35 protein-coding genes and 1 pseudogene (1 of these 36 running past the window's edge) are annotated in these 57671 nt (G+C 67.3%); 14 read left to right on the top strand and 22 right to left on the bottom strand.

Translation table 11 applies throughout. From position 1 onward, the window contains the following. Window positions 1-26: the final stretch of a hypothetical protein gene (locus ACFFGY_RS00180; protein ID WP_377042317.1), read on the top strand. 109 nt of this gene lie to the left of the window's left edge; the window shows 26 of its 135 coding nt (coding positions 110-135); its start codon lies off the left edge, out of view; the stop codon is at window positions 24-26. A gap of 87 nt (window positions 27-113) precedes the next feature. On the opposite strand, the gene ACFFGY_RS00175 is transcribed toward ACFFGY_RS00180, so the two are convergent. Continuing rightward, window positions 114-1307, bottom strand: coding sequence for a polysaccharide biosynthesis/export family protein (locus tag ACFFGY_RS00175; RefSeq protein WP_377042316.1), 1194 nt, complete (start codon window positions 1305-1307; stop codon window positions 114-116). Between the two features lie 480 nt (window positions 1308-1787). Between ACFFGY_RS00175 and ACFFGY_RS00170 the strand changes: the two genes are divergently transcribed. After that, window positions 1788-2018, top strand: a complete 231-nt coding sequence (locus tag ACFFGY_RS00170) for a hypothetical protein (protein WP_377042314.1) — start codon at window positions 1788-1790, stop codon at window positions 2016-2018. Window positions 2019-3124: 1106 nt separating this feature from the next. On the opposite strand, the pseudogene ACFFGY_RS00165 reads toward ACFFGY_RS00170, so the two are convergent. Both ACFFGY_RS00165 and ACFFGY_RS00160 read right to left on the bottom strand, forming a co-directional pair. Next, window positions 3125-3337: pseudogene (locus ACFFGY_RS00165) on the bottom strand (oxidoreductase); the annotation flags it as partial. 40 nt (window positions 3338-3377) lie between these two features. Further along, window positions 3378-4139, bottom strand: coding sequence for an SDR family oxidoreductase (locus ACFFGY_RS00160; protein ID WP_377042313.1), 762 nt, complete (start codon window positions 4137-4139; stop codon window positions 3378-3380). Window positions 4140-4244: 105 nt separating this feature from the next. Between ACFFGY_RS00160 and ACFFGY_RS00155 the strand changes: the two genes are divergently transcribed. After that, window positions 4245-5264 carry a LysR family transcriptional regulator gene (locus ACFFGY_RS00155; RefSeq protein WP_377042312.1) on the top strand — a complete coding sequence of 340 codons (1020 nt, stop codon included), beginning with the start codon at window positions 4245-4247 and terminating at the stop codon, window positions 5262-5264. A 335-nt stretch (window positions 5265-5599) separates the two neighbouring features. Continuing rightward, a complete protein-coding gene (locus ACFFGY_RS00150) occupies window positions 5600-7231 on the top strand; it encodes an alpha/beta fold hydrolase (RefSeq protein ID WP_377042311.1) in 1632 nt (543 codons plus the stop codon). 279 nt (window positions 7232-7510) lie between these two features. Here the strand turns inward: ACFFGY_RS00150 and ACFFGY_RS00145 are convergent, their stop codons facing one another. From ACFFGY_RS00145 to ACFFGY_RS00135, 3 genes are all read right to left on the bottom strand, one after another. After that, window positions 7511-8275 carry a WecB/TagA/CpsF family glycosyltransferase gene (locus tag ACFFGY_RS00145; protein WP_377042310.1) on the bottom strand — a complete coding sequence of 255 codons (765 nt, stop codon included), beginning with the start codon at window positions 8273-8275 and terminating at the stop codon, window positions 7511-7513. Window positions 8276-8342: 67 nt separating this feature from the next. Next, complete coding sequence (locus ACFFGY_RS00140; protein WP_377042309.1) at window positions 8343-9380, bottom strand: NAD-dependent epimerase/dehydratase family protein; 1038 nt, start codon at window positions 9378-9380, stop codon at window positions 8343-8345. Window positions 9381-9680: 300 nt separating this feature from the next. After that, window positions 9681-10937 (bottom strand): glycosyltransferase family 4 protein, encoded by a 1257-nt coding sequence (locus ACFFGY_RS00135; protein ID WP_377042308.1) that lies wholly within the window; start codon window positions 10935-10937, stop codon window positions 9681-9683. A 735-nt stretch (window positions 10938-11672) separates the two neighbouring features. On the opposite strand from ACFFGY_RS00135, the gene ACFFGY_RS00130 reads away from it, so the two are divergent. After that, window positions 11673-12494: a LuxR C-terminal-related transcriptional regulator gene (locus ACFFGY_RS00130; protein WP_377042307.1), complete on the top strand. Its 822-nt coding sequence runs from the start codon at window positions 11673-11675 to the stop codon at window positions 12492-12494. Window positions 12495-12577: 83 nt separating this feature from the next. Here the strand turns inward: ACFFGY_RS00130 and ACFFGY_RS00125 are convergent, their stop codons facing one another. Both ACFFGY_RS00125 and ACFFGY_RS00120 read right to left on the bottom strand, forming a co-directional pair. Next, entirely contained in the window at window positions 12578-14068 is a 1491-nt protein-coding gene (locus ACFFGY_RS00125) for a right-handed parallel beta-helix repeat-containing protein (RefSeq protein WP_377042305.1), read from the bottom strand. Further along, window positions 14052-14405 (bottom strand): hypothetical protein, encoded by a 354-nt coding sequence (locus tag ACFFGY_RS00120; protein WP_377042303.1) that lies wholly within the window; start codon window positions 14403-14405, stop codon window positions 14052-14054. The genes ACFFGY_RS00125 and ACFFGY_RS00120 overlap by 17 nt, the downstream gene beginning before the upstream one ends. A gap of 349 nt (window positions 14406-14754) precedes the next feature. On the opposite strand from ACFFGY_RS00120, the gene ACFFGY_RS00115 reads away from it, so the two are divergent. Both ACFFGY_RS00115 and ACFFGY_RS00110 read left to right on the top strand, forming a co-directional pair. After that, a complete protein-coding gene (locus ACFFGY_RS00115) occupies window positions 14755-15732 on the top strand; it encodes a hypothetical protein (RefSeq protein WP_377042302.1) in 978 nt (325 codons plus the stop codon). A 268-nt stretch (window positions 15733-16000) separates the two neighbouring features. Continuing rightward, on the top strand, window positions 16001-17737 hold the full coding sequence (locus ACFFGY_RS00110; RefSeq protein ID WP_377042301.1) for a right-handed parallel beta-helix repeat-containing protein: 1737 nt from the start codon (window positions 16001-16003) through the stop codon (window positions 17735-17737). Between the two features lie 81 nt (window positions 17738-17818). On the opposite strand, the gene ACFFGY_RS00105 is transcribed toward ACFFGY_RS00110, so the two are convergent. After that, a complete protein-coding gene (locus ACFFGY_RS00105; RefSeq protein ID WP_377042300.1) occupies window positions 17819-19300 on the bottom strand; it encodes an undecaprenyl-phosphate glucose phosphotransferase in 1482 nt (493 codons plus the stop codon). Beyond that, window positions 19300-20376 carry a glycosyltransferase gene (locus ACFFGY_RS00100; RefSeq protein WP_377042299.1) on the bottom strand — a complete coding sequence of 359 codons (1077 nt, stop codon included), beginning with the start codon at window positions 20374-20376 and terminating at the stop codon, window positions 19300-19302. Before ACFFGY_RS00100 ends, ACFFGY_RS00105 begins: the two co-directional genes overlap by 1 nt. Window positions 20377-20959: 583 nt before the next feature. Between ACFFGY_RS00100 and ACFFGY_RS00095 the strand changes: the two genes are divergently transcribed. The 3 genes from ACFFGY_RS00095 (at window position 20960) to ACFFGY_RS00085 (ending at window position 25736) form a co-directional block, all read left to right on the top strand. Beyond that, window positions 20960-23251 carry a GumC family protein gene (locus tag ACFFGY_RS00095; RefSeq protein WP_377042298.1) on the top strand — a complete coding sequence of 764 codons (2292 nt, stop codon included), beginning with the start codon at window positions 20960-20962 and terminating at the stop codon, window positions 23249-23251. 107 nt (window positions 23252-23358) lie between these two features. Next, the gene (locus tag ACFFGY_RS00090) at window positions 23359-24528 is read left to right on the top strand and encodes a glycosyltransferase family 4 protein (RefSeq protein ID WP_377042297.1); all 1170 of its coding nucleotides are present in this window, start codon (window positions 23359-23361) and stop codon (window positions 24526-24528) included. A 353-nt stretch (window positions 24529-24881) separates the two neighbouring features. Further along, window positions 24882-25736, top strand: coding sequence for a DM9 repeat-containing protein (locus ACFFGY_RS00085; RefSeq protein ID WP_377042296.1), 855 nt, complete (start codon window positions 24882-24884; stop codon window positions 25734-25736). A gap of 166 nt (window positions 25737-25902) precedes the next feature. Here the strand turns inward: ACFFGY_RS00085 and ACFFGY_RS00080 are convergent, their stop codons facing one another. The 6 genes from ACFFGY_RS00080 to ACFFGY_RS00055 form a co-directional block, all read right to left on the bottom strand. Beyond that, complete coding sequence (locus ACFFGY_RS00080) at window positions 25903-26670, bottom strand: polysaccharide deacetylase family protein (RefSeq protein WP_377042295.1); 768 nt, start codon at window positions 26668-26670, stop codon at window positions 25903-25905. Next, the gene (locus tag ACFFGY_RS00075) at window positions 26667-27911 is read right to left on the bottom strand and encodes a glycosyltransferase family 4 protein (RefSeq protein WP_377042294.1); all 1245 of its coding nucleotides are present in this window, start codon (window positions 27909-27911) and stop codon (window positions 26667-26669) included. Before ACFFGY_RS00075 ends, ACFFGY_RS00080 begins: the two co-directional genes overlap by 4 nt. 401 nt (window positions 27912-28312) lie before the next feature. Beyond that, window positions 28313-29779 carry an O-antigen ligase family protein gene (locus ACFFGY_RS00070; protein ID WP_377042293.1) on the bottom strand — a complete coding sequence of 489 codons (1467 nt, stop codon included), beginning with the start codon at window positions 29777-29779 and terminating at the stop codon, window positions 28313-28315. Then, window positions 29776-30894 carry an NAD-dependent epimerase/dehydratase family protein gene (locus ACFFGY_RS00065; RefSeq protein WP_377042291.1) on the bottom strand — a complete coding sequence of 373 codons (1119 nt, stop codon included), beginning with the start codon at window positions 30892-30894 and terminating at the stop codon, window positions 29776-29778. Before ACFFGY_RS00065 ends, ACFFGY_RS00070 begins: the two co-directional genes overlap by 4 nt. Then, window positions 30891-32249 (bottom strand): lipopolysaccharide biosynthesis protein, encoded by a 1359-nt coding sequence (locus ACFFGY_RS00060; RefSeq protein ID WP_377042290.1) that lies wholly within the window; start codon window positions 32247-32249, stop codon window positions 30891-30893. The genes ACFFGY_RS00065 and ACFFGY_RS00060 overlap by 4 nt, the downstream gene beginning before the upstream one ends. Window positions 32250-32289: 40 nt before the next feature. Further along, window positions 32290-33924 carry an FAD-dependent oxidoreductase gene (locus ACFFGY_RS00055; RefSeq protein ID WP_377042289.1) on the bottom strand — a complete coding sequence of 545 codons (1635 nt, stop codon included), beginning with the start codon at window positions 33922-33924 and terminating at the stop codon, window positions 32290-32292. 555 nt (window positions 33925-34479) lie between these two features. On the opposite strand from ACFFGY_RS00055, the gene ACFFGY_RS00050 reads away from it, so the two are divergent. From ACFFGY_RS00050 to ACFFGY_RS00040, 3 genes are all read left to right on the top strand, one after another. Next, entirely contained in the window at window positions 34480-35046 is a 567-nt protein-coding gene (locus tag ACFFGY_RS00050) for an acyltransferase (RefSeq protein ID WP_377042288.1), read from the top strand. Window positions 35047-35894: 848 nt separating this feature from the next. Beyond that, window positions 35895-37700, top strand: a complete 1806-nt coding sequence (locus ACFFGY_RS00045; protein ID WP_377042287.1) for a hypothetical protein — start codon at window positions 35895-35897, stop codon at window positions 37698-37700. Window positions 37701-38370: 670 nt separating this feature from the next. Continuing rightward, window positions 38371-39147 carry an LbetaH domain-containing protein gene (locus tag ACFFGY_RS00040; RefSeq protein WP_377042286.1) on the top strand — a complete coding sequence of 259 codons (777 nt, stop codon included), beginning with the start codon at window positions 38371-38373 and terminating at the stop codon, window positions 39145-39147. 224 nt (window positions 39148-39371) lie between these two features. Here ACFFGY_RS00040 and ACFFGY_RS00035 read toward each other — a convergent pair whose 3' ends face one another. The 4 genes from ACFFGY_RS00035 to ACFFGY_RS00020 all read right to left on the bottom strand — a co-directional run bounded on the left by ACFFGY_RS00035 (window position 39372) and on the right by ACFFGY_RS00020 (window position 43077). Beyond that, window positions 39372-39572 carry a hypothetical protein gene (locus ACFFGY_RS00035; protein ID WP_377042285.1) on the bottom strand — a complete coding sequence of 67 codons (201 nt, stop codon included), beginning with the start codon at window positions 39570-39572 and terminating at the stop codon, window positions 39372-39374. Window positions 39573-39765: 193 nt separating this feature from the next. Further along, complete coding sequence (locus ACFFGY_RS00030) at window positions 39766-40539, bottom strand: LbetaH domain-containing protein (RefSeq protein WP_377042284.1); 774 nt, start codon at window positions 40537-40539, stop codon at window positions 39766-39768. Between the two features lie 1537 nt (window positions 40540-42076). After that, complete coding sequence (locus tag ACFFGY_RS00025) at window positions 42077-42541, bottom strand: hypothetical protein (protein WP_377042283.1); 465 nt, start codon at window positions 42539-42541, stop codon at window positions 42077-42079. Continuing rightward, the gene (locus ACFFGY_RS00020) at window positions 42538-43077 is read right to left on the bottom strand and encodes a hypothetical protein (protein ID WP_377042281.1); all 540 of its coding nucleotides are present in this window, start codon (window positions 43075-43077) and stop codon (window positions 42538-42540) included. Before ACFFGY_RS00020 ends, ACFFGY_RS00025 begins: the two co-directional genes overlap by 4 nt. 322 nt (window positions 43078-43399) lie before the next feature. Here ACFFGY_RS00020 and ACFFGY_RS00015 point away from each other — a divergent pair, with 322 nt between their 5' ends. Next, complete coding sequence (locus tag ACFFGY_RS00015) at window positions 43400-45355, top strand: hybrid sensor histidine kinase/response regulator (RefSeq protein ID WP_377042280.1); 1956 nt, start codon at window positions 43400-43402, stop codon at window positions 45353-45355. Between the two features lie 103 nt (window positions 45356-45458). Here the strand turns inward: ACFFGY_RS00015 and ACFFGY_RS00010 are convergent, their stop codons facing one another. After that, window positions 45459-46730, bottom strand: a complete 1272-nt coding sequence (locus tag ACFFGY_RS00010) for a DUF2252 family protein (RefSeq protein WP_377042279.1) — start codon at window positions 46728-46730, stop codon at window positions 45459-45461. A gap of 282 nt (window positions 46731-47012) precedes the next feature. Further along, entirely contained in the window at window positions 47013-57182 is a 10170-nt protein-coding gene (locus ACFFGY_RS00005) for an SdrD B-like domain-containing protein (RefSeq protein ID WP_377042278.1), read from the bottom strand. Window positions 57183-57671 lie beyond the last annotated feature (489 nt).

Below are 57671 nucleotides of genomic sequence, written 5' to 3'. Positions count from 1 at the left end.
CCACGGACCTGCGGCCGGCCCTGTGAAGGTCTCCATTCTCCTCGCCCGTGCCATCACTCACACGATGGGTGATGGCAGGCAGTTGCGAGAACCGGAGCCGACGTCAAGGACCGTCAGAAGAGGCCGCTGCGGACCGACGCGATGGAACCCGTCCCGGGGCTCAGCAGGCTGAGAAACTTCGAAAGCTCCGTTGCCGGGGCATTGGACGTGTAGATCAAGTCGCCGTCACGGATCGGGAACTTCGATGCCATGAAGAACACGGAAGGATTGAGGAAGTCCACGAGGTAGACCGTGGGCACATCCTCCGGTGCATTCGGCGGCACCGCCAGCCCGGCGGCTTGCAGGGTTTCGCGCTTCTCGAAGCGATAAAGAAACACCGCTCGTGGGTTGGCGCGGTCATCGGTCAGCCCGCCGGCGCGGGCCACCGCATCCACCATGGACAGGTTCACGGAGTCGAAGGGAAAGCGGCGGTTGATCTGCTCCACCGAATTGGTCTGGCCCATGGCGCCGAGGGTGGTGAAGTAGCGTGGCTCCCGCGATATGTAGACCACGTCGCCGGGACGAAGCGCGATGTTCTGCGAGGGGTTCTGCGCGATCTCACCCAGCAGGGCGTGCACCACCCTGCCCCTCCGCTGCACCGTGACCATGCTCTCGTAGGACGGGTACTTCGGCCCGCCAGCCCGTGCGATGGCGCTCAGCAAGCGTTCGCCGCCTGCGTCGAGTGGCAGGCGCTCCGCCTTGTTGACCTCGCCAAGAACCGAGACGGTGCTCGATTGGCGGTCCGTCAGTGTGACCACGACCTGGGGTTCCAGGGCGCGATTTGCCAGGCGCGCTTCGATCGCACGCTGCACCTGAATCGTGGTGCGCCCCTGGGCACGGATGGTTCCGCCGTAGGGGATCGAGATATTGCCCTGACGGTCCACCTGCTGCCCGGGCAATGTCACGAAGTTGCCCGAGCGTGAACCGGCATCCGGCGGGATGAAGAGGCCTCCGGCGCCACTCTCGAAGATGGTGACCACCACGGTATCGCCGATCCCGATCAGGGTTTCGCTGACGGGCTGCTCAGCCGCGCTCTGATCAAAGGACGGCGGTTGGTCCTTCGTTTGAAGTAAGCTGACCAAGGGCTGCGTCAGCGGCACCAGAACATAGGGCAACGATGCCGTGGTCTCGGTGGGGCCGGTTGCAAGGGCGGCGTTGCCAAGAACGCTGGCTCGGTCCGGGCCACTTGTTGGCAGAAACGGTCCGCTCTGGGCGCAACCCGTCAGCGCCAACACCGACAAGATTGAGAGCGCGTGCAACGCTTTCATACCCAGGCTCCGGAATTGAGACGCGCCCTCATAGCCCATTCACCGTCAAATGGAGAGCAAAGCTTATCAGAAGCGCGACCGATTCTGATAATTCTATCTTGCAAACGCGCGCCGTAAACACCCTCACCCACGACAAGAGGTGAATAGCAACCTCAACGGGTGCGATACGGCTTTGGCAACCTCGAGCTAGGCCGCCCTGGCAGATAAACTCTCGGGGGTACCGTTTCGCGCTGCTCAACCCAGGCGAGAATCCAAAAACCCCGTGGCTGCGACCAATTCCGATATGGACTTTCCCCCTGAAATGCCATGGACTGCATTGTCATTGTGCGGCACAACATCATGGCAAGCACCACTCCGCCCGCTCAGCGAGGACGCTGCGGCGACGCTGGATCTGCGGATGTGGATGTTGCGCCGAGATGCTTCCGGCCATGGCAGCATCGAAGGCTTGCTCAACCGCGGTGGACACGCCAGGAAACGCCGATGGCCGGACGGGCAAGACGATCAGGCTGGGCAGCGATCGTGCTCGCGGTCACGGCCACGCTGTTCGACTTCACCACCATCCTGCCGGCACTGGCGGGCGGTTACACCCTTAAGCGCAGCGTCAACTTCGATCTCATTCCTCACTACGACACCCTCCCGGACGAGGTGATCGAATCAGCCCTGCGCTGGATCAGCGTCTGGACAGTGCAGGAATTCGACGCGGAACCGTGACATCCGTTGGAACGTCACTGGCTGACCGCTCTGGTAACAGCCCGGACTGTGGCGCGCCCTGAGACACTGCCAAGCCTGACCAGCGCGAACCCCAAGACCTGCGGCCACGCACCGCCGGAGCGTTCCTGTCTTCGTTGAAATCCTCCGATGGGGCGAGCGGCTGTTCCAGGCGCTGCGCGGTCGAGCAACGCTTCACGTCCACGTCCTGAAAACGGCAATGAATTTGCCTGCTCAATATTATACTTCGCTGCCGCGGCGGCATTACGCCAGCACCATGCGCCCGAACCGGACACCCGACTGCAACGCGGCGTTCAGTGGTGATCCGACTCCCGCCGTGAAAATCTTTCATTTAAAATCCACGCCACTCTCCCTGGAATTTAACTTTTTGCATCTTTGGTCAAACAACATTCAAACGAGGTCGCGGATTTACACACCGTTTCACCACCGCCATTCAACACAGCCGCACCAAAAGGATTACCCCCAGCACCTCTCAGGCAAATCGGGCAGGAATGACTTGCCGGCTTCAGCCACCGCTAAGTCGGACATATGCAGCCCCATATTCACGGCAGTTCTGCTCGAAAGCAGGCGATCAAAGATCCAGCAACATCCATGTGCCGTGGCCGTAAATTATGGCGCTCCTGAGCGCGGCATGGTGCTGCCGTGCCGCGCTGGCGGTCCGTTGCAGAGCCTCGGGCAGCAGGTTGCCCGTTTGGCTTCGGCCGCTTCCTCCTGTTGCCTTGGCGAGGGCGCGCAAGACACCCCACCAGGCTGTGTCCTCGAAGTAATGCCCCCTCCACCATGCAGTGGATGAGCAGCAGGCAGCCGCCGGCATCGCCGATGGAACGGTGGCTCGCGCGGGAAGCCAACGACCCATGCCGCCGCCGCGCGGGTGGCTTCACCCAAGCGGCGGAAATCATCGCTCAGGATGTGCAGCACTCCCGACCGACACCTTCGGAGGCACTCACCCGCGGACGAAGTCCAGCAGATCAGCGTTGCGTTGTTCCTGGTGGGTGGCGGCAAGGCCGTGCGGCGCGCCCGCGTAGACCTTCAGCGTGGCGTGGGCACGATCTTCGCAGGGCGTCCCCGTGACCTGCTCGCCATCCAGCGCCCGTGGCGCAGGGCCACCCTATGCCTTCCCGCGAGATGCCGATCGCCTCGGAGATGATCAGCCCCGCCGTGGCGCGCTGGGCGTAGTAGCGCGCCATCACAGGTGTCGGAACGTGCTCGCGCGTTTTGCGGGCGCGCGTCATTGGCACCATCAGGATGCGTTTCGACGCCTCGATCGCACCGATGCGTATAGGGTCGCACAAGGAGGGCATGCTCGGGCTGTCTCCAGGGGCGGGATCGAGCGCTGCGGCGTCAGACGAGGCGTGAGCCACCGTCGACGTGCAGCGTTTCGCCATTCAGGAAGCCGTTGCCCATCAGGAAGACCACCGCAGCCCCGACCTCCTCGGCCGTGCCGAGGCGGCGCAGCGGCAGCTTCTCCTTCAACGCCGCCACGTAGCCATCCCGGTTGGCCCCGAGCGTGCGGGCGAGCAGCGGCGTGTCGGTCGTGCCCGGCGACACCGTGTTCACGCGCCGCGGTGCGAGTTCGAGGGCGAGGCCACGGGCCAGGGCTTCCATGGCGGCGGAGGCAGCGGCCAGCACGGCGGTGCCCTGCCCGGTGGGACGGTCCGCCAAGGCGCCGGAGATGAAAGTGACCGACGCCTCCGGGGAAAGGCGGTCACCGAGCGCGCGCAGCGTATGGACCGCCGCCCAGATCCGCTCCTCGAAGGCGCGCCGCAGGTGATCGACCTCGGCCTCGAGCACCTTGCCGGCCACGAAGGTCCCGGCGAGCAGCACCAGGTGGTCCACCTGCGCGATGCCCGTGAGAGCCGCCGTGATCGTGTCCGGCTTCGTCACGTCCGCCGCGCGCCAGCCGGCAAAGCCGTGCTCGGCTGCGACGCGCTCCGCACCGGCGGCATCGAAGCCAACCACGATCACCGACGCACCGGCCGCCCTGGCTTGGCGCGCCGCGGCGAGGCCGATGCCGGAGGTGCCGCCGAAGATCAGCACCGTACGGTTCCGGAGGTTCCCGACGAGCGAAGAAGGCGAAGCGATGATGGGGGTGGGCTGGCTCACGGAAGATCCCTTTGCTCAGGCGCCATCGCGGCACCCGTGGGCAAAACTGTGGAAACTGTGGATGAACTTGAAAATCAGGCTCCATATCGCTTTAGTTGTGCCATCATGGAACAGATCGGCCTGGACCGGCTCACGGGTATCGTGGCCTTCGCGCGGTCGGCCTCGCTCGGCAGCTACACGGCCGCGGCCCGTGTCCTCGGGATCTCACCCTCGGCGGTCAGCAAGAGCGTCCAGCGCCTCGAGCAGCGCCTCGGCCTGCGTCTGTTCAGCCGCACCACGCGCTCCCTGACGCTGACGCCGGAGGGGCGCGACCTTCACGAACGGGCGCTGCGGCTGCTGCGCGAGGCCGAGGAGATCGAGCAGGCGGCGGTCGCGGCGCGGTCGGAGCCGGCGGGCGTGCTGAAGGTCGCGGCCTCGCTGCCGATGGGCGTGCACCTGCTCGGCCCCGCGCTGCCGCGCTTCCACCGCCGCTATCCCAGGCTCTCGATCGACCTGCGCCTGAACGACCGCGTGGTGGACATCATCGAGGAGGGCATCGACGTCGCGATCCGCGTCGGGGAGCTCGCGGATACCCGGCTGATCTCGCGCCGGCTCGCGCCGCACCGGGTTTGCGCCTTCGCCTCGCCGGACTACCTCCGGCGCCGGGGCACGCCGAAGCACCCGGACGAACTCGTGCAGCATGACTGCGTGAACTTCCGCTACCAGAGCTCGGGTCAGGCGCTGCGCTGGCCCTTCCGCATCGGCGAACGCGTGGTCGAAATCACCCCGGAGCCCGGCATCATCGTTGACGCGAGCGAGACCGTGGCCACCGTGCTCGTGGCCGGCGGCGGCATCGGCATCTCGCCGACCTACCTGGCCGCCACCTACGTGCGGCGCGGCGAACTGGTGCCGGTCCTGCAAGCCTTCGCCGTGCAGCGCTCGGTCATCACGGCGCTCTGGCCGGAAAGCCGGCGTGGCAGTCCCAATGTCCGGGCCTTCCTGGCCTTTCTCGACGAGGTCTTTCCGTCACCGCCGCCATGGGACAGGCTGATCGACGACAGGGGCCGGCAGCCGGTGCTCGCGGATCAGGAGAAGTCCGGGCCTGTGGCGCCGTCTTCCAAATCAGGCACCGGCACGAAAGGCTGATAAAGCTCGGACCGAGCGATCACCGCCCTGGCCAGCGCAGAAGCATGAACCCCGCATCGAACAATCAGCGGAGGGTGAGGCGAAGGCTGCGACGGGCCTGCGCCACGGCGCACCGATGACCGGCGAAGCTGCCCTGCAGCAGGTGCCGCCGGGGCCTCGCCGATCCGGCTGCGCCTGGCAGGAACGGCCGGCGGCCGGCAGGGTCCCGCCGGAAACTTGCATCATGCCATGGCCGGTGGTTCGCTCGGCGGACCGGAAACATCCGGCCGCTGCTGTCCAGGCAGAAGGTGGCAGGAACGGTTTTCCGGTCAAAAGAAAGCATTCCGAGGAACGCCGTGCGGTTCACCCTTCGATCAGCCCTGTTCGCCACGCTGCCCGCCCTGGCGCTGGCACTTGCCTCCACCGCCTGGGGCCAGGCCGCAGCCCCGTCAGCCGGCGCGAACCAGCAGCCCGCGGTGAACCCTGGGACGCCGGCACCGGACTGCCGCATCCACGTCAACTACGACCGCAACGCCGAACTGGTGGGCTACGCGGCCCTGCCGGACGGCAAGGCGCCCTGTATTCCTTTCACCGCGACCTACCAGCTGGTGCCCGGGAACTACGCCGGGGCCGACTTCTACGCCGAGGAGTTCACCGACGCGAAGATCCGCGAGCGCTGGGCCACCTGCCGCGAGAACCCCGCCTGCGCCGATCCTGCCCGCAAGGGAGCGCAAGGCTTCACCGCCTATGAGCCCCGCCGCACCGGCAGCGTCCAGCCCGAGGGCCGCATCGACCCGGACGGCGCGGTGGACCTGCGCGCGGTGCGCCGTCCCGGCTTCTTCGCCCGCGCGCCCTTCAGCGAGCCGATCGCGGCGGCGGAGCCGCGCACCACGACGGTGGAGTTCACCGTGCCGCGCGACAGCTACGAGCGCCTCCACCTCAAGCTGACGGACTCCATCCACCTGCGCGGCTGGTACATGGAAGGCAGCGGCATCGACGACGGCGCGGGGGGCAAGCGCCGGGCGCTGGTGATCCTGAACAACGGCGGCGGCAGCGAGCTGACGGCCACCGACGATCCGGCGCATGACGGCATCTCGCGCGACGCGCAGGGGCGCTACGTGGTCGACGCTTCCGACAACGGCGCGGGCGAACAGCCCGGAATGCGCCACTGGCGCGGCTTCCTCCAGGCCTTGAACGCCGCGGGCTTCGACGTGCTGGTCACCGACCGCCGCGGCAACGGCATCTCCGGCGGCCGCAACGGCTTCAACACGGCCGAGCAGGCACGCGACATGTTCCGGGAGTTGGAACAGCTGGAAACCGGCGAGGGCCTGCGCCTCCTCACCCCCGCGGGCGAGCTGCTCGAGGGGCGCGCCGCCGCCGGGCGCCTGCTCGCCGGGCAGAAGGCGCGGGAAATCCCGGTGGTGATCGGCGGCTACTCGCGCGGTTCCTACGCCACGGCCTGGGCGATGCAGCAGAACTTCGTGGCCGATTGCGACCGCGACCAGCCCGACGCCGCCTGCAAGCCGCCGCGCGGCTGGACAAACATCCGCGGTGCGATCCTCTACGGGCCGAATTCGGGTGGCCTCGGCTGGCGCCCGGCCGGGCACGACATGATCGAGGCGGCGCTGCGTGTGGAGCGCAACACCACCTACTACCCGGACAGCGAGGTTTATGCCGGCATCGCGAAGTGGCCGGGGCTGCTGATCATCAAGGGCACCTGGGACTACGTGGAAGGGTTGGAAGGCTCGCTCACCGCCTGGCGCCGCGCGCCGGAGCCCAAGGAGATCGCGGTGTTCCGCGGCCCGCACGTGCTGAACACGCAGAACGCCGACAACATGCGCTTCGCGGGGGAGCGCATGGTGGCCTTCGCCACTGCCGCCGTGCTCGGCCGCAAGCAGGTCGAGGGTGCACACGCCCCGGCCGACCTGCGCGCCCTCGTGCTGTCGAGCCCCGATCACTGGGAGCTGACCACCGCGCCGTCGAACTGAAGGAAAGCAAGGTCAGGTCCTGCGAGGTCCGCAGGGCCGGCCCTGCTGTCGCCGCCGGGATCGCGAATGCCCGGCGGCGCACGGGTGTGGTCAGGAAGTGCTTATCCTTCAGCGGCCGCTTGGCCGCCCGACGATGTGGGGCGGGCTGACGATGCCGTTCCCGCTCCAGGCGTCGCAGAGCGCCTGGACGGCCTCGGTGCCGGCGTCCCTGAGGATGCGCTGCACGTTTGCCGCCCTGACCCTGGGCCAGGAGGACAGAGTTCGTGCGCGTTGCTGCGCCTAAGGGGATGCCCGGCGCACGAAGCCCAGCTTCTGACACGCCACCAGCGCCACGAAGCGCGGGTTGCTGCTCAGGTAGCGTTTCCAGAGCCGGCGCGGCTCCTTCACCAGCCGGTAGGTCCACTCGAGGCCCGTGCGGCGCAGAAAGGGTGGCGCCCGGGTGACCAGGCCGGCATGCATGTCGAAGGCGGCGCCGACGCCGATCAGAACCGCGGCCGAAAGACGATCCCGGTGGGACGCCATCCAGTACTCCTGCTTCGGAGTGCTGAGGCCGACCCACACGATATCGGCGCCGCTGGCGTTGATGGCCTCCACCACCGCATCGTCCTCATCGGGCGTCAGCGGCCGGAAGGGCGGCGAGTAGGCGCCAACAATCCTGGCCTCCGGCGCCATCTGCAGGAGACGCTCCTGCAGGAGGGCCAGGGTGGCCGGCGAAGCCCCGTACAGGAAATGCCGGTCGCCGCGCGCCTGCGACGCCCTGAAGAGGGCGGGCATCAGTTCGGGGCCGCAGACCCGGTCGCTGCCAGCATGCCCGCCGAGCCAGAGCAGCCACGCCAGCGGCATGCCGTCGGGCGTCACCATGCCCGCCCGGTTGTGGATGTGCATCAGCTCTGGCGAGCGCTGCGCTTCCATCACCCCGTGCACGCCGGTCACGCAGACGTAGTGCCGTTCGCCCTGGTCAATCCACCTGCCGATGGTACGGACGGCGAGGTCCATGTTCACGGCGCTGACCGCGACGCCGAGCACGTTTTCCCGCGCTATCAATGCTTCGTCTCCGGGTTGTTTGCGCGTTGTCGGCCCGACCAGGCAGGTCGGGTCGGGCCGAACCGGCTCAGGCAGCCACGCGGGCGCGAGCGCCCTGACCGACCATGCTGTCGTGGATCCACTGGTAGGTCTTCTCCAATCCCGCGCGCAGCGAGATCGACGGTTCCCAACCCAGTTCGGCGAGGATCATCGTGTTGTCGCTGTTGCGGCCACGCACGCCCTTGGGCGCGTCCAGCTTGTAGTGCCGCTGCAGCCGGATCCCCGCGATGTCCTCGACGATGTCCACCAGCCCGTTGATGGAAACCAGCTCGGCACTGCCGATGTTGATCGGCTGCTCGACCTTGCTGTCCATCAGCATCCGCGTGCCCTGGACGCAATCGTCGATGTACATGAAGCTCCGGGTCTGGTGACCGTCACCCCAGATCTCGATGGAGTGGTCGCCGGAAAGCTTGGCCTCGATCACCTTGCGGCAGATCGCCGCGGGCGCCTTTTCCCGCCCGCCCTCGTAGGTGCCGTTCGGCCCGTACACGTTGTGGTAGCGCGCGACGCGGGTGATCATGCCGTAGTCTTCGGTGAAGTGGCGGCACATGCGCTCGCTGAACAGCTTCTCCCAGCCGTACCCGTCCTCGGGCATCGCGGGATAGGCGTCCTCCTCGCGAAGCGGCACCACGTCCTCCGACACCTGCCGGTCGGCGGCGTAGACGCAGGCAGACGAGCTGAAGAAGTAGCGTTCCACACCGGCCTCGCGCGCGGCCTGGAGCATGTGCGTGTTGATGAGCACCGACAGCATGCAGTCGGCCTTGTGGGTCTCGATGAAGCCCATGCCGCCCATGTCGGCCGCGAGGTTGTAGACCGCGGACATGCCGCGGACAGCCTTGTGGCACTCCGCTTCCTTTGACAGGTCCCCCTGCCAGCTCTCGACGCCGTCGGAGACCTGGTACCATTCTTCCAGCGGCTTGCGGTCGACCGCCCGCACCGTGAAGCCAGAGCGGCGGAGGTCGGCTGCGAGGTGGCCCCCGATGAAGCCGCCCGCGCCGGTGACCAGCACGGTTCCGGCCTGCGCACCGGTGGTAGCGATCGCCCGGGCGATCGTGTCGTTCGTCATCAGCTGCTTCCCCTGGTCGTGCACCGTAGCGTCCCCGACCGGGACTTCTCCCGGAGCAGGCGGTTCAGGATGTTCCGGTGGGGCGATGACGCGCGAAGGCGCATCGGGGGATACCGTCTTCAGGATTAGAAACCGGGTCGCGGGTGAGGTTATCGCGGGTCCTTACTCCCATGGTGGTACACCCACGGCGCGGAGTGGCTGATCGCGACGCCGTGCCGCCGAGATTGATCCTCCAGGCGGTTCAGGACGGCGGAGTGAAAACTTCTCGGGGCGCTTGGCGCCGCGGCAGCCGCCCAGAGGTCAGTGCGCGCAGACCTGCGCATAGGCCCGGGCGATGCGGTCCACCCGGTAGCGCTCCTGCAACCGGACCACCTGTTCGTCCGTGGGCCGGAACTGCTCCGGACTGCGGAGCATCACCTCCAGCCGGCTCGCCCATTCGGCGACGCTGAAGGGATCATCAAGGTACTGCGCCACGCCCATGGTCGTTTCCGGCAGCGCGGTTTCCCGTGTCGTCAGGGTCGGCAAACCCATCCCGAGCGCCTCGACCGCCGGCATGCCGAATCCCTCGAACACGGATGGAAAGGCGAAGGCGGTTGCATGACGGTAGTAGTGTCCCAGCGTCGCGTCATCCACGTAGCCGGTGAGACGGACGCGATCCTGGATGCCCAGGGATTCGATGAGCGGCCGCAGGCCGGTGCGTGCCCCCGCAACGCCGCGCAGGCCGCCATAATCCTGCCCGCAGAGCACGAGCAGCGGATCACGGTTCCGCTCCGCCACCCGGGCGAAGGCCCGCACCAGCACCTCAAGGTTCTTGTGCGGGTATTGCGCGGCCACCGACAGGACATAGGGACGGTCAACCGGTGTGCGGTCCCCATCGTGACCCGCGAAACGGCTCCAGTCGATGGGGTTGGGGATCACCGAAAGCTTCCGCTCCACGCGCTTGCCGAAGACGCGCAGGGCGTCATCGCGCACGAAATTGGAGATGACGACGACACGGTCGGCCTTCAGCACCGCCAGGTTCTGCGCTGCCCGGAGCCAGGCGCGCTTCTTCGCCGAGAAGTTGGCGGGGAAGTGGCGGTACTGCATGTCGTGCAACACTGTCACGATCCGGCCAAGGCGCCGGGGCGTGATCGGTGGCACGAAGTAGTTCGGGAACAGGATGGCATCACCGGCGACCGACGGATCCAGGCAGGCGCGCTGCTCGGCCAGGAAGCGCGGCCCACCGCCACCGCTTTCCCGAATCCGCAGCGAGGGGTGGCGGCGCAGCTGTTCCACGGCCGCCGGGTCCATGTTGCGTTCGGATGCGCAGAGCACGGTCACGTCGCTGCACTCGCGACTGAGGCCGCGCAGCAGATTGTAGAGCATGTGCTCCGCCCCGCCCACGCGGCCCGCGTAAACGAAGTGGGCTGCGATCAACAGGCGCAGGGTGGTTCGTGTTGCCGCGGCCGCGTGGGCAGGGCGTGCCTGTCCATGATCCGGGCTGAACCCGGCTTCCAACGCGGAAGTGTCCCTTGCGTGCTTCGTGACGTCCATCTGCTGTATCGAGGACGCCGTCATCGCTGCCTTCCGGGAAACCGCCTATCCAAGGCCACTCTAGCGGCGCGGTACGTGGAGGGCAGGGAACAGGAGGGTTAGTTCGGAAGGGTGAGGCCGTTCACCGCGCATGATCGCCACCCGCCGCTCATGCATCACCAGCGTGCGGGGAAACTGCCGCCTCGCCGCGCAAATGCCTCCGGCAGAAGTGTCACGACCGGGCCAGAGTCGCGTAGGCCCGCGATAGGCCGTGGCCCCGCAGGCTGTACGTGCCGCAGCGATCAGCCGCTCGCTCCCGAGACACCGGCCATCGCGACAGCTTAGCCTTTGGCAAACCCGATTTGATTGAGGAAGAGTGGGCGTTCCCGGCCTTGCAGCGTCACCAGACGCGCTGGCGCAGACGGGAAGCCAGGATCTGGCGGCCTCCAACCCAATCCATGGACGCCAGCAGCAGGCTGCGGAGCTGCTCAGAGGATCGGCTCCCGAATCAGATGATTACCCGGCCAGCGGATCATCCGCGGCGGAACCCTCGATCCATCTTACATCTGCCGGTTGAAGTAACGTCACCGGTACGGAACGACGTCTTTACACCAGAACGATCATTTTTTGCATTATCTGCAATTATAGTTTTGTGACCCGTGGTAAAATGTAGAAAAACGTTGAAGTGATCCCGTTGGTGAGGCAACTTACCTTTTGTAGGCCATCCCACCGCATTTGCATCCGTCATGCCCCATGCTCTGATTTTGATACAGCACTTCTGTGCCCAAGAAGAACATGGGGATGAACTTTACGGAGGTGAAATTGTATAAGATTATGATTGTCGGCCGGGATCGCCTCATGCGTGAGGGACTGCACCAGCTCGTTCGCAGGTCTCCAGCAATACTGGTTGCGGACGGAAGAAATGCTTCGGAAGCGATCGGGATGCTCGCTTCGGACGTGACACCTGATCTGGCACTTCTCAATCTGCAGCTACAACACGAGGCTGATGATGAGTTGTCTCAGCTTCGCGAGTTGCAGCTCCGGTTTCCGGAAACCAAGCTGGTCATCCTCGGCGACGTCGTGCGCTCAAGCATCGTGAAACAGGCGGTCCGGGCTGGCGCCCATGCCGTGTTGTCGCGTGAGATCTCCGGGGACATGCTCCAGAAATCGCTGCAGTTCGTCATGTTGGGCCAGTTGCTGCTGCCAGCTTCGATCGTGCTGTCCATGATGGAGGATGTGGCGAACGGCACCCATGCCGACCGTCCGGGATCGGGCGAGCATCCGGACGTCATCACCGCGACCCTCCCACCGTCCGGCCTGCTCCTGCCAAACAACCCGCCCGCTCCCCGGCAGCACCGCACGGGTCCCTTGTCCGACCGCGAACGGGAAATTCTGCAATGCCTGATCGATGGCCTGTCCAACAAGGCGGTGGCCCGCAAGCTCGACATCGCTGAGGCCACCGTCAAGGTCCACGTCAAGTCGCTGCTGAGGAAGATCCAGGTTACCAACCGGACCCAGGCAGCCGTTTGGGGATTGAGCCAGGGCGCCGCGATGGAACTGCCCTCCCCTGCGGCGCTGGTGCAGGATCACGGGAACGACTGACAACGGCGATCCTCAGGGCGACTTTCCACCAGCCCCGCCACCATGCTTCGTGCCACCACCCGCGGGAAACCGAACCCAAAGGCTCAGCCACACTGTCTCCCCGCGACATCGGCCGCCGGCTGCATGCTTTCCTGAACCCCGGACCACCAGGCAGCATCACGCCTCGGCCCTACCAGAGCCAGGTCAAGGCCACGGAAGCCGATCAGTGCGGCCGTCGACCGTTCTCTCATGGAGTAATCGCCAGCGCCCGGATCGGCAAAGCCTGGGTCCCCGGACAGGGGGTTGGTGTCACTGGTGGGACCGTACGACGTAAACGCACCGTAAGGGTTGACGTAAAGGTTGCCATGGATGTCCGGAACGCCGCCGTCAATCCAGTCGAACGATACGGGCGCTGCGCTGGCGGAATAGATGATGTTGCCGGACACGACGTTGTTTCGCATCGTGTTCGCCGGGGCGGTATCCGCGGGAGCAGCCTGGAACAGCACGGCGGAGGCATTACTGCTTCCCAGGTCAAGCAGATTACTCGTCACGAGGTTATCGTCCCCGCCGTGGATCTGGACGGCGTGACGACCGGTGTCGCGCACAACATTGCCCAAGACGTCCACGCCGCTGGTTGAGTCGTCGAGATAAATGCCGATGGTGTGTTGATCCGGCCTGCCCGCCCCATCCACCAGGTTGCCCTCGATCCTGGCTCGCGTGTCCACCTGGCTGCGCCCGAGCATGTAGATCGCCCCGCTGTCCACGGCGTCCTGGTTGGCTCTGCGGACGACGTTATAAGCGATCACGTTGCCGATGTTCGTGGTGGCTGCGTCCCAGCTGAGCACGCCGATGCCCATGCCGCGCGTGTTCTCGACTAGGTTGTGCGCCACCCGGTTGTTGTTGACGCCGTGCAGGAAAAATCCTCCTCCCGTCGTTTCAGGCGCTCCGGTGCCGTCCACCCTGTTGCTGTCGAACAGGTTCTGATCGCTGCCGTCCTTGGCCTCGATCGCGCTCTGCGCGGAACGCTCGATCCAGTTGCCGGACACGGTGTTCCGGCTCGAAGCATCAAGCACGATGGCGGTGCCGGTGCGGCTGAAACGGTTTGCCAAGACCCGGTTGCGATTGGCATGGCGCAGGCGCAGGCTGCCCTCGGCCGACGAGTCCACGAAGTGGAAGCCCGCGATGGTCACGCCATCGGCGCCATCCAGGAGGATCAGGCTGTTCTCGCCAAGGCACGCACCCTCGATCACGGGTCGCTGTTCCGGGGCCGCCAGGATGGCCACCCCGGAATGCTCCCGCCCGAGGCGAAGCGAAACCGTGGGGCGATAGGTTCCCGCCGCGACGTAGACGACCCGGACAGGACTGCCCCGGAGCGCTTCCGCAGCACGGTTGAGCGTCGCGAAGGGATGCGCCGCGCTGCCCTCGGCCGCGTCGTCGCCATCGGGGGAAACGTGGAAGGCCGTCAGACTTGTCACCGAAGCCGGTGGGGCTTCGGCGGGCGCCTCTGCCGCGCCCGCCGCGGTGACCATGATCGGAACGGCGGCGGTCCAGAACAGGACGAGGAGGCTACGAACAGCCTCAGCACGGCTTGGCACGGTGCCGCCCCCGCGTGCAGGCAGAGTGAAGAAACGAGATGCACGCCGCCCGTCTCGCCAGCACAGCGGCCTCCTCCCAGTCATTCTCCCACAACTGGCCGGCGATGGCGGCACGCAGCGCAGCGGGTTCCGTGCCATGGTCCATCATGTCCGGCTGGTGGAAAGCGGGCACGGGCACGCGCCACAGTTCCTGCAGGCTCCGCAACAGCACGTAGGGTTGCGTGGACAGCATAAGGAGGTCCGCCTCGGTCCCGACCTCCAGCCCAACCTCCGGACGATGCACCGAAGCCCAGGTCGCGCCCGATCGTCCCGTGCGTCTCGTCATGACCATCAGCATGACGCTTCTATGCCGCTCTGCATGGCGCAGTCCGCTCCCCTGCCAGGTTTCCGGCGATGGAAGCCTGGTGGTGCTGGCTTCCCGGTCCGTTGCGACGACGCGGTGGTGCCAACGGGCCGCTTCGCCAGTATCGGTATTGGTGGACTGCCCGAACGGCGTCGCGGCCAGACTTTTGGTCGGTGGCGGGAAACGCGGCAAGGACGCCGAGTAAGTAATACCATTTGCTCGGCGCAAATCGCTTGTTCAGCACCAGCGTGGGCGCGACATGGTGTTCAGCGGCGTGGAACCGTCGCAGCGAAACCGGACGCGGCGGCACCGATCGGGTGCTCGGCCGGGACGAAGGAGGAGCATGCGCTTCCTGCTCGGCATGCTGACCGGCGCAGCACTGGTTCTCGGCCTGCTGATGCTGGCGGGTCCCATCGAGCAGGCCTTTGTTCCACCTTTGCCACGCAACGCCATCACCGATCCCCCTCCCGCGACGCTGCCACGATCGCCGGCCCGTGCCGCGGTGCCGTCATCGGATGACGACGATCCCGAAGTTCTTGCCGCACGCGTTGAGCAACTCGGCAGCGACATGGACAAAACGATGGCCGAGGTCGTGGCCAGCACGGGAAGCGGCGACGCGGCCGGTCGGGCGCGCGGCGCGGCCATGATGGGGCGCTTCGAGACCTTAAGCCGGGAGCGCGATGCAGCCCTGGAGCAGCTCGCCTCCGCTGCCCGTCGCCGGTCCGAGAAGAACCTCGCCGAGGCGGCGCAGATCACGGCCCGGATGTCCCACGAGTGGTCCGACGGGACGGACGTGCAAGCCGCCGCTTTGCCCGGAAACACGGTGGAACCGGATGGGACGGAGGAAGGCCGGCAGGGTGGTGTGCCCGGGATCTCTGTTCCTGGCGACATGCCGCTGGCCGGAGCGGAACCGGCAATCCCGTCCTACCCCGCGGATGCTCAGGCGCGCACGCAGATCGCGGTGCCCGACCCATCCGGGCAGGAGGTCCTGCAGAGGCCCGCGGGCGATGAAGCGCAAGCCAAGACCTCCGGCGTTGTTGCGGTTCCAGCTGCTCCCGCGGCTGTTGAGCCGCCGGCTCCATCCTGGTCGGGCACGGCCCCGCCGCGTGGCCGGGCGGACATCGTGTCACCTCCAGCAGCCGCTCCCGTCTCACCCGCCCGCGTTGCTCCACGTGACAAGCCGGTGCCTGCTGTACCGCGTGCACTGCGGGCCACGGGCGGCGGGCGCTGCCTGCTTATCGCGCAGCGCGCACAACTGGGGGAGGAATTGACACCCCCGGAACTGCGCTATCTGCGGCAAGGCTGCCCGACGGGGCCCTGAGGCTGGCCATCAACGCGCCTGCGGATCACGGCCACAGGGAGCTCTCCTCTCCCAGATTTTAATTACCTAAGCGATATGTTAAGCTAAGTTGTACCCGCCAAGGTTGTTCGATTGAATACAGTCACTACCTGGCTGTTGGTGGCAGTGCCATAAACCCGCCGCTGCGCTTCCTCGCGCAGATCGTTCTCGCAACCTCCGTGTCGGCGCCGCTCCGGCTGCCCATCGTTCCTCGACACGGCGAGACGCAACAGCCTACTAAGGAGAGGTCATGGCCAACGCCCTGACGACGTACGAGATTTCTGTCAACGCATCAGCGACTTTGGCCCAGGGAGTGGGCGCGCATTTCCGATTGCTGGTAGATGATGTGCAGGTCGGCGACGCAACAGTCGGTACCAATCAGCAGTCCTATGACTTCGATGCGTCGCTCGACTCGAGCAAGGCGCACAGCATCAAGGTCGTCTACGACAACGATACCTACGTTGACGGGCAAGACCGCAACCTGCTGCTGCAATCCATCTCGGTGAACGGCAACACCGTGCAGGCCACGGACGCGCGGGAGGTCTACCACGCGACGGGCGGGCCGGGCGATCTGCAGAGCACGGGCGACATGGTCTGGGCCGGCACTGCGGAGTTCAACCTGCCGTCCAGCGTCTTCGGAAGTGGCTCGACCTCCAATCCAGTGTCCAGCCTTGCACCAGCCGCTTCCGCATCGGCCCCGAACGCCTTCTTCGTCTCGACCACCGGCAGCGACGCCGCCGATGGGAGCGCGGCACATCCCTTCGCATCCCTGGCTCGCGCCGTGGCAGCGATGGAAGGCAGCGCCATCCACACCACCTACGTACAGGGAGGCACCTACAACCTGTCCTCGACCCTGACGCTGGGTCAGGCGGATTCAGGGATGACCATCAAGGCCGTGGAAGGCCAGACGGCCGTGCTCAACGGCAACGGCCATGATTCGCTGATCTCGGTCAATGGGGCGAGCGGCGTCACGCTGAGCGGCCTCACCTTCTCCCATGGTGGCGACGGCGGCGCGGTGGCCTTGAACAACACCAGCGGGGTCTCGGTGTTGGGCAACCACTTCACCGACAATGGCCGTGGCCTCGAGATGGTCAATGCCGATGCCAGCGTCATCTCCGGAAACCAGATCGAGAACTCGGCCCGGGACGGTATCGAGGTAAAGGACGGCAGCGATCACAATCTTTTCGACAGCAATGTGATCAATGGGGTGTCCTCCACGGGCACTACGGGCGGCGGCATGTTCATGCACGGCGTCAACTACAACACGATTTCCCACAACCTGGTCGAGAACATCGGCGGCCTGGGCATCGGCATCGAGAACTGGGACAACCAGACCATCAATGTCGGCAACGTCATCACGGACAACGTCGTCCGCAACACCAACACCAACACGCCTTACGACAGCGGTGCTATCTACGTGCTGGGCCGCAGCGGCGTCGACACCCAGACGGTGATCAGCAACAACCTCGTGGAGAAGACTGGGGCCGGCGGCGACGCCCACACGGTTGCCATCTACCTGGACGACTATACCAGCGGCGTCACCGTCACCGACAACGTCCTCCGGGATGTCGGCACGCATGGGATCGAGATCCATGGCGGCCACAACGTGGCCGTGACGAACAACGTTTTCGACCTTGGCAACGATGCCAATTCGGCGATCTTCTTCCACGACATCCAGTCGGGAGACCTGCACGACATCGCCGTGTCGGGCAACGTGATCACGTCGTCGAAGGCTTCGCAGCAGGCCTACGACGTGTACGCCACGGGCAACATGGGCGTCAGCCACAACGAGTACTGGAACACCGCGGGCGGTCAGATCAACACCGGGCCGGACAGCAGCGCGGTCGTGGCCGACCCGCACTTCCAGGACGCCGCCAACGGCAACTACGCCCTGGCCTCCGGCTCCGCCGCCGGGGCGGTCGGGTTCACGCAGATCGACCAGTCGGCGACCGGCCTGCAGCCGACCACGGAGCACTGGTACCTGTAAGCAGGTAACCCTCCGGCCCAGCCGTGCCCGGTTCGCAGGAGCCGGGCACGGCACCGGGCGTCCTATCCAACGCCCTCCGCATCAGTAGGCGACGTCGCGGTGGGTGACGCTGGTGACCACGGTCAGCAGGAGGATCTTGAGGTCGAGCAGGACTGACCAGTTGTCGATATAGGCCAGGTCGTACTCGACACGGGCCTTCATCTTGTCGACCGTATCCGTTTCGCCCCGGAAGCCGTTGACCTGCGCCCAGCCGGTGATGCCAGGTTGCACGCGGTGCCGCCCGAGATAGCCATCGATCAGCTTCGCGTAGTGGTCGTTGTGCGACAGGGCATGAGGCCTGGGACCAACCAGCGACATCTCGCCGCGCAGCACGTTGAACAGCTGCGGCAGCTCGTCGAGGCTGGTGCGCCGCAGAACCTGCCCGACCCGGGTGACGCGGGCGTCGTTGCGCTCGGCCTGTTTCACGTCGCTCTCGGGCTCGGCCTGGTGCCGCATGGTGCGGAACTTCAGCACCGTGATGTCATTGTTGTTGAAGCCGTGGCGCCGCTGGCGGAACAAAGCCGGCCCCGGACTGTCGAGCTTGACCGCGGCCGCCACCGCCAGCATCACCGGCGCCACCAGCACCAGCAGCAGGCTTCCCAGTACCAGGTCCTCCAGCCGCTTCACCACCCGGTTCCAGCCGGACATGGGCCGGCGGCTGATCGTGACCACGGGGCTGCCGAGCACGACGTCCAGGCCCAGTGGCGGTGCGATCAGGTCGGGCAGCGCGGGACAAAGGCGGATGTTGGTGGGAATGGCGCCCAGCCGCCGCACGATCGCGTCGATCTTGACGGTGCTGGTGTCGGACACGAACAGCATCACCTCGTCGATGCGGAACAGACGGGCCAGCCCGATCAGGTCCTCGATGCTGTTCCGGCGCCGCGCCACCCGCTCCGGCGAGAAGACGCCGAGCAGCTGCACCTCGTCGGGCCCGCGCTGACGCAACCGGCGTGCGAACTCCTCCCCGTTGCCGGCCAGGTCCACCACCGCCACCGTTCGCGCCAGCCGTCCCCGCCAGCGCCAGCGCGCCACCTGCGACAGGGCCAGGGCACGGATGGCGCTGCAGCCCGCCAGTGCCAGCAGGAACCAGCCGATCATCCACAAGCGCGAGTATTCTTCCGAGGTCTTGGTGAGGTAGCCCAGGATGATCAGCGCGGCCATCACCAGCGACCAGGCCTTGGCGACCCGCAACAGCTGTGGGCCGAGCCCGTCCAGCAGGTGGCGACCATAGGCCCCGTTAAGCTGCATCAGGTTGAAGTTCAGGGCCACCGCCAGCAGCACCGTGCTGAGCAGGTCGGGCGGCAGCGGCGCGGCACCGTGGCGCAGCATGTAGGCGAACAGGGCCGTCAGCGACACCACCGCGGCGTCGGACACGATCAGCCCACCTGCCAGGAAGTTGAGCGGGTCGGTGCTCGGCGACACGGCGCGCGCATCGGCCTGGGCGTCGACCCAGGCCCCCAGCGGCTCCGCGCCTGTGGGAACCGACAGCAGCGTCCGGCCGGCCTGCTTCAACGATCCAGGCATCACGGCGACGCTCCGCTCGTTTGTTCGCGCGGCACCCAGGCCACCGTCTCACCGATACGCTCGGCCACACGATCGGCGTTGTGCGACAGGGCCCGTGCGCGGGCCGCCACCCGCATGCGGTCCAGCGCCGCTTCCGGCTCGGCCAGCGCCGCGTCCAGCGCCAGAACCGCGCTACCGGGCGCCCGCGGGTCGAAGGTCCAGCCGGTTTCGCCCGGCACGACAGCCTCTCGCACCATCTGACTGCGCAGATTGCCGATCACGGGCAGCCCGCCCGCCATGGCCCGCAACACCGTGTCAAACAGTTCTTCCGAGGAACCCGAAACCGCCAGCAGCCCGCACTCACTGAGGAGTTGCGGCAGCTCCTCCAGCGTGGGGGCCGGGAGAAAGGACTGCTCCAGGTTCGGGGGCAGGGGCTGGGCGTCGAGCACGGCGCGCAGGTCGCCATCCCCGGCCCACCACAGTTCCAGCCTGCGCTCACGGTTGCGCTCGGCCCAGGCCGCGGCGAAGGCCAGGAAGTCGGCCACGCCCGCGCGCGGGGTCAGCGCGCCCACGTAGAGCACGCGGTGCGCAGCGGCCCCGGAGCGGCGCTCCGGCAGCATCGCGAACGGCTCGAGGTCGAGCGGCTCGGCCACCGCCAGCACCCGCACCTCGTGCCTGGCCCGGTGCCGCACGCCCTCGGCATTCGCCTCGCCCGCGACGAGCACGAGATCCGCCCGGCGCAGCAGCAGGCGCCCCAACGCCCCGTGCGGAGGCAGCTGCCGTGCCCAAAGCACCACGCGCACCCGGCGCCGCATCGCCCGGTACAGCAACGCCTGCAACATTCCGGCCCCGAGGTCTTCGCACACCACGAGCTCCGGCCGCTGCAGCACGAGCCGCAGGAAGCCCGCGGGGGCGAGGCGCGTCACCTGCGCGACGTCGCGCCGCCGCGGACGGTCGCCGGTCCCTGCTGCCAAGTCCAAGTTGGGCAAGTCTAGGTTGGGCATGATCCGCTGTGCGGCCACGAGAAGCGCCGACTCAATCTCCTCGGTCACCGGCTGTCCGGCCAGCTTCAGCGGCGACACCGATTGCGTGACCATGGCCTAGATGCCCCGTCGACGGGTCGATCTGCCGGCGTGAACATCCCGGGACCAGCCCGGCGTTGCTCGTGCTGCCATTCGGGTTTCTCGTTCTCTGTCAGGGTCGTGTCCCGACAACGGCGTTAGCACGGTGCGCGCGCCGTGCTCGATCCGTCTGAAGGAGTATTCCGGACGGCGCGGGCCAGCGCGGAATCGCCCGTCGCCGCTCGGACAAAAGAACCGTGGCGAATACGCGGTGTTCGTGCGACGCATCCGGGTTGAAGCGGCGGACACGATGCACGCGCCGCGCCCCGGCGTCGCGCCGATTACTCCCGCAACGCGACAGGTTTCGGCTGCGGATCACGGCTCGGCAACGGCTTACGGGGCAGCGTGGTTGCCCAGTGGCAGGCGCGGCAGCGTCGGTACTCCGGAAGGAGTAGCCATTCTACGCAGAACGGCACGGCCCTCGTGATCAGGCATAGAGGAAGAGGATGATTGATCGCATCCCGCGCGGGTGGTCGTATTCGCTCACCACTCGGTGAGCGACGACGGGCCACGCGTCGCACCGCCGCATTCCGGCAATACAGTGCTGAGGGATACCCGCGTGACGAGCCAGTCCAGCATCATGACGGTTGCACGCAATGGCGGCGAGCTCAGGCTTGCCGAGGATCTGCCTCAGACGGATGGGGCCACCGCGACGCTGCGCACGGCCTTCCAGACGATCCTGCGGCGTCGCTGGCTGATCCTGGGCACGCTGCTGCTGCTGAACGTGACGGCCTTCGTGGCCGTGCGGAGCCTGACCCCCCGCTATACGGCCGAGGCTTCGCTGCTGATCGGGCCGCGCCAGGCGCGCGTCGTCGACCTGCAATCCGTGATCGCCGGCCTGTCGGGCGAGAGCGACGTGATCGAGAGCGAGGTGCAGGTCCTGCGCTCGCGCGACATCATCCGCCGCGCGGTGGAACGCCTCGGCCTGGACGGGAATCCCGAGTTCAACTCGGCCCTCCGGGAGCCCGGACGCTTCGCCAAGCTCAAGGAAACGCTCACCGACCGGCTGCTGCAGCTCGAAGAAGCGCTGCCCTCCTGGGTGCCGCAGTTCTGGCGCAAGGCGGAACCCGACGAGCCGATCGCTACCCTTTCAGGCTCGAGCCAGCGTCCCAGGGACCCGCTGGCGGAGCCGATCGACCAGTTCCTCCGCCGGCTCTGGGTGACGCCGCAGGGTCGCTCACGCGTGCTGCGGCTGGGTTTCGAGAGCACCGATCCCGCGCTCGCCGCCGCCGCCGCCAATACCCTGGTGGACACCTACATCGCGGAACAGCTGGGCGCCAAGGTCCGTGCCACCGAGCAGGCGCAGCGCTGGCTCGCTGACCGGGTGGCCGAACTGCGCGAGCGGATGGTGACCGCGGATCGCGCGGTGGAAGAATACCGCCGTGCCCTGGGCATCACCCAGGGTGTCAACGGCACCCTGCTCAACGAGCAGATGTCCGCCGCCAACGCGCAGCTCGCACGGGCCAGCGCCGAGCGCGCCGATGCCGAGGCACGTCTGCAGGCGGCCGGGGTCAGCCTTTCGGAAGTGCAGGACACGCCGCTGCTGCGCAGCCTGCGCGAACAGGAAAGCGCGCTGCAGACCCGGATCTCCTCGGCGACCCGCCCGGGCACCCTCGACAACGAGATGGCGCGCAACCAGCTGCGCGACGTGCAGGACCGCATCCGCGTGGAAACCGAGCGCACCATCAACGGTGGTCGTGCAACGGGGCTGCGCCGGGCGGTGCTGACCGCGCGGACCCAGGAAGCGCTGCTCATGGCAAACCTCGGCGACCTGCAGCGCGAGGCGGCGCGCAGCAACGAGGGCACGGTGGAACTGCGCGCCCTGCAGCACGAGGCCGACGCGAACCGGGCGCTGTACGACCGCCTGCTCGCCCGCTCCAAGGAAACCCATATCGAGGCCGGGCTGCAGCAGCCGGATGCGCAGGTGCTGTCGCATGCCGAGGTCCCCGAGCAGCCGTCTTTCCCGAACCCGGTCATCGTCCTGCCGGTCATCTTCGTAGCCAGCTGCGTCCTGGCGGCGCTGCTGGTGTTCGTTCTGGAAAGCCTCGACCGCGGCTTCACCACCCTGGATCAGGTGGAGCAGAGCCTGGGGGTTCCGGGGCTCGGCGTGGTGCCGCGCCTCAAGCGCAGCATCGGCAGTTCGCAGAACCCCGCGACCTACGTCCTGGAGCACCCGGCCTCGGTGTTCAGCGAGGCGATGCGCAGCCTCTACACCAGCCTGATGCTGTCGGGCCAGGAACGGCCGCCCAAGGTCGTGCTGATGGCCTCGGCCCTGCCGGGGGAAGGCAAATCCTCCACCGCGCAGGCGCTGGCCCGGCTGATGGCGAGCTGCGGCAAGAAGGTGGTGCTGGTGGACTGCGACCTGGTGCGGCCAACGGTTCACCAGGCCTTCGGGACGGAGCGCGGACCAGGCCTCGTGGACTACCTCGCCGGCAATGCCGAGGCCCAGGACGTGCTGCGCCGCGACGCCATCTCGCCGGCCTGGTGCATGCCGGTCGGATCGGGCGCGCGTACTTCGCCCGACCTGTTCGCCTCGAACAACATGCGTAACCTGATCCAGTTCCTGTCGGATCGCTTCGACCTGGTGATCCTGGACTCCGCACCGATGCTGGCGGTGTCGGACACCCGCAACCTGTGCCGGCTGGCCGACCGGACGGTGCTGCTGGTGCGCTGGATGGATACCAGGCGCATGGCCGTGCAGCCGGCGCTGCGGCAGATCGCGGAGGCGGGCGGCATCATCGCCGGCGTGCTGCTGTCGCAGATCGACCTGCAGCGCTACATGCAGTTCGCGGGCACCACGCGGCTGCAACGCCGCCTGTCGTTTTATCGCCGCGGACGGGCCGGCGCGTGAGCGGCCCTGATCCGGGCACGGCACCGTCCACGCCGCCCCATGCAGGACCGGTCCCCTACTGGCCGCCACGCGACGGCGCCTGCCGTTCCTTCCTCTAGGATCGCCCGATGCGCGTCACCATGCTGACCAACTTCATCGCGCCGTACAGGGTGCCGCTGCTGGAAGCGGTGCGCGACCGGGTCGGAGACCTGCGCATCTTCGTATCCACGCCGATGGAGGAAGACCGCGACTGGGCGGTGGAATGGGGCAGCCTGGACGTGGTGGTACAGCGCAACCTCACCCTGCGCGGTTCGTACCGGGACTCCTTCGGCTTCTCGGACCGTTTGAAGATCCACGTGCCCTACGACACGCTGGCCCAGCTGTACCGCTTCCGGCCGGACGTGGTTATCTCGGGTGAACTCGGCGCGCGCAGCCTGCAGGCGGCGGCCTACGCGGCGGTGCATCCGCGCGTGCCGCTGCTGATCTGGGCAACGCTGTCGGAACACAGCGAGCGCGACTGGGGCCGCGCCCGGCAGGCGCTGCGCCGCGTCATCCTCGCCCGGGCGGACGGCGTGCTCACCAACGGCGAGAGCGGGGCGCGCTACATCCGACGCTTCGGCATTCCCGACGATCGCATCTTCCGCATCAACCAGCCGGTCGCGGTGGACCTGTTCGCGGCAGGCGAAAGGGTCCGCCCCGAGGCGGAGGTCACCCGCCTCCTCTACGTCGGCTACCTGTCCGGGCGCAAAGGCATCGCGGAGTTCGGCCAGCACCTGCTCGATCACGCCCGGGCATACCCGTCGCGCGCCTTCGAGGTCTGGTGGGTGGGCGAGGGCGACAAGCGCCGGGGCCTGGAAGCGCTCCCCTTCGGCGCCAACGTGTCGCAGCGCTTCTTCGGGAGCCTCCCCTACGCCGCGCTGCCGGACATCTACCGCCAGTGCGACGCCCTGATCTTCCCCACTCTGCGCGACGAGTGGGGACTGGTGGTCAACGAGGCCATGGCGGCCGGGCTGCCGGTGCTCGGCAGCATCTACAGCCAGGCCGTGGAGGAGTTGGTGCGCGAAGGGGAAACGGGCTGGGTCTTCGACCCGCGCGACGCCGCCTCGGCCCATGCCGCGCTCGATCGCATGTTCGGCGCCGGACCGGACCAGCTGGCCTCCATGCGCCGGGCCTGCCGTGAACGCATCGGGAAGCTGACCCCCCTGACCGCCTGCGACCGCATCGGCCACGCTATCGATGAAGTCCTGCGCGGCCGCCAGAACGGCGCGCCGACCCGGGTGCAATCGGTTCCTGGCTAAGTCGGACCACCTCCGCGCCGGGGCACCCGGAAGCAAAACGCCGCTTCCCGGGACAGGAAGCAGGTTCTGCGGCGCAGCAGCAGTGAAAGGGCGCACGGGAGCGGGAACGCGCGCCGGACGGACTAAGCCTGAGGCGTCATGATCACGAAACGCCGCGGCAAGGAGGAAGCGTGAGGGACTGTTTTTCTTTCTTCATCCCGGTGCAGCGGCGGCGTGCCGGCGAACCGCGACAGGGTGGAACTCAGCGGGGGCTTCGCAGGGCTTGGCGGACGATACCGACACGCGCCCTGCGCCTGGCCCTGCTGCTCGTGATGGCTGGCCCGGCCCTGGCAAGGGCGCAACAGGATGGCTGGTTGCCGGCCGACCTGCAGCGCGACCGCACCGCCGCCATGCGCGACATGCTGCCGCTGGGGCAGGAAAACAACGTGCCGCTCTACGCCTGCCGCGGCCGGATCGGCAATGGCGTGCATATCGGCCGGATCAGGTCCGACTTTCCGTCCTGCCACATCGGCTATGATGGCCGCGAGCTGGAGGTGAAGCCCTACGAGGTGCTCAGCCTGGCCTGGGTGGAAGCGGCCAACGGCAGCATCCCCGCACAATCCCTCAGCGCCGGGCAGGCGATCGACGCGTCAACCGGGGGCCGCTTCGTCAGCCTCGGTCTTTATCCCTGCCGCGCCTCCTACCAGACCGGCGTCCACGTCGGTGAGGTACGCCCTGGCGGCAGCGGCTGCGTCTTCGGCTTCGGCGGAAAGGAGGTCAGCGTGGCAACCTACGAAGTGCTGCAACTGCCGTCCTGGGTCGCCTGGACGGAAGTCAGCGCGCGCAGCCTTCCCGTGGATGCCATCGTGGGCGGCAGCGAAGGAGGCGAACCGCTCTACGTGTGCCGCGCGGCCGACCGGAACGGCATCCGGCTGGGCAAGGTCAGGGCCAATTCCGGCGGTTGCAGCATCGCGAGCGAGGGACGGGAGCTGGTGGTGTCACGCTTCGAGGTTCCTGCGCCGCGCTGGGCCCGTGCGACGGCCAGTCCCGTTCTTCCGACCTCCGCCGTCCCGGCCGGGCGGGAAAACGAAGGCCTGCTGTACCTTTGTCGCGTGCAGCGCAGCGGCATGATCCAGATTGGCAAGGCGGGTCCGGAACTGTCGGGATGCCATGTCGGGATGCAGGGCCGCGAGGTCGTGTACCAGGAGTTCGAGGTCCTGGGACGCTGACCATGGTCCTTCCGGGAGACCCCGGGGTTTTGCCCAGCGGACGTTGAGCCTGGGCAGCGGTGATCGCCCTTGACCGGCAGGGCGCCTGCGTCTCCGCTCGCTGGCCCGTCCGCCCCGGCATTCCCCTTGCTCACCCGGGTGTCGGCAGGAGGACCCGCGCAGCGCCCTAGCGTTGAAAGGCGTAGCGCAACTCGGCCATGCCCCAACCTGGCTCCATGCGCACCCGCGGCAGGCTCCAGGGATCGGTCGCCGCCGCGGCACGGCGCGGGATCGTCGTGAAGAAGCTCTGGTATCCGGCAGCCCGCGCCAGGGCCGGCTCGCGCTCGGCCCGGAAGTCCCGCGTGGGCTGTCCCCAGGGGCAGGCGAAGTGGAGGCAGGGCCGCCGGATCTCCGCTTCTATGCGCGCCCGAGACAGCGCCAGGTCCGCCGCGGCGGCCTCGTCGGCAAGGGCCGAGAAGCGGTCGTGCTGCATGGAATGGGAACCCACCTCCATTCCGCCGGCGGTGAGAGCGCGGCAGTCCGCCCAGGTGACGGTGTCCGGGCGCCCGGCGTCGATCCACCCGGGCACGACGAAGAAGGCGGCCGGCACGCCGCGTTCCGCCAGGATCGGGACGGCGTGCTCGTAGGCGTCGCGATGGCCGTCGTCGAAGGTGAGGCAGACGAAACGGCCGCCCACGCGCCCGTCGGGACCGCCACCGGCCAGCAGCCGCAGGGCGTCGGTGACGCCGACGAACTCGGCGAGGTCACGCAGCCGCGTCAGCTGCCGGGCGAAACGCGCCCGGTCCCGGCGCGGCAGGTGATGATAGAAAAGGAAGAGCACACCGTCGTCCGCCCCGCCCGCCGGCCGGCCGATCGTCAGCAGCGGGAGCGCCAGGCTGCGCGCGAGCGGCATCTGTCGCAGGAGGCGGCCGAAAGGGAGGGCCGTGCCGTTCATCCCGCGCGACGCCGTTCCGACACGGGCTCGGTGACCGACCGCGGGCGACCCGAGCCCACGCCGCGTACCACCGACGCGATCTGCTTCGTCGCGCCGGCGACGCTGATGGCCGTGCCACGCTCCCGCGCCCGGCGCCGCATCTCCGCCAGGCGGTCCGGCGGGGTGTCGAGGAACCGCGTCAGTGCGCCGTTCAGGCTTCCGGGCCGGAGCGGATCGAAGATCCAGCCCGTCCGGCCCTCCTCCACCATCTCTTCCACCGCCTGGCTGTAGACCGATCCGAGCACGGGAAGGCCGCTGGCCATGGCCTCGTTCACGACCAGGCCCCACTCGTCCCACATCGTCGGCAGGATCAGCGCGCCGCAGGTGGCGTAGAGCTGCGCCAGCTCCGCGTAGTCGAGGTGTCCCGTGAAGCGCTGCCTGACGTTGCCGGGCATTGGCGCCGCTTCCAGGGCCGCGTGGTCCTCGCCCGTTCCAGCCCAGACGAGTTCGACCTCGCGCTCCGGATGCGCGCGCGCCCATTCGGCCACGCCCTCCTGAAGCTCGAAGACGCCCTTCTGCGCGATCAGGCGGCCGGAGAAGATCAGGCGCCGCTCCTCCGCCGACGATCGTTCGAGCGGCGCGCGCGAGAAGAGAGCCGTTTCCACGGGCTGGTTGACGATCTGGATCGGCAGGTCGGGCTCCAGGGAGCGTATGTAGCGCGCGCCGCTCTGCCCATTCACCAGCACCGCATCCGTGGAGCGAAGGATGAACCGCCGCAACGCACGCCGCGCCGGACCCCAGTCCCGTTCGGTATGCTCCGAGAGCGTCGCCCAGATGATCAACCGGCAGCGCGGGTTGGAGCGGCGGTAGAGCGCGGCCTGCAGCGACCGCGCGCCCATCTCGCCCGAGATCACAACGTCCGGGCGGTAGGCGGACAGACGGAGCAGCGTGTCGTAGGGCACGTGGATGAAAAGCTGCTGGATGACCTTGCTCGATCGGCGACGGCGCCAGCGCAGCATGACGCTTTTCTGCACCACCACGTCGAGGTCGCCCCAGTCCGGCTGCCACAACCGGTCGGGCTCCATGCGCGTGGACACGAAGATCCGCAGCTGTCCGATCTGATCGCGCAGGCTCTGCAGGAGCTTCACGCGGTACGGCGCGACGAAGTTGGTGAGGAGCGCCGTGCGCACCGTGCCGTTGCTGCCTTCGGGCGGCCTGGCCGCGTCCCGGGCAGGATCGGCGGGAAGAGGATGCACGGGCATTCAGGCCACCGGGAGGCCGGTGCCGGCAAGGATGGCACGAGGGCTGCGCAGCGGCACCCCGGCGACGGCTCGAAGGATCGGACCGAACGATGCTTCCGTTCCCGGGAACCCGCCGCCATCGAGCGTCCCACGCATCATGCCCGTGGAGGGCTGGCACGCGGCACGGGACATCCTACGGATCATTTCCCTTGCTCCCCGTCTCCGTCGGAGTGCCGATCCTGGCATGGCTGCAACCGGGACGGGTCAGTTTATGGCGGGATGCTCCACGGCTCATTGTGATTAACACTGGGCAATAGTGCGGAGACGTTTCCTGTCCAGGTTCTTCACGGGACCCGGATGATGTCGGCGACGCCGATGACGGCTCCGATCTCCGCCTCGCCCCGGCGCTCCGGAAGCGCCGGTCAGCCGGCGGCGCTGGTCCGCGCCAGGGCGGGCCTTTCCGGCCAGGCCGCGCCGGGAATGATCCTGGGACTGGGCGGAGGTGATGCGCCCGGGCGGGCGCGGGCCTTCACCGCCACGGGCCAGATGGAGATCATCAGGAGCTGCAGCGTCAGGAGGGTGGGCGTGGTGCCCACCGCCACCGTGTCGGACACCGCACCGACGCACACGATCACGGTGTAGAACGCGAGTATGGGTGCCGGCCGCAGGAACAGCCTCACGATCAGCAGCAGGAGAATGGCGATCAGCAGCACGGTTCCGACGGCGCCGACCGACAGGAGGCTCTGCAGGAACAGGTTGTGCGCGTTGTCGACGACTAGTCCGTTCTCGAAGCCGAGATGCTGTCCCAGCACCACCTTGCTGGAGTTGTAGCCCCAGCCGATGATCGGGCTCTCGTTGATCTGGCTCCACGCGAAGTCCCAGATCTCCATCCGGCCGGTGAGCGTGGTCATCTCCGCCGCGTCGCCGGACCGGCTGAAGCGCGATCCCAGCACACTGAGAATGCCGGGAAACAGCATGAACAGCACCGCCAGCAGCAGCGATCCGAGGATGGTGAGCGCCATCAGCCAGGCCGAGCGTGACGCGACCACGACCGCGATCCCCAGCACCACGGCCAGCATCATGGTACGGCAGTCGCTGGCCACCAGGGTGACCGCGCCGAACCCCATCAGCAACACCGCCATGAGGAGGCTGCAGCGCCCCGCCCACCACAGGAGGAACACGGCGCCGATGAACTGCGCGTCGAGGTAGCCAAGGTTGGTGGCCTGCCCCGCGAGGCCGCACATGCGCATGAGCGTGCCGCTCAGGGTCCAGGTCGGTGCCGAACCCAGTTCGGGAAGGGCGTAGAAGGCGACCCAGCTGCCGATGTGAAACGCCACCATCCCCACCGCGAAGGTCCAGAGCGCCCGGCTCTCCGACAGGCGGGTGAGCAGGGCGCAGGCGAAGCCGAAGAAGCAGAGAAGCGCCAGGGCACAACCGAAGCTGTAGCCAGGAAGCGGGGAGTACAGGCTGGAGACTAGCGCCATCAGGATGTAGCCGATCCAGAGCACGGCCTCCGGCCGTCCCAGCAGCTGCTTCGCCAGGCGCACATGGCCCGCACCGATCACCCCGGCCCCGATCCAGAGCGCGAACTTCAGGGCGCTCTGCCAATCCGCGTCGGTTTCCCCGGCCCCGCGGACGCGGAACTGCCCGTCGTTCACGAAGGTCAGCACGGCGAAGTAGGCCATGATGGCCAGCGGCGACCCCGCGAAGGCCATCGCCACCACCCACGCCCCCAGCACGGCGCCGATCAGGCCGAGCGGCACGAGAACCAGGAGCGGCTGGTCGGCCGAGTACAGGATGGAAGCCGCGCACAAGGCGGTAAAACCCAGCACCGCGGCCGCGGCCACGACCGTGTCATGACGCGGCAGGAAGCGACCGTTCGGCATCATGGCGAAGGCAGCACCAGCTCGGGCGACGAGGCCTGCTTCCGCACGCCGTAGGTGTTGCGCACGTAGGGCGCCGTCGCCGCCATGCCCGCCTGCAGATCGAAGCGCGGCTCGTAGCCGAGCCGGTCGCGCGCCTTGTCGATCCGCACCTCGCACCGGGCGGCATACAGGGCGAGCTTATGGCCCGTCGGCACGTGCACCGCCTCGCCGCGCACCAGCTGGCGGAGCCGCCGCAGCAGCAGATTGACCCGCGTCCGGGCTCCGGCGCCGATGCGCCGGGCCAGGAAGCGCTTCACGCCGGACAAGGCGGAGCTGCGTGGAGGGGCGGCGGGACGGTCAGGGGGCTGGCGCGGAACCGGCAGCTCGGCGCGAGACAGCAGGCGAAGCGAACGGGTGCCGAGCATCGCCTCGTAGGCCGCGAAGAAGTCGTGCCACGTCACCGGCCCCGCGCCGCTGATCAGGAAGCGCTGGCCAGTCGCGGCCTCGGTACGCAGCGCAGCCATGGCGGCGCGGCACACGTCGTCCACGAACACCGCGTTGCAGTAGCCCTGGCCCTTGTCCGGCAGGACGACCTGGCCCGTCAGCAGCTCCTGCACCGGGGCATCCGTCCAGGCGCCACCGCCGGGCCCGTACACCACGGTGGGCTGCAGGATCACGAGCGGGAGCCCGTTTTCCCGCGCGCGCCGGAGCAGCGCCTGCTCGATGGCGAGCTTCGTGTCCTTGTAGTCGGAGCCACCCTGCGTCTCGGGCTCGTGTTCGCGCAGCTCGCCGTCACGAAACGGCTCGTACACCGCGGCGGTGCTGAGGTGGACGAGCCGCATCCCGTTCTTCAGGCATGCCTCGGCCATCGCCTCGGCGATGCGGAGATTGGAAGGCATGTCGTAGAAGTCGAAAGCGCAGTGGAACACGGCGTGGCAGCCCTCCAGGGCCTGCCGCAGCGCCGCCGCGTCGTCCAGCCGTGCCACCACGGCGTTGCGCTGATCGGACGGACGCCGGACCAGGACACGGACCTCGTCGATGCCCGGCTCATGCCTGAGCAGCGCCGCGAGGCGCCCGCCGATGAAGCCCCCGCCGCCGGTGACGGCGACCCGCAGGCCGCTGTTCTGAGACGTGCTCATGCGCCCACCATCCAGGCAAGAGCCGCGAGGCCGGCGCAGCCCAGCAGCGCGACGCCGAACAGCGCCGCGGCGTCGGGCGCACGCAGGACCCGGGCACGGCTCAGCAGCAGCAGCTGCATTGCCACGAGCGGCAGGCTGCTCAGCGTGGAGGCCGCACCGGCCCCGAGGCCGCCGTAAAGAGGAACCAGCAGAAAGATCGCCGCGCAGAGCAGCACCGTGGCCGCGGGATACACGACCAGCCCGTCGATCCAAGGCTGCCGCCCCGCCGACAGCGAGATCGGCATCAGCCACGAGGCCAGCACCAGCGGCGGCACGGCCACCAGCAGGACGCGGACGTCGGCGGCGCTGTGGGTATAGGCCGGGTACACGTAGCCGACCATCGGACCGGCGAGCAGCAGCCCGACCGCCGTGATCGCCGCCGTGGCGCCCAGCAGCCGGGCGCAGTCCCGCAGCAGCAGGCGCGACAGCGCGAAGGGCGCGGCGCCCGCCAGCCGCTCCATAAACTTCGGATAGTAGAAGGCACTGAAGCCGGACGCCGTTCCGACCAGCAGGGCGAAGATATTGGCCGCGAAGGCGAACTGCCCGAAGTCACCGGCGGGAATGACCTGCGCCGCGAACCAGCGGTTGGCGGTGACGTGGAAGGCCCACATGAAGGAGGTGGCGAACAGCGCCAGGCCCTGCCCGACCAGCAGGACCGCTTCCGTCGGGCCCGGCCGCTCGGCGAGGCGCGGCGGCATCTGCCAGTGCAGCAACACCGCGAAGGCGCCGTACCACAGCCCGAGGGCCACGAAGCAGCCCACCGTGCCGCCGAGCAGCATGCCGCTCAGCCGGGCGACCACCAGCCCCGAGGACAGCACCGCGATGGATACGGCGTAGTTCCGCCGCAGCGATCGCGCGCGATAGATACAGGCCGGACCGAGCGACACCATGTAGAGCAGGCCCGCGAGCCCGGCGAGCAGCGCGGCCTCCAGCCTGAACGGCAGTCCCCGCGCAACCGCCAGCGTCGTCAGCACCAGCACCAGCACCACGGCCGTCGCCGCCGCGATGTAGAGCCGCAGCCAGAGCAGCCGCTGCCCCAGGCGCTCGGCTTCCTCGGGCCGGTTGCCGCCCAGCTGCGCCGGGATACGACGGTCGGCGAGCTGCGAGGCACCGAGGTCGAAGATCAGGCCGTACTGGAACAGGGTCACCACCAGGGAGTACTCACCGAACTGACCCGGGGTCATCAGCATCGGCAGCAGCAACCCGACCAGCGCGTTCAGCGCGGTCACGGTGGGAATGAGGCTGCCGAAGACGGCCGGCTTCAACAGCAATGCCGGCACGGGGAAGCGCCGCGCCAGCACGGTTGTGCCCGGCATGGATGTTGTCGTCATGTCGGTGGCCCGGCCGGGAACCGCCTCAGCCCGCACCCGTCGCCTCCGCCCGCGCCGGCCACTGCTGCACCGTGACGACGTTGCGCGTCGCGATCTCCGACTTCAGGCGCGCCGCCAGGCGCAGCGCCATCGCCGCGATGGTGAAGGTGGGGTTGGCGGCGCCCGAGGTGGGGAACACCGAGCTTCCGGTCACGTAGAGGCCCTGCACGCCGAAGACCTGGCTGTTGATGTCCACCACACCGCCGGCGGCGTGGCGCGCCATGCGCGTGGTGCCCGCCGGATGATAGGAATCGACCACGGCGGAGCGGGGCGGCACCTCGGCATCCAGCCAGTCCAGCAGCCGCACCTCGCCCAGGCCCAGGCGCGCGAACTCGTCGCGCACGGTGCGCGAGAACACGCCGAAGGTGCGCCAGGTGAGGTCGTCCAGCCGCCAGTCCACCAGCACCTTGCGCAGGCCGAGCGCGTCGGTGCCCCGGCCCAGCACGACGCGGCTGTCGGGCTGCGGCGTCTGCTCGCTGAACACTTCCAGGTGGATCCGGCGCGGCCGCGGCGCCGGTGAAAGGCCCTTGGCCAGCACCCGCCAGGCATCGCCCGCGAGGGCCGGGCTTCCCCGGCCCAGACGCGCCAGCGTGCCGCCGAGGCCCTTGGGCCAGCGGCGGCCACGAGCGGCCTCCATCAGGTCGCGCACCGCCTGCATGCCCGAATCCGCCTCGTACTCGTATTCCAGGCGCGCGACGCAGTTCAGCACCTTCTGCTCGCGCTGGACGGCCTCGCTCAGCGCCAGCTTGGGAAGGTAGTTGGCGCGCTTGCCGTAGAGCAGGTTGAAACGGTCCTGGAGGCGGCGCGGATCGGTCGTCTCGATCGTGGCGGTACGGCCGCAGGGGTGATCCTGCAGGAAGCGGCCCACCAGATCGCGGTCGTTGCCCAACCCGTTCGGATGCTTGCTGTCGGACAGCAGCAGCAGGCGGGCGTTTTCGATGGCGCCGGCGCAGAGCACGACACGCCTCGCCGCCACGGAGCCCCGCCGCCCGCCCAGGCTGCAGAAGGCGACGCGGCTTACCTGAACGCCGCTGGCATCGGTCTCGATCGAGCGCACGTTGGCGTGCAGCAGCACGCGCACGTTATCCGCCGCCCGGATTTCCTCGCGGAAGCGGCGGCCCAGATCGGGCTGGCGGATGAACACGCCGTGCACCGCCTGCAGCTTGGCACGATCCAGAACCAGGCTGCCCAGGCCGAATCGCTCCCAAACGGGCTGGTCATACTCGTCCTGCTCGATCCGCAGGTGCTGCTTCGCCCGCTCGTAGAAGGGCGCGAGCTCGTCCGGGCCGATCGGCCAGCCGCTGAAGGGCACCCAGGGTCGCTCCGCGAGGTCGATGGGATCAAGCGGGATGCACTGACCGCCCCACAGCGTCGTGGTGCCGCCCAGGACGCGCGACCGGCCCGCCTGCAGGCCGCGGAACGCCCCCTCGCTCACCTCGCCGGCACTCAGCGCCTGCGTGGCATCTTCCGCGCCCAGCCCCCCGCTCTCGAGCAGGATGACCTGCGTCGCCGTTCCCAGGAACTCACGCGCGATCAGGAGGCCGGCCGCACCGGCGCCCACGATGCAGATATCGGCCTGGAGCACTGCGTGATCAGGCAGCTGCTCGATGTCGGTGATCACGAATACCGTCCCCGCCAGTTTCCGGTGAAACCCGATGCTCCCGAGCCATAACCATGTCATTCGCGGTTGACGATTGATCCATTCGGCAGTGGCAGGCGGCGGGCGCGGCTCTTTGGAAGTACCACCATCGGAAGATGCATCTATTTGCCGGCAACGGGTCTGGCGGGTGGGCCAAGCCGCCTGTCCACCGGGTAACCTGGCGGTCTGAGTTGGCGGGAGCGCCCGGCGCGGCCGGGAGATCGTGGGGGGATCGTTCCGGGTTGTTGCAACCGAGGAGCCGGGTCCGCGATCGGTCCGATCGTGGCAGCAGCCGTCCATCCGCTCCGCTGCGGGCTCTCACATTGTCGCGGTGCCTGGATTGCACACCCCGCGCGTCGCTCCAGGTCGTTGCTGGCCGCGGCCACACCGGCTACGCCTCATAATACATCCGGGACGTCGGGAACCGCATCGCGTTCCTTTCGTTCCGCCACGAAGCACCCACCGCTTGTCCATCCTGGATCGATCACGGCAGCAAACGGCACAGAGTTCCGGGCGAAGACAAGAAAGGACAAAACCTTGGAAATTATCGGCAACGTCGAGCGGAACAAAGTCGTCGGTAGCCCCGAAGGCCTTCGCGTCCATTTCTACAGCGTGGACTGCTCGATCGAGGTGGGTGACGAATGCCAGCTCTCGGGACTGACTGTCCATTTCAGGTCCCCTGGCTGCAAGGTCGTGATCGGACCGCGCTGCATCATGCGGGGCGACGTGCATCTCAAATCTCCCAATGTTTCCGTCCTGATCGGGCGCAATCTCCGGGCCAGAACCGGCATTTTCATGAATGTTGCCGGGGGAAACGTGGTGATCGGGGATGATTGCCTGTTTGCCTCGGTCAAGTTCAGAACCTCGGACAGTCACCGGATCCTGGACGCAGCATCGGGCGAGGCCATCAACCCGCCCGGCAACATCGTCGTGGGGGACCGCGTCTGGATGGCCGAAGATGTTCTGCTGCTCAGAAACGCCGAGGTGGGTTCGGACTCGGTCGTGGGCGCACGGTCACTGGTGAACGGCTCGATTCCGGACGGCAGCCTGGCGGTTGGCACGCCGGCCCGCGTCGTCAGAACCGGCGTCCGCTGGGAGGAATAGCAGCCGAACTTGACGGCCTGTCCTCACTCCCATGAGATGCCGCCGCTACGGCACGTGGCCGGGACGCGGTCGGATCGTTCATGATGGAGGACAGGCATCGGTTCGAGCGCCTGCAGCGGACTGTCGCAACACCGAGGCAAGCCACGCACCGGATCCTTCCGGCTGCTGGCACGTCCCCGGTTGCCGTTGCTGGGTTGCGCGCTCCTTGAGCCTTCCGGCTTCGTCGCGCGACGCCGGAGAGCGCCGGCGCCGAAGCCATCTGACTGCGCCGCGGGACGGATCCCGCAGATGGTCTGGGCCCAGCCGCACGAGCCGACCGGCAAAGCGCCCGACCGGAACCACGCGGTGATCTGTGCTCCCCCCTCCCAACGGACCATCAGCGATGACCTCGCTTCCGCGGCGGTACCTGCCCGAGCTACGCCTGCCCTGTCAGGGAAGAAATCATGGTCACCGCAGTTCCGGCTCCTGAGCGAGCTCAAGAGGAACGAGGTTCCGGAACACCCTCACACAGAAAGCACTCAGGCAAACCGCCTGAAGGCCGGGCGCAACTCGCCCGGGCGGTGGTCCACGAAACGAGGGAATGTGCCTCGAGGTCGGGCTTGATGCCGGTAGCGCCTAGTAAGCCGCCCGTACCTCGCGCCGCTGGCAGCGATGCCTTTGATGCCAGCATCATCAGAATTCCCGCCATTCGCTTTATCCGGCCGCTTAACGAACAGGCTCTCTTTCTCGCGCCATGTTGATGCACATGGCTCATGATAATTTTGCTGAGCGCAGCCACTCGGACATCCCGGTGTGCTTACCGCCGGACGTGAACGTAAAGACCGAAATGCTTTGTTGGAGTCCCACCGATGTTACGAGATGATGGCAGCCCGTCAGCGCTCAATGTCATTCTGATCACAGGTGCCATCAGAGAACCGCTGGAGTTCCTGGCCACAGTTGAACGTGCCCTGTCGCTGGTGCGGCAAGGCCGGGCGAGCCACATTATCGTTTCCACCTGGGCCGGGCAGATTGCGTCAATTCCGGGACTTGCAGCGATCCTGGACGACAGCGGCATATTGGTGGTGCAAAGTACGACGCCGGAAGATCTTGGAAAGGGTGCCATTCACGCGCAGTTTAAGAGCGTGATGGCAGGACTCCTGGCCTGTCCGCCAGGCTCGCGGGTGCTTCGCTGTCGAACGGACAAGACCCTCAAGCTGATGGGTACATTGGAGGATGCGCTGGATCAGCCGCTCTCCAGGACGACCGACATCGGCCAGTTCAAATCCCCTTTCAGGAATAAAATCTCGATCCTGGGTTACTCGTCCACAGCCTTTATGTGGATGAGCGACTTCTGCTTCTTCGGCGATCGTGATGACCTTCTTGCCGCAATGGGCGTGGCAAGGCACTTCGAGGAAGTGTTCTTTAACCCGATCGCCTCCCCGGAACTCAGGGTTCTTTCCTGGCCGTTCTACCAGAACAATGTCTTCCTGCTCGAATTGTTCAGCCAGATCTCACATTACAGCATCAGCCATGCCCTGGTGGTCTGGTCCAATCGCGGGACGGAGGATTTGCCTTCTCCCCTCGCCAGGCTTCTGGCTCTGCATGCTGCGATTCACGCGAGTAGCTTCCTGTGCGGGCGAGACCTTTCGGGTCGCCTGCCGCAGCCTTCCGGGCCACTTCTGCCATTGTTGACCGGCCGACCGGAGCGTCACCTGGTCGACACCGTGTATATCGCGGGGTTCCGCGGAACCAGGGCCACGTCTTCCATCCTGTTCGACCGTTTGCTGAATGATGGCATAAACAGGAAAAGCGGCAGCACGTCGTTCGATGACGCCGCGAATGATATTGCCGACGGCGGATACTCCAGCTGGCGATTCAGCCCGGAAAATGGTCAGGAAACTCTCGACTTCATCGAGAAAGCTTTTTCGCAAGACAGTCCCATGGTTGCCATCATGGCCAACAAGGACCTCAAGCCCTTTATCGGAAGAAGTCGCAGTATCGCTGCGCCCGCATCATCGCAGAGGGAGCAGGATTTTAAGGCTGTTCTTGTCGCGCAGTTCTCGAAGGTCCTCAACGACCTGGGAATCTCCTACGTCGATCCGGCCTACGGTGCGATCGCACAGGACGTGATCAACAGGCCGAACCTGATCATGGCATCGCTTGAAGCCACCGTCTTGTTTTGGTGTGGCATGAAGCGGTTGATGAGCAACGATCCAACAGGCCTCAGGGACGCGTGGATTCTGATCGGCGCTGCGGCAAAAGGCAGAAGTTCCGATGCACAGATCATGCGCGGCTGGTTGTTCAGGAATGGAGTTCAGGGCTACCTGAATGCCGCGGAAGCGGAAACAGCTTACGGGGAAACCCTGCGTGACCTTACGGATGCCGCAAGAAAGAATATCTGGCCGGCCCTGGTCATGATAGGGCTGTTTCGCCTCGACGGGGCGGATCGCCATTTCGATGCGCGCGTTGCTGCCAGCACGCTGGAGCAGGCAGCCAAGTCCGCGGGAGAATACAGCGAACTCATCGGCAATGCTGCCAGGGATATGTACGCCAATCCGCCCACCGCCAGAGTCACCATGCTGCTCTGGAGGGAGAGCTTCGGCAAACTCCAGCAGATCATCAAAGCCGCGGGGCTGGACCGGCGTATGCCTCCGAGCCTGCTGGCGGCCTCATGAACGGTGCGGTCGTGGTCCATGGTGCCGCTCCGTGGGGTCCGGGATAGCTCGGGCGGATCGTGGTCCACGCCTGGCTTCTGTGGCCCATCGGGATAAGACCCAGTCCGAACCGCAGCGGCCGCTCGCACGTTTCGAGCGGTCGTTGCGAGGGCTGCCTAAGGCTGGGGTCGTCCGGCCCTCTCGCTCGGCGACGTGGGCATCGGCGCCGAAGCTGACCAAGCGCGTCCCAGGACGTATTCCGCAGGCCGCCTCGCCTGGACGCGAAAACTGACCTGGGGAAGCTCCAGTGTTGCCGGCATGGCGGTTTGCACATCGCGGCGAGCCATCGGCACATCACCACACCATCATCGTCGTTGGGACCACCCCTTCTGCGCATGCGGTGCGGAGCGCCGTGACGCTCGGCCTGTCGCTCGCAGGCCCGCGGCATGTTGGGTGCGGAAACGATGCTCGCTCCTTCACCGCTGAGCGCTGCAGCAGATCCCTCGCAACCAGTGTCTTCGCACCGGAAGAAGGTGCCAGCGGAATGTTCAGGCAGGTTCCAGGGCAGGCCGGATAACGGAGACCGACCAAGCAGCCGACACGTCCGTCGGCCGGCGGACCACCAAGCCTATCGGGCGAGTAGCTTGGCGCTGCCTGGACACGCGATGATTGAAGTTCCATTCTTCAGAATATGCTTTTACGCGAAACACCCACGATCGCCGTCGTTCAGGTGGATGCCAGGTTTCGGCAGCTCCTTGCAGACCACCACGTCTTCATCGCCGACAATGGGTCCTACGAGCGGTGGGGGGACAACACTGTTGTTTCCTTCACCAAGGACACGCTGATAGAGCCATACACGGCCTTCTTCAGGGGTGAGACGCTCTGTACCATGGGCGCCTTCAGCTACTCCCACTCACCCATGCCGCTGGGCATGCGCGTCGGCCGGTACTGCTCCATTGCCGGGGGGTTGAAAGGCATCGGCAGTGAACATCCCATCGCCGCCGTGAGCACCAGTCCGGCCTTCTACGACCGGCGGGTGATCTTCTCTTCCGTCGCGGCCGCAGAGATGGAGCATGGCTGGCCCTGGAAGCGTATGCCGTTTCACGAGAAACCGGCACCCGTGATCGGCAACGACGTTTGGCTGACCGCGGAGGTCGGTCTGAACCGCGGCGCCGTGGTTGGCGACGGCGCGATCATCCTGCGCAACGCGATGGTCAGCACGAAGCTCGACGGCTTCTGGCTGTACGGCGGCATTCCGGCCCGAGCCGTCAGACCCCGCTTCCCGGGCGAACTAGGGGTGAAGATGGCAGCCACGGAGTGGTGGCAGCTCTCGCCAAAGGACCTCGCCGCTTATCCCATGCACGACCCAGCAGCTTTCGTGGAACAGTGGGAGAGCGGTTCTGCCTCTGCCCAGGCCTGGAAGCCTGCAGTGCTCAACCTGTGGGATGAAGTGCAGCGGCTTGGATGACCGCCATCCGCGACGCTGTCGCCGCGGCTTTCCTCACACTGGGTGGACGCGCGTGACGGCACGGCTTCATCCATCGCCTGCGGTGGGGAAGTGGTGCCTCCGCGGAGCATGTTCACGCGGACCGCTGATCCAAGTGGCCCAACAGCGAACGGCCAATGCGGGCGAGAGAGGATCGTGACTGCCGGAGCTCGATCCTGACCGGCTCGCATCAGCCCTGACTGAAGCTAGACACCGAAGTTCTGGGCTTCATTCTCGAGACCGGCCTCGATCGCGATGCGCAGGTCCTCGGAGGCCTCTCCTCCCAAGCTCCGCCGCGCCTCGACCAGCGCCTCAGCCGGCGCTTGGTGGAGGAGAGCGATAACGACCTGCTCAAGAACCCGGATCCGGGCTGCCATGCTGTGTTCTTCGTCCATGGGCAGGTACATGCTCTCATTTGCAACCAGAGGCGAGTGAACCCATCGTAGCATGACAAAGAGCAAAAACATTGCCGAAGCACGATAATGTTGAAAGCGGAAGCCAAAGCAAAACCAGAAGGCGAAATTTACAACCATAGAGAGAAAATTTCAACTTTTGCGCGATTAACGTCACTACTTATCAGAACGTTCTACTTCTAATTTTTCACAAAAAAGTACGAGTGACTTCCCAGACGTTCAGCGATACGGGCCGCCAATCGGGCTCATCTTTCAGCCGTTCCGCCTCCCTGACAAAGGACTCAGGGTCATCGACGGGCAAGCCTTTCAAAGCATCGAGTCCGAGGCGCCACCACTTCGTTGCTGCCAAGGCTGCAGAAAGATCATCATCGAACCTTCCTTTCAGCCGCCGCGCCGGATTTCCTCCGATCACCGAGTAGTCACCGAAGGACTTCGTCACCAGTGCCTGCGTTCCAACAACGCAGCCATTGCCGATGCTCACCCCGTTGGAGAAAGCGGAGTCCTGTCCGATCCAGACGTCGTGACCAATCACCGGTGCCGCTCGATCAGGATTGGGAATTTTCGGGAATGGCCTGGCCGCGCCGATGTCTCGCCACGCGGCTCCGACCTGGGCACTTCTGGGGAAGTAGAAAGCTGTGCTCGTGCTGACGGCTTGCATCGGGTGCCTGCTGCCAGGCCAGGCGATCCTGCCGCCGAGCGAGCAGTAACGGCCCAGCTTGATTTCAGCCGACAGGGGGGAATGGGAATAAGTGAAAGCCCCCATGCTGCAAAGGTTATCCCCTTGATACCATCCGACATAGGGCTCTACGACACAGTCTTTTCTGAAGCGCACAAGGTGACGATCGTGCAGCCGGTCTCGATTTATGTCCTCGATGGTATAGATATGATGATCGCGAAGCATTTCGCGAAACCTGGCGGTGGACCTGACGACGACATGGGTCTCCGTTTCCAGCTCAATCATCCCGGTATTCCAAATGCCTCGGTCGCCGTGATGTCTTACATCCCGTATTAAGATGATGATAGCTCTCGCAGGCACCTATTTCGCAACCTGCCCTTCCGAACCAGCGTTCCGTTGATCAACCGGCCCAATTCAGCATCAGCAGAAGCAATAGGGCTCTTTTTTTAGCGACTCAAATGCCTTGCGTGACGCAATGAGACAGCCTGAACGCTTGGGCCCGAGGCCTTCGGCTGCCTGCCCCGTGGATGTCCTGGCGCCTGGTACCGATCGCGCAGGACACCACCGCTTCGGTCCGGAGGACGCACCGGGTTACCATGGCTGCGAGCTGCGAAGCAGCTTTGTCCGCCCAACCCACAGATCATGGCGCTGCCGGAGTCATCGGCTTCGGGAAAGCTTTCCTTGGGCCGCTGAGTTCGGACCATAGCTATCTAGACTCTCATGAACACCGGTATCTCTGAACGCCTGGACAGCGCTTTCGATGTTCTTGCAGCGCAATCCCCTTTGAATTTTTTGGCACCAACAATCGATAAACACTCACGGAGACGCGGCGACCGAGCAGATCTAACAAATTTGTTCATCCAACGCGATTGGGTACCGCGCAGCAATTACGGTGCAGAGTTGAGAAGCTGCACTAATTTTCATCGTCGCGCGAATAAGGCATGTTACCGGATCGAATGCACCGTTAGACGCCACGGAGCGCAAACGCATGATGCTTGCGGCTGGCTGCCGCCACGCAGTGAAAGTGCTGGAGGCCGAACATCGAGAATCACATATTTCATTCCATCAACGCGCCGCAGACTTCTCGAATACGCCTAATAAATGAACGCCAGCTTTGGTTTTCCACACCGAAGCCAGAACGACCTTCTTGCGCCCGTATTGACAAACCGCGAACCGTGCATGCAGAATGCGAACGGCCGCGAATATGGCAAAAATTCCCGGAGAGGCGTCTGGCAAATCGAGGGCAGACAAATTCTCGCAAGCCAAGGTCAGGCAGCGACCGCAGAATTTCTCAGATTTTCGCGGATTGACGCTCCTTCCACAACGTCGGAGCTTCAGCAAAGCGTCGAACGAACCGTGGGATCAGAGCCTGTGCTTTCGGGCTGGCACTTGTGACAGCGCGGCCCTGACCTGTCCGCAACAACCCCCTCTCGCCCCCGCCGCGAAAACCTTGGTCGTTTCCTGCCAAAGCGACGAGCCAGCCGCTCACAAGCACGATGCCTTGCCTCAGCCGCGTATCACCCGGCTGGTAAGCGGCAGACACCGGCCAGATGGAACAACCGGAAGCCTCCTGCCTGGCTCAGCAGGGTGCGAACTCCTCGACACAGAGCTGACCTTCGACCTCCGTCTCCATGGTTCTGACCAGCTGCAGGTTTTCATGGAGCAGTGCTTCAACGAGACGAGTCTCCGCCGCCTGCCGAACGGCCGGAGGGCGAGTTGATCGCCTCCGGACCTGCGGATCTCTGCCAACCCAAGACCGTCCCCACAGTCAGGCGAGCGTGGCGCTTGCAGCCCTGAGGCCGGTGCACCACCGCCACCCGGACTACTGCAAGGCGCCCCAGCGCGGCACGGCCGGCTCCGCCGCCGCCCATTTCCAGTGCTCACCCTGACGGCACGCCGTGGTGACAAACCAGTCGCCCTCCGAGACGGAAAAGAGCGCTTCGCGGCAGGTGGCGAGCGGCGTCACCATTTCCCGCACCAGCCGCACCTCGCCGTGCTCGTTGCCGATGGGAATGTCGTGCTCGATCCGCCAGGGCCTGACCTCGCCGGGAACCAGGCTGCCGATGGCTTCGGCCACCGCGTCCTGCTCGCCCCGTGCCCGCACGCGCACGGCCCAGTTCAGCCCCGCCTGCACGCCGGCCTGCGTCCCCACCGCGATCCCGAAGCCCAGCGCCGGGTTGCCCGTCACCGTGCCCGCCGCGATGCCCACCGCCGCGCCCGTCAGCTCCGCCCCCACCCCGCATCCGGCAAGCGGGACCAGCAGCAGCAGCCAGATGCCACGCTTCATTGCAGGCTGCCCCAGCGCTCCGTGGCAGGCTCGGCCGAGGCCCAACGCCAGTCCTGCCCATCCTGGCAGACATAGGCCGTGTAGAAGCCCCGCCGCGGCTTCTCCTCCGGTCGCGTCGTCGCATCGACCGAGAAGATGATCTCCTTGCAGCGGATCGGGCCGGCCTCGATGACCCGCGCGACCGTGACCTCGCCTCGCTCATCCGGTTCGATCGGCACGTCGTGGGCGATGGACCAGCTGGCGAGTTCACCCACCCCCAGCGGCCCCGCGGCCCGGGCTATGCTGTCCTGCTCCGCCCCATGGGCACGTCGCTGGGCGTAGTGCAGCCCGGCCCGGACCCCGGCCTGCACCCCGAGCCCGATCCCCGTGGTGGCGGTGGCGCCGGCCCCCGCCGCGTCGGCTATGGCTGCGCCGCCCAACCCGGCGCCCGCGGCGCTGCTTTCCGAGAGCAGCTCGGAGCATCCCGGAAGAATGAGCGGCGCCAGCGCGACCAGCATCACGGAACGGATCACGGGACGGCGTTGGTTCGGCGGCATGATCTTTCCCGGACGTGGTTCCTGGTGCGCCCCGCTGAACCGTAGGCAAGAGGCGACCTCCGCGGCAGAGCGGCATTGGAGAGCTTGCCCTCGCTCCCGCCCCACGGCTAGCGCCAGGTCGCTTCAACTCGGCGAGGCCGCTCGCACCCGTTCGCGACCCGGCCACGGGATCGCGAGGCGTTCTGCGCCGAAGGCCAGAGCCTGCACCACGCGGCGGGACTTGATCTTGTGAGCCCAGCCTGGCTTGAGGCCCGGGCAGCGAGGTGCTGAAACGTGGCGCAGAACGGTTCCTCAACCAGCACTCGCTGTTTTTGGTCATCAGATGAACACGCCACCCTCCCCGCTGCCCGGCAATGTCTACGAGCTGCTCGTGCAGGCTGTGGTGGACTACGCGATCTACATGCTGGACCCCCAGGGACGGGTCATGAGCTGGAATCCTGGCGCGGAGCGGATCAAGGGCTACACGGCCAGCGAAATCATCGGGCAGCACTTTTCCCGCTTCTACACGGAGGAGGAACGCGCCGGCGGCGTTCCCGCGACGGCGCTGAAGATCGCCGCCGAAAGCGGCCGGTTCACGGCCGAAGCCTGGCGCGTCCGCAAGGACGGCAGCCGCTTCTGGGCCCTGGTGGTCATCGACCCGATCCGGCAGGCCGGAACGCTGGTCGGCTTCGCCAAGATCACCCGTGACATGACCGAGCAGCGCGAAGCACACCTGGCGCTGCTGGAAAGCGAGGGTCGCTTCCGCCTGCTGGTGCAGAGCGTGACCGACTACGCCATCTTCATGCTCGACCCCAACGGCACCGTCACCAACTGGAACGCGGGGGCCGAGCGCATCAAGGGCTACACGGCGTCCGAGATCGTCGGCCAGCATTTCTCGCGCTTCTACACGCCGGAGGATATTGCCGAGGGCGTGCCCTTCAGGGCGCTCGACACGGCCCGCCGCACCGGCCGCTTCGAGGCGGAAGGCTGGCGCCTGCGACGTGACGGCAGCCGCTTCTGGGCCAGCGTGGTCATCGACGCCATCCACGACGCGGGCAGGCTGGTCGGCTTCGCCAAGATCACCCGGGACCTGACCGAGCGGCGCGAAACACAGATCCAGCTGGAACAGTCCCGCGAGCAGCTCTTCCAGTCGCAGAAGATGGAAGCCGTGGGCCACCTCACGGGCGGCATCGCGCACGACTTCAACAACCTGCTCACCGCCATCACCGGCAGCCTGGACCTGCTGGAGGCCAAGTTCCGGCAAGGGCGACTCGAAGGCGCCGATCGTTTCATCGACGCCGCCAAGGAGGGTGCCAGGCGGGCCGCGGCGCTGACGCAACGGCTGCTGGCCTTTTCCCGTCGCCAGGCGCTCGATCCCAAGCCCACTGACGCCAACCGGCTGATCGGCAGCATGGAGGAACTGATCCGCCGCTCCGTCGGCCCCGAGATCGCCGTGGAGGTCACGCTGGCGGCCGGGCTCTGGACGACGCTGGTGGACCCGCCGCAGCTCGAGAACGCGCTGCTCAACCTTTGCATCAACGCCCGCGATGCCATGCCGGGCGGCGGGCGGCTGCGCATCGAAACCAGCAATCAACGGCTGAACGAGCGCGCGGCGCGCGAGCAGGACCTCGCGCCGGGGCCCTACGTCGTGTTTCGCGTGTCCGACACCGGCACCGGCATGTCTCCCGAGGTGATCGCCCAGGCCTTCGACCCGTTCTTCACGACCAAGCCGATCGGCAAGGGAACGGGGCTGGGGCTGAGCATGATCTACGGCTTTGCCCGGCAGTCGGGCGGGCAGGTGCGCATCTCCTCGGAACTCGGCCGCGGCACGGTCGTGTGCCTTTACCTGCCGCAACACCTCGGCGATGCCGAAGCGGCCGAGCCCGCGCCGGTCCTGCTCAAGGCACCGCGTGGACCGAATGGCCGTACGCTGCTGGTGGTGGACGACGAGCCCATGGTCCGGATGCTGATCAAGGAAGTGCTGGAAGAGCAGGGCTACGCGATCACCGAGGCCGAGGATGGTCATTCGGGCCTGGCGATCCTGCAATCCGACGCCCGCATCGACCTGGTGGTGAGCGACCTTGGTCTTCCGGGCGGCATGAACGGGCGGCAGATGGCGGATGCGGCGCGGACGATCCGGCCCGATCTCAAGGTGCTGTTCATCACGGGCTATGCCGACAGGGCCATGATCGGTGAGAGAAACCTCGAGCAGGGCATGCAGGTCATGACGAAGCCCTTTTCACTGGACGTCCTCGCCAGCCGCGTCGCGGAGATGACCAACGAGGCAACCGACCACTAGCGCCCGAAAGGCCGCTGCTCCATCGCCCGTTCCGCTCACCTCCCCGTCGCCGCACCAGTCTCCCAGGAGATCTCTTCAGGGGGGGTCTCCTCGGGGGGTTCCCTCAGGCGGCCTCGGCCTGCATGGCGTAGCGCCGGCAGTGCTCGAGGTAGGCCGCCTCATGGCTCGAGACCAGCTCGACCACGGCCTTCCAGAGCCAGGACGGTGCATCAAGCGTCTTGGAGCGGGTTTTCTGAAGCTCCACGAACCAGCGCCGCCGGTCAGCGGCGGCCATCTGCCGGGCATGGGCGCGCCCGACCACGGTGGCGAGGAAATGCGCCATGGTCGCTGCTTCCTCCTGGTCCAGGCGTTCGATCTCGAGCTTCAGATCCTGCGGCAGCAGCTCACGCACGAAGACGGATTTGTTGAGCAGCCGGGTCGCCAGCATGCGACGACCGAGATGCGGCGAAAGGTGCTTTCCACCCTCCACCACCCGTTCCGCGTTGTTTCGGGGCATGACCGCATCCGCGTAGCGCGGTGCCGCGGCCGAGATCGCCTCCTTCATGTCGAGGAGGCAGTACCGGGGCTGCTTGCCGGTCTCGCCGTGAACCGCGACCAGCGCCGCAACGCGGAGGTTTCCAAGCGAGCTGCAGCCCTTCCGCCAGAAGGCGCAGTCCGCCAGGGTGATGGTGGCCTCATCGTCGCGGGACCGGATGGAGGCCACCAGCCGGCGCATCTCCTCCGTGCCGATGAGCTCACTGACCGCCCTGCGCTCTTCCTTCCGGAGCGGCCAGAATCGCCGTCCCAGGGGGATTACCGGGTCGATGCCCTCGATCCGCTCATCCGCAAGATGTTTCCACGATCGCTTCGCGGCGGTCTGCATCAGGAGGCGAACAGGATCCGGCGCGCGCCGGCCGGCTTCCTCTTCCGGTTCCTCCTCGAAGGCGCTCTCGTAGCCGGCGACCATGCTTTCGAGCATCCGGGCCGTGGTCACGCCGGGCAGGTCCGATCCGCGCGCAGCCGTGGCGAGCGAAAGCGCCAGCCGGATCAGGTCATGGGCAGGATTTCCGATCACCGTCTGATCCAGGTCGCGGATCTGGATCTCGAGCTTCCCCTTGGCGCTCGCCACGGGACCGAGATTGCCGACGTGGCAATCGCCGCAGATCCAGACCCCCGGCCCTTCCGGAAGGCTCGTGCGCCTCGACCCTTCAAGCCATTCGTAGAAGCGGATGGTACTGCCACGCACGTAGGCATGTGCGGACTGCGCCATCTTGAGGTTCCGACGTTCGATCAGGACGGTGCTGCGCTGGTCCGGTTCAATCCAGGAATGAGTCGATGCCTTCATGCCTGGATGATGGTCGGTGACCTCCGGCTGTCCAGCGGCCGCCGGGAACAAGTCGTCCGTCTAACGGGGATGTAACGCTGAGGGGAACCAAGTCGGAACACCCCCGATCCTCACCAGCCGGAGCACGCGACCTTCGCGGCGATGGCACGTCCCCAAGCCAAGGCCGCGCAAACCTTCCTGCACCGGCACGATCCCGGCCGCGCCCGGGTTGGCGAGGCCGGGCCGCGGGCACACCTTCCCCGAAGGCAGAACCGGTCGGGCCTTCACCCGCTTCCGACCGACCCGCCCGCGGGGAAGGTGCCTTCCCCGATCAGCCATGCCGCGCCGCGGCAGTTATGCGAACAGGATGCCGAATTGGGACGGCGTCTCGTTCATGATGTTCGCCTGCGTCAGCGTTTGGTGCTCAGGGCTCTCGGAGATCTGGAGAACGAAGTCCGAGCGCGCCAGGCCGTTGTCCAGCTGCCCTGTCCAGTACTGCAACCCGGCCGCGTCCACCGGGCGGTCGAGCGCGTTGAGGTAGATGGCCGATACCAGCTGCTCATTGCTCAGCGTCCCGTAGGTTGCCTGGAACTCCGGCGAGGACACGAAGGCATTGGCCACGCCCGAGGCCGTCTGCGTTCCGGCATCCAGCTGCGTGGTCCAGAAGGACAGGCCGCTGACGTCGGGCAGCCGCTGCAGCACCGTGTCGTAGAGCCGCGCCGTGGTCGCGGCGTTCTCGTCCAGGTCCCAGATGCCGCCCGGATGCTCGGCCAGGCTCGCGGCCTTGTTCTCGGCGCTCTCGCTGAAGGTCAGCAGCACCGAGGAGCGGCTTGCCCCGGCAGCCAGCGCCGCGTTGAAGTAGGCGGCGCCGCCGGCATCCGGCTCACGGCCGAGCACGTTCTCGTAGAGGAGCTGCACGAAGTCCTGATTGCTGGGATTGCCGTAGCGGGCCTGGAATTCCGGGCTGGTCAGGAAGGTATCCGCCAGGTCCTGCAGCGGCCGGCCGCTGTCGAGCTGACCGATCCAGTAGTTCAGCCCGCCCTGGTCCGGGTCGCGGCCGAGCGAGGCGTCGTAGAGGCGCGTGACCTGCGCGGCGGTGCTGTCCACCGACAGGTGCAGCGTGCCGTCCACGAAGTGAACGTCCTCCACGTTGCGCAGCACGTCGGTCTGCGTCCCGATGTCGAGGCGCAGGCTGCCGTCGGGCAGGGTCGTGTGTCCCACGCCGCGGAATCCCGCCGACACGTTGACCACGTCGTAGCCCGACCCGCCGTCCACCACCTGGTTGCCGCTGCCCAGCGTGTAGGTGTCGTTGGTGCTGCTCAGCTGCACCGAACTGTCGAAGGTCACGCCGGTAAGGTTCGTGGGATCAGCGGGGGTATCCAACGCGGGGAAGGGCTGCGACACCGTGATCGCGCCCGTGCCCTGGAAGTTCGACACCCAGTTCTGCACCAGCACCGGCACCACCGTGTCGCTGCTCACGATGTCACCGGGCGCGCCGGTGGTGGAGGAGATGAAACGGACGCCGGCGAAGGTGCTGTCCACGGTCGCCCCCTGGAAGGTGCCGTTGTTCAGCACGAAGCCGGCATTCTCGCCCAGGTAGAGCTCCATGCGGCCATCGGCGCCGCGCTCCACCGCGCTGAAGCCGCTGTAGCCGTAGATGGTGAGGGTGTCGCCTTCCGCCGGGTTGAAGTCGAGCAGCAGGTCCACGCCGTCGCCCGGCTGCCAGACGAAGGCATCCGCCCCGCCATTGCCTTCCAGCATATCGCCGGTGACGACGCCGGTGATGTGGCCGTCGCTGCCCAGCGTCATGCGCCCGTTGTCGCTGCCGCCGATGACGATGTCGTTGCCATCGGCGCCCTGCAGGGTGTCGTTGCCGGCGCCGCCGGCCACCAGGTCGTTGCCGGCATTGCCGGTGAGGATGTCGTTGCCGCCACCGCCGAACAGGCTGTCGTCGCCGTTCTCGCCCTGCATGTTGTCGTTGCCGGCACCGGCCATCAGCACGTCGTTGCCGTTGCCACCCTCGCCGATGTCGTCGCCGTCGCCGCCCAGCAGCGTGTCGTTGCCGTCCTGGCCCTGGACGTTGTCGTTGCCCGCGCCACCGTCGAGGTAGTCGTTGCCGTCGTGGCCGTTGAGCGCGTCGTTGCCGTCGTCGCCGTAGAAGGTGTCGTTGCCGCCCAGGCCGTTGAGCGCGTCGTCGCCCCCGTTGCCGTGCAGCACGTCCGGATTGGCGGTCCCGGGGAAGCCGTTGTTGCCGTCCCCCAGGTTGAGGCTGGTGCTGTATGTGGGAGACTGGCTGAGGGCGAGCACCAGCCCCGCACTGCTGCGCTGGTCGTTGGTGCCGGGCGTCAGCGACACCAGCAGGCTGGACACGCCGTTCGACGGCGTCGCATCGCTGTCGAGGGATTCGTTGCTGCCCTGATCCTGCTGCGTAAAGGCCGTGCCGATCAGCGGCGCGAAGCCGACCCGGTAGTCACCGGCCTGCAGCCCCAGGAAGCTGTAGTGGCCGTTGGCATCGGTGACCGTGCTGCGGCCGAGGTCCTGACCATTCGCGTCGAGCAGGCGCACCGCGACGCCGGCCAGGAGCTGCTCGCCCGTGTCGCGGATGCCGTTGCCGTTGCTGTCGAGCCAGACGTCGCCGCCCAGCTGCGTGGCCGAGCTCGCGAGGGCCGCCGACAGGTTGGCGACCGGCGTGCCCGACGTCACCGCGAAGCTCGCGGTGCGGCCGGTGGTGGGATCGACGTCGCTGTCGGTCGCGTCGTTGCCGCCCTGGTTCTGCGGGCCGAACACCGTGCCCGAAGGCGCCACGAACTCCACCTGATAGGTGCCGGGCGCCACGCTGGCGAAGCTGTAGGCACCGCTCGCACCGGTGGTGGTGGTGGCCACCGTGTTGCCGGCACTGTCCAGCAGGTGCACGGTCACCCCGGCTGCTCCGGTCTCGCCCGCCTCCTGGATCCCGTCGCCGTTGGTGTCGGTGAAGGCCACGCCACCGACGGTGGTGGGCGTGAAGCTGCCGGCCGACACATTGGCCGCCGTCTGCCCGGAGGTCAGTGTGATGCTGGCGGTGCGGCCCGCGGCGTTGACGTCGCTGTCCACCGCATCGTTGCTGCCCTGGTCCTGCGCGGTGAACACCGTGCCGGTCGGCGCCACGAACTGCAGCTGGTACTGTCCGGGCGTGAGGCCGGTGAAGCTGTAGGCGCCGGTCGACCCGGTCACGGTGGTGGCCACGATCGTGCCGGCGGCGTTGAGCAGCTGCACCGTCTCGCCCGCGACCCCGGTCTCGCCGGTGCCCTGGATGCCGTCGCCGTTGCTGTCGGTGAAGGCGGTGCCGCTGATGCCGACGGGCACGTAGATGCCGGCGCCGATATTGGCGATGGTGCCGCCCGAAGGAACCGTGATCGTGCCGCTGCGGCCCGTGGCAGGGTTGGCGTCGCTGTCCACCGCGTCGTTGATGCCCTGGTCGGGGGCGGTGAAGACGCTGCCCGCGGGGGCGGTGAACTGCACCTGGTACTGCCCGGGCGTGACGCCGGTGAAGCTGTAGGTCCCGTCCGCCCCCGTGGTGGTGGTGGCGATCACGGTGCCCGTGTTGTTCACCAGCTGCACGGTGGCCCCGGCCGCACCGGCCTCGCCCGCGTCGCGGATGCCGTTGCCGTTGCTGTCCACGAACACGACGTTGCCGCTGCCCGTGCTGCCCGGCGCGAAGACGCCGGCCGCAAGGTTGTCGACCGTCTGGCCGGAGCCGACGGTGAAGATCGCGGTGCGCCCGTTGCTGCGATCCGCGTCGCTGTCCACTGCGTCGTTGGTGCCCTGGTCCTGCGCGGTGAAGATGGTGCCCGCCGGGGCCACGAACTGGAGCTGGTACTCGCCCGGCGCCACGCCCGTGAAGCTGTAGGTACCGTTGGCCGCGGTGGTGGTGGTGGCCACCACCGTGCCGTCGGCGTCCACCAGCTGCACGGTGACGCCGGCCGTGCCGGTCTCGCCGGTCTCGCGGATGCCGTCGCCGTCGGTGTCGGTGAAGACCAGCGTGCCCGAGCCGCCGATCGTGGCGGGCGTGTAGGTGCCGGCGGAAATCCCGCTCACTGTTTGGCCCGAGGTCACGGTGAAGGACGCCGTGCGGCCGTTGCTGCCGACGTCGCTGTCCACCGCGTCGTTGGTGCCCTGGTCCTGGCGGGTGAACACGGTGCCGGTCGGCGCCACGAACTGCAGCTGATAGGTGCCCGGCGCCACGCCGGTGAAGCTGTAGGCGCCGTTGGCACCCGTGGTGGTGGTCGCCACCACCGTGCCGGCGGCGTTGATCAGCTGCACCGTCTCACCGGCGACGCCCGTCTCGCCGCTATCCTGGATGCCGTTGCCGTTGCTGTCGGTAAAGGCCGCACCGCCGCTGATGGTGGCCGGCGTGAAGGTGCCGGCGGAGATGGCACTCACCGTCTGGCCCGAGGTCACGGTGAAGGACGCCGTGCGGCCGGTGCTGTTGACGTCGCTGTCCACCGCGTCGTTGGTGCCCTGGTCCTGCGGGCTGAACACCGTGCCGGTCGGCGCCACGAACTGCAGCTGATAGCTGCCCGGCGCCACGCCGGTGAAGCTGTAGGCGCCGTTGGCACCCGTGGTGGTGGTCGCCACCACCGTGCCGGCGGCGTTGATCAGCTGCACCGTCTCACCGGCGACGCCCGTTTCGCCGCTGTCCCGGATGCCGTTGCCGTTGCTGTCGGTAAAGGCCGCGCCACCACTGATGGTGGCCGGCGTAAAGGTGCCGGCGGACAGGTTGGTGACGCTGCCGCCCGAGGCGAGCGTGAAGGTGGCGGTACGGCCGGTGCTGCTGACGTCGCTGTCCACCGCGTCGTTGGTGCCCTGGTCCTGGGCCGAGAACACGGTGCCGGTGGGGGCGGCGAACTGCACCTGGTAGGTGCCCGGCACCACGCCGGTGAAGCTGTAGGCGCCATCGGCCCCGCTGGTGGTGGTCGCCACCACGTTGCCCAGGTTGTTCAGGAGCTGCACGGATACACCGGCGGTTCCCGCTTCCCCCGTGCCCCGGATGCCGTCGCCGTTGGTGTCGGTGAAGGCCACGCCGCTGACGCTCACCGGCACGTAGGTGCCGGCGGAGATGTTGGTGACCGGTGTCCCGGAGGCGAGGGTCAGGAGCGCGCTGCGACCGGTGGCGGGGTTCACGTCGCTGTCGATGGTGTCGTTGGTGCCCTGGTTCTGGGCGGTGAACACCGTGCCGGAGGGGGCGGCGAACTGCACCTGGTACTGCCCTGGCGCCACGCCGGTGAAGCTGTAGGCGCCCCCCGTGCCGGTGGTGGTGGTCGCCACCACCGTTCCCGCGGCGTTGAGCAGCTGCACCGTCACCCCGGTCAGACCCGGATCGTTGCTGTCGCGGATGCCGTCGCCGTTGGTGTCGGTGAAGGCCAGACCGCTGAGCGAGGTCGTGGCATAGGTGCCGGCGGACAGGTTGGTGACGACGCCGCCCGAGGCCACGGTCACGTTGCCGGTGCGGCCGGCGCTGTTGACGTCGCTGTCCACCAGGTCACTGAGGCCCTGGTCCTGCGGGCTGAACACCGTGCCGGTCGGCGCCACGAACTGCAGCTGGTAGGTGCCGGGCGCCACGCCGGTGAAGCTGTAGATCCCGCCCACGCCGGTGGTGGTGGTCGCCACCACCGTGCCGGCGGCGTTGATCAGCTGCACCGTTTCGCCCACCACGCCCAGGTCGAGCAGGCCCTGGATACCGTCGCCGTTGTTGTCGGCGAAGGCCACGCCGCTGATCGCGGCGGGCACGTAGCTGCCGGCGGACACGCCGGTCAGGGTCTGGCCGGAGGTCACCGTCACGGTGGCGGTGCGGCCTGCGGCGTTGACGTCGCTGTCCACCGCGTCGTTGCTGCCCTGGTCCTGCTGGGTGAACACCGTGCCGGTCGGCGCCACGAACTGCAGCTGGTACTGGCCCGGCGTCACGCCGGTGAAGCTGTAGGCGCCACCCGTGCCGGTGAGCGTGGTTGCCACCACCGCACCGGCGGCGTTGAGCAGCTGCACCGTCTCACCGACGATCCCGGCCTCACCGGTGCCCTGGATACCGTCACCGTTGGTGTCCACGAAGGCCGTGCCGCCGACCGTCGCGGGCACGTAGGTGCCGGCGGAGATGTCGGTCGCGCCCTGTCCGGAGGTCAGCGTGATCAGCGCGGTGCGGCCGGTGAGGGGATTCGCGTCGCTGTCGACCGCAGCGTTGTTGCCCTGGTCCTGTGCCGTGAAGACGCTGCTGCCGGTGGTGGCGAACTGCACCTGGTACTGCCCCGGCGCCACGCCGGTGAAGCTGTAGGCGCCGCTCGTGCCCGTGGTGGTGGTCGCCACCACCGTACCAGCGGCGTTGAGCAGCTGCACCGTCTGCCCCGCGATGCCGGCCTCGCCCGTGCCGCGGATGCCATCGCCGTCGGCATCGGTGAACACCGCGCCGCTGACGCTCACCGGGGTGTAAAGGCCCGCGCCGACGTTCGAGATCGTGCCGCCGGAGGTGACGGTGATGTTGGCGGTGCGCCCGGTGGCGGGGTTCACGTCGCTGTCGATCGCATCGTCCAGGCCACGGTCCTGCGCCGTGAAGACGGTGCCCGTCGGGGCGGTGAACTGCACCTGATAGGTGCCGGGTGTCACGCCGGTGAAGCTGTAGATGCCGTCGGCATTGGTGGTCGTGGTCGCCACCACCGTGCCCGCGGCATTGAGCAGCTGCACCGTGGCACCGGCCAGTCCGGCCTCGGACGCGTTGCGGATGCCGTCGCCGTTGCTATCCACGAAGACGATATCGCCCGTGCCGGTGGCGGCGGGGGTGAAAACGCCGGCGGCGATGTTGTTGACGACCTGGCCGGAGGTGGCGGTGAACAGTGCGCTGCGGCCCGTGGTGACGTTGGCGTCGCTGTCCACCGCGTCGTTCGTGCCCTGGTCCTGCGCGGTGAAGGCCGTGCCGGTGGGCGCCACGAACTGCACCTGGTACTGGCCGGGGGCCACGCCGGTGAAGCTGTAGGTGCCGCCCGTGCCCGTGACCGTGGTCGCCACCACCGCGCCATCCGCGTCGAGCAGCCGGACGGTGGCGCCGGCGACCCCGGCCTCGCCCGTATCGCGGATGCCGTTGCCGTCGAGGTCGTTGAACACGAGGTCGCCGGACCCACCGATGGTAACGGGCACGTAGCTGCCGGCGGAAACATTGGCGACGGTCTGACCGGAGGTCAGCGCGATGCTGGCGGTGCGGCCTGAGCTGCTGACGTCGCTGTCCACCGCGTCGTTGGTGCCGCGGTCCTGCGCGGTGAACACCGTGCCGGTCGGCGCCACGAACTGCAGCTGGTACGTACCCGGCGCGACGCCGGTGAAGCTGTAGGCGCCGCCCGTGCCGGTGAGCGTGGTGGCCACCACCGTGCCAGCGGCGTTGAGCAGCTGCACCGTTTCACCGACGATCCCGGCCTCGCCCGTGCCCTGGATGCCGTCGCCGTTGGTGTCGGTGAAGGCCACGCCGCTGAAGCTGCCGGTGGTGTAGGTGCCGGCGGAAACATTGGCGACAGTCTGGCCGGAGGTCAGCGCGATGCTGGCGGTGCGGCCCGAGCTGCTGACGTCGCTGTCCACCGCGTCGTTGCTGCCCTGGTCCTGCGCGGTGAACACGGTGCCCGTGGGCGCCACGAACTGCAGCTGATAGGTGCCCGGCGTCACGCCGGTGAAGCTGTAGGCACCGTTGGCACCCGTGGTGGTGGTCGCCACCACCGTGCCGGCGGCGTTGAGCAGCCGCACCGTCTCGCCCGCGACGCCCGTCTCGCCGGTGCCCTGGATGCCGTCGCCGTTGCTATCGGTGAAAGCCAGGCCGCTGACCGTGGCCGGCGCGTAGCTGCCGGCGGACAGGTTGGTGGCGCTGCCGCCCGAGAGCAGCACGAAGGACCCCGTACGGCCGGTGCTGTTGACGTCGCTGTCCACCGCGTCGTTGAGACCTTGGTCCTGCGCGGTGAACACGGTGCCCGTGGGCGCCACGAACTGCAGCTGGTAGCTGCCCGGCGCCACGCCGGTGAAGCTGTAGGCGCCGCTCGTGCCCGTGGTGGTGGTCGCCACCACCGTACCGGCGGCGTTGAGCAGCTGCACCGTCTCGCCGGCGATCCCGGTTTCGCCGGTGCCCTGGATGCCGTCGCCGTTGCTGTCGGTGAAGGCCACGCCGCTGACCGTGGCCGGCGTAAAGGTGCCGGCGGACAGGTTGGTGACGATGCCGCCCGAAGCCACGGTCACGCTGGCGGTGCGGCCGCTGGCATTGGCATCGCTGTCCACCGCGTCGTTGGTGCCCTGGTCCTGCGCGGTGAACACCGTGCCGGTCGGCGCCACGAACTGCACCTGATAGGTGCCCGGCGCCACGCCGGTGAAGCTGTAGGCGCCGGCCACGCCGGTGGTGGTGGTGGCCACCACCGTGCCGGCGGCGTTGATCAGCTGCACGGTCACGCCGACCGTGCCGAGTTCGGCCAGGCCGCGCACGCCATCGCCGTCCGCGTCGGTGAAGGTCGCGCCGCTGATGCTGGCAGGAACGTAGCTGCCGGCGGACACATTGGCGACGGTCTGACCGGAGGTCAGCGCGATGCTGGCGGTGCGGCCCGAGCTGCTGACGTCGCTGTCCACCGCGTCGTTGGTGCCCTGGTCCTGCAGGGTGAAGGCGGTGCCGGTCGGCGCCACGAACTGCAGCTGGTACGTACCCGGCGCGACGCCGGTGAAGCTGTAGGCGCCGTTCACCCCGGTGAGCGTGGTGGCCACCAGCGTGCCGGCGGCGTTGAGCAGCTGCACCGTCTCACCGACGATCCCGGCCTCGCCCGTGCCCTGGATGCCATCGCCGTTGGTGTCGACGAAGGCCACGCCGCTGAAGCTGCCGGTGGTGTACTCGCCCGCGTTCACGGTCGTGGTGGTGCCGTTCGCCACCGTGACGGTGGCCGTACCCAGCGTGCCGACGGTGCTGTTGGGCAGGGTGGTGCTGCTGCCAGTGGGCGAGAAGGTGTTGCCCGTGGCCCCCACCACCTGCACGGTGTAGGTCCCTGCCGTGAGGTTGGAAAACGTGTAGTTGCCCGAAGCGTCGGTGGTCGTGGTCGCAACCACCGTGAGACCGCTGAGCAGGCGCACCGTCTGGGAGGCCAGCCCCGCCTCGGTGCTCCCCTTGATGCCATCGGCGTTGCTGTCGGTGAAAACATTGCCGGTGATCGAACCAGGCGGGAAGTAGATGCCGGCACTCTCGTTGCCGATGCTCTGGCCGGAGGTGAGCGTGAAGCTCGAGCTCGTGCCGCTGGAGTTCACCTGCGAGGAGGTGGTCAGGTCGCGCGTCGTCTGGCCCGCGGTGACGTAGACGTTGTCGACGATCACGTCCTTCGCCGTGCCGCTCCCGGCCTGATAGTTGAGCGAGAAGGTGTAGGTGCCGGTGGTCGTGGCCGTGAAGGTCGAGGCGTAGTGCGTCCAGTCACCCACCGCGACCGGCGTGCCGGCGCTGGAGCCGGCGGTGACCACGGTCTGGCTGCCCATCGCGGCGGTGAGCAGGAAATCGCCGGGATTTCCGCTGCCGGGCACGGACTGGTACAGGTCGAAGCCGATCTCGTAGACCTGCCCGGCCGTCAGGCTGACCGTCTGCGAGATGCTCTCGCGCGCGCCATCATCAAGGAAGAAGGCGGCGTGCGTGCCCGATCCACCGGCGTAGTTGGCGTTGGCATCGTCGGGTGCCACGACGCTGCCGTATCCGTTGTTGCCCAGGCCCGTGGTGGCATAGGACGTGCGGCCATCGGTGGTGATCTGCTCCGGCCCCAGGCCCGGACCGCTGCCATAGGGCGTCGAGGTCGTGTTCGCGCTGACCGTCCAGCCGGAATAGCCCGGGCGGCCGAGCAGGGCGGTGTTCTCGAAGCTGCCGTTGGTCAGCAGGTTGGTCAGCGCGGTGACGCTGCCGCTGACGGGCTGCGGCGCGGTGTCGCTGCCGCGCGGCGAGAACACCGCACCGCTGGGCGCCACGAAGTGCACCGAGTAGGTGCCCGGGGCGAGGTCGGTGAAGCTGTAGGTGCCGTCGCTTCCGGTGGTGGTGGTCCCGACCACGGTGCCGGCCGCGTTCTGCAGCTGCACCGTCACGCCGGCGCGCACGCTCTCGCCGTTGTCGACGACGCCATCATTGTCGAGATCGGTGAAGGCTGTGCCATGCACGGACACCGGCACGTAGAGGCCGGCGTTCTGGTTAGCTACCGTACCGTTCGTGGCCAGAGTAAAGCTCGGCGAAATCCCAGTTGAGGACACGACACTATTGGACGTACCCGTGGCGGTTCCGACGGGGGAGAACACATCTCCTGTTGGCGCCACGGTCTGAACGCGGTAGGTACCCGGCGCGATCTCCGTGAAGGCGTAGCTACCGTCGCTGGCGGAGGTCGTGGTGGCAACCACGGTGCCGAGGCTGTTCAGGAGCCGGACAGTGACGCCGCTGAGACCGGAGTCGGCCGTTTCGCGCGTGCCGTCCGCGTCCTGGTCAAGGAAGACGAGTCCGCTAACCCGGGTTCCGTAGGCCATGTTCTCTCCCAGCGAGATGCTCGTTGAGGTTGTATCGTTCTGTCTAGAATAATTCGGAGGTTGTATTACCCCCTTGATCCGGTCAACCACAGGTTGTTAACCTCTTTGTGCCTTCACGGAAGCTTGTGGGCTCCACGACACCGACCAGGTGCCGGCCCCCTCATCCGCGCAGGGTGGCGACCGCCCTTTGAAACCGAGCGAAGCCCCAGGGCAGGCCAGTTCCGGCCGACCGGCCGGTAGTGCCGGCGCTTCCATCCCTTCCCGACGCCGACGTGTTGCCCGGTCAAGTTCCTGCCAACCGTGACGCTCCGGCGCTTCCATTGCGGATAATCAATGATGAGCTCGACGGCCTCTTTCCCCGGCGCGCCGCCGCCCGACACGATCTTGTCGCGTTCGATCCGGGCGTGTCGCGGCCAGTTCACGGCGGTGGCGTTGTTCAGCGGGGTGGTGAACCTGCTGCAGCTGACGATCTCGCTGTACATGATGCAG

This window comes from Roseomonas elaeocarpi (genome assembly GCF_042433915.1).
GTDB classification, from domain to species: Bacteria; Pseudomonadota; Alphaproteobacteria; order Acetobacterales; family Acetobacteraceae; genus Roseomonas; species Roseomonas elaeocarpi.
The sequence above is the reverse complement of the archived record's forward strand: the minus strand, read 5'-3'. Positions and strand labels throughout refer to the sequence as shown.

Bases quoted from the DNA above. Each gene is read 5' to 3' on its own strand.
- ACFFGY_RS00005 (WP_377042278.1), bottom strand. From the start codon at position 57,182: ATGGCCTACGGAACCCGGGTTAGCGGACTCGTCTTCCTTGACCAGGAC.
- ACFFGY_RS00105 (WP_377042300.1), bottom strand. From the start codon at position 19,300: ATGCCTGGATCGTTGAAGCAGGCCGGCCGGACGCTGCTGTCGGTTCCC.
- ACFFGY_RS00090 (WP_377042297.1), top strand. From the start codon at position 23,359: ATGCGCGTCACCATGCTGACCAACTTCATCGCGCCGTACAGGGTGCCG.
- ACFFGY_RS00045 (WP_377042287.1), top strand. From the start codon at position 35,895: ATGTTACGAGATGATGGCAGCCCGTCAGCGCTCAATGTCATTCTGATC.
- ACFFGY_RS00040 (WP_377042286.1), top strand. From the start codon at position 38,371: ATGCTTTTACGCGAAACACCCACGATCGCCGTCGTTCAGGTGGATGCC.
- ACFFGY_RS00065 (WP_377042291.1), bottom strand. From the start codon at position 30,894: ATGAGCACGTCTCAGAACAGCGGCCTGCGGGTCGCCGTCACCGGCGGC.
- ACFFGY_RS00135 (WP_377042308.1), bottom strand. From the start codon at position 10,937: ATGACGGCGTCCTCGATACAGCAGATGGACGTCACGAAGCACGCAAGG.
- ACFFGY_RS00060 (WP_377042290.1), bottom strand. From the start codon at position 32,249: ATGCCGGGCACAACCGTGCTGGCGCGGCGCTTCCCCGTGCCGGCATTG.
- ACFFGY_RS00030 (WP_377042284.1), bottom strand. From the start codon at position 40,539: ATGATTGAGCTGGAAACGGAGACCCATGTCGTCGTCAGGTCCACCGCC.
- ACFFGY_RS00020 (WP_377042281.1), bottom strand. From the start codon at position 43,077: ATGCCGCCGAACCAACGCCGTCCCGTGATCCGTTCCGTGATGCTGGTC.
- ACFFGY_RS00080 (WP_377042295.1), bottom strand. From the start codon at position 26,670: ATGAACGGCACGGCCCTCCCTTTCGGCCGCCTCCTGCGACAGATGCCG.
- ACFFGY_RS00175 (WP_377042316.1), bottom strand. From the start codon at position 1,307: ATGAAAGCGTTGCACGCGCTCTCAATCTTGTCGGTGTTGGCGCTGACG.
- ACFFGY_RS00120 (WP_377042303.1), bottom strand. From the start codon at position 14,405: ATGCTGATGGTCATGACGAGACGCACGGGACGATCGGGCGCGACCTGG.
- ACFFGY_RS00035 (WP_377042285.1), bottom strand. From the start codon at position 39,572: ATGTACCTGCCCATGGACGAAGAACACAGCATGGCAGCCCGGATCCGG.
- ACFFGY_RS00140 (WP_377042309.1), bottom strand. From the start codon at position 9,380: ATGACGAACGACACGATCGCCCGGGCGATCGCTACCACCGGTGCGCAG.
- ACFFGY_RS00075 (WP_377042294.1), bottom strand. From the start codon at position 27,911: ATGCCCGTGCATCCTCTTCCCGCCGATCCTGCCCGGGACGCGGCCAGG.
- ACFFGY_RS00015 (WP_377042280.1), top strand. From the start codon at position 43,400: ATGAACACGCCACCCTCCCCGCTGCCCGGCAATGTCTACGAGCTGCTC.
- ACFFGY_RS00115 (WP_377042302.1), top strand. From the start codon at position 14,755: ATGCGCTTCCTGCTCGGCATGCTGACCGGCGCAGCACTGGTTCTCGGC.
- ACFFGY_RS00155 (WP_377042312.1), top strand. From the start codon at position 4,245: ATGGAACAGATCGGCCTGGACCGGCTCACGGGTATCGTGGCCTTCGCG.
- ACFFGY_RS00070 (WP_377042293.1), bottom strand. From the start codon at position 29,779: ATGATGCCGAACGGTCGCTTCCTGCCGCGTCATGACACGGTCGTGGCC.
- ACFFGY_RS00100 (WP_377042299.1), bottom strand. From the start codon at position 20,376: ATGGTCACGCAATCGGTGTCGCCGCTGAAGCTGGCCGGACAGCCGGTG.
- ACFFGY_RS00025 (WP_377042283.1), bottom strand. From the start codon at position 42,541: ATGAAGCGTGGCATCTGGCTGCTGCTGCTGGTCCCGCTTGCCGGATGC.
- ACFFGY_RS00110 (WP_377042301.1), top strand. From the start codon at position 16,001: ATGGCCAACGCCCTGACGACGTACGAGATTTCTGTCAACGCATCAGCG.
- ACFFGY_RS00170 (WP_377042314.1), top strand. From the start codon at position 1,788: ATGGCCGGACGGGCAAGACGATCAGGCTGGGCAGCGATCGTGCTCGCG.